Here is a 57,671-nt window from a genome sequence, read left to right as displayed (position 1 = left end):
GACCGTCCGCCAGGGCCGCCAGCTCCGCCACCGTCTCCGGCGCGTCCAGCAGCACCACGGAGTCCGGGAGGACCGACGCGGTGGCCGAGGAGGCCAGCACCGCCACCGGTCGCGCGTCCTGGAGCATGTAGGCGATCCGGTCCACCGGGTACGCCGGGTCGATCGGCATGTACGCGCCGCCGGCCTTGGCGACCGCGAGCAGCGCCACCATCAGCCCGGCCCCGCGCTCCAGGCACACGCCCACCACCGATTCGGCGCCCACGCCACGCGACCTCAGCAGCCGCGCCAGCCGGTTGGCCCGGGCGTCCAGCTCCGCGTACGAGAGCGACGCGTCGTCGGCCACCACGGCCGTCGCGTCCGGAGCCAGCGCCACCTGCGCCTCGAACAGCTGCGCCACGGAACCCTGCGCCACCTCGGCGGCGGTCGCGTTCCACTCGACGAGCATCCGCTCGCGCTCGGCCGGGTCCAGCACGTCCACCGCGCTCAGCCGCAGCTGCGGATCGGCGGTCACCACGTCCAGCACCTGTGCCAGCCGGGTCGCGAGGCGCCGCGCCGACTCCTCCTCCAGCAGGTCGGCCGCCGCGGTCACCGAGCCCATCACGCCCGCGGGCGCGCCGTGCTCGTCGAAGGTCTCGGTCACGATGACGTCGAGGTCGAACCTCGCCAGCGCCGCGCCCGTCGCGATCGGCCGCACCCGCAGGCCCGGCAGGTCCAGGCTCGCCTCTTCCGTGTTCTGCAGGGTGAGCATCACCTGGAAGAGGGCGTGGCGGGCCATGGAGCGGCTCGGTGCCAGCTCCTCCACGAGCCGCTCGAAGGGGACGTCCTGGTGCGTGAACGCCTCCAGGCTGCGCTCGCGGACCCGGCCCAGCACGGTGCGGAACGTCGGGTCCCCCGACAGATCGGTGCGCACCACGAGGGTGTTGAGGAAGAAGCCGACCAGGTCGTTCAGGGCCTCGTCGGTGCGGCCCGCGTTGGGCGAGCCGATCGGGATGTCCGTACCGGCGCCGAGCCGCGAGAACAGCACTGCCAGGGCGGCCTGCAGCACCATGAACACCGTGACGCCCTCGGCCTGCGCCAGCTCCACCAGCCGTGCGTGGACCTCGGCGCGGACCTCGACCGGGACCTGGTGGCCCTGGTGCGAGGGGACCGCGGGACGCGGGTGGTCGAAGGGCATCGTCAGCTCCTCCGGCACCCCCTCCAGCGCGTCCCGCCAGTAGTCGGCCTGGCGGGAGATCATGCTCTGCGGGTCCCGCTCGTCGCCCAGCAGGCCGCGCTGCCACAGCGCGTAGTCGGCGTACTGGACGGGCAGCGGTCCCCATTCCGGGGCCCGGCCCGCGCAGCGCGCCACATAGGCCTCGGAGATGTCGCGGGCCAGTACGCCCGTCGACCATCCGTCGCTGGCGATGTGGTGGATCGTCACCACCAGGACCTGCTCCTCGGGGCCGGTCCGCAGCAGGGCCGCCTTGACCGGCAGCTCCGACGCCAGGTCGAAGAGGTGTCCCACCGCCTCGGCGACGGTGGTCTCCAGGTCCCCGGCCGCCACGTCGGCCACGGACAGCCGCCAGGTCAGCTCGTCCACGGGAAGGACCTGCTGGTACGGCTCGTCGTCGAGGACCGGGAAGACCGTGCGCAGCACCTCGTGCCGGCCGATGACGTCCAGCAGCGCCGCGTTCAGCGCGTCCTCGTCCAGCCGGCCGTTCAGCCGGAGCGCGACCGGCACGTTGTAGGTCGCGCTCGGGCCCTCCAGCTGCCCGAGGAACCACAAGCGGCGCTGGCCGTACGACAGCGGCACCCGCTCGGGGCGCTCGCCGGCCGTCAGCGCGACGCGGGCCGTGTCGGCGCCGGTCAGACGGGCGGCCAGCGCGGCCACCGTGGGGGCGTCGAAGAGCGCCCGCAGCGGTACCTCGACGCCCAGGACCGTACGGATGCGGCTCATCAGCCGGGTGGCGAGCAGGGAGTGACCGCCGAGGGCGAAGAAGTCGTCGTCCACTCCGACCTTGTCCAGGCCCAGCACCTGTGCGAACACGCCGCACAGCAGCTCTTCCTGGAGCGTGGCGGGCCCGCGGCTCGTGCCGCTCGTGTACTCAGGCGCGGGCAGCGCCTTGCGGTCGAGCTTGCCGTTGACGGTCAGCGGCAGCGCGTCGAGCTCGATGACGGCCGAGGGCACCATGTACCCGGGCAGTCGTTCGCCGACGAACTCCCGGACGGCGGCGGGCAGTCCGGCCGCTCCTTCGCTGCCGACCACATAGGCGGCCAGCAGGGTGTCACCGTTCGGTTCCTGACGCACGATCACCACGGCCTGGTCGACCTGCGGGTGGGCGGCGACCGCGGCGCGGACCTCGCCCAGCTCGATCCGGAAGCCGCGGACCTTCACCTGGTCGTCGGCCCGGCCGAGGTACTGCAGGTTGCCGTCCGGGCTCCAGCGCACCAGGTCGCCGGAGCGGTACAGCCGCTCCCCCGGCGCGCCGAACGGGTCGGCGACGAAACGCTCCGCCGTCAGCCCCGGGCGCCCCAGGTATCCGCGGGCCAGGCCCGCGCCCGCCAGGTACAGCTCGCCGGGCGCGCCCACCGGGACGGGCGAGAGCGAGCGGTCCAGTACGTAGGCGCGGGCGTTGCCGATCGGCTTGCCGACCGGTACCTCCGTGACCCCGGGCCGGGCCGGCCACACCAGCGCGTCGACGGTGGTCTCGGTCGGGCCGTAGGTGTTGAACATCCGGCGCCCGGCGGCCCAGCGGTCGACCAGCTCCGGCGGGCACGCCTCGCCGCCCACCTCGATGACGACCTCCGCCGCGAGCGAGCCCTCGTCCAGGCCGGCCAGTACGGCGGGGGGCAGGGTCGCGTGCGTCACGCCCGACTCCGCGAAGAACCCGGCGAGTTCGGCGCCGACGCGACGGTCCGCGGGGACCACTGCCAGCGTCGCCCCGTTCGTGAGGGCCAGCGACCACTCCAGGCAGAAGTTGTCGAAGCTGACCGAGGCGAACTGCGCCACCCGGGAGCCGGGACCGGCTCCGAAGCGGGCCAGTGCCGCCACCGTGTTGGCGAACGCCCCGAGCGGAACGCCCACCCCCTTGGGCCGGCCCGTCGAACCCGAGGTGTAGATGACGTACGCCAGCTGCCCGGGCAGCGCCGCCGCCCGCTCGGCCGGGGCCACGCCCGCCGGTTCCCGGAGCACCTCCGGGGAGTCCACGAGCACCACCGGCGCCCCGGCCTCCGCCACGATCGCGGCCGTGCCGGCCGAGGCCAGCACCAGTGCGGGAGCGGCGTCCTGGATCATGAAGGTGATGCGTTCGGCGGGGTACTCCGGGTCCACCGGCAGGTAGGCGGCGCCCGCCTTCAGCACGGCCAGGACCGCCACGATCAGGTCCACGCCGCGTTCGAGGGCGAGCCCGACCACGGACTCCGGGCCGACGCCGTGCCCGGTCAGGAACCGCGCGAGGCGCTCCGAGCGCGCGTCCAGCTCCGCGTACGACACCTCGGCGCCGTCGGCCAGCACGGCCGCCGCGTCGGGGGTCCGCGCGACCCAGGCCTCGAAGAGTGCGGTCACCGGCACCGGGGGGACCTCGGCCGCGGTGTCGTTCCACTCGGCGAGGACCTGGCGCAGCTGCTCCTCGGCGAGCACCGGGAGCGAGCCGAGCTGCCGGTCCGCGCCACCCGCGAGCGACGTCTCCAGCGCGCCGACCAGGTGCTCGGTGACGGTGCGCAGCAGCACGCCGACCGCCGTCGGGTCGACCGGGGCCACCGCGTCGACCGCGAGGGCGAGCGATTCGCCGTCGTCGTCGACCGAGATGCTCAGCGGGTAGTTGGTGCGCTCCTGCGTGAACAGCTGCCGGATGCCGGAGAGGCCTTCGGACGGCGCCTCGGCGGGCTCGGCGGCCTTCGGGGCCGCGTTGTGGCGGTAGTTGAAGAGCGAGGTGAACAAGGGGGTGTCCCCGCCCACTCCGCTGACCTGCTGCGCCACGGCGAGCGAGGCGTGCTCGTGTTCCAGCAGTTCGGCCAGCTGTCCGCGCATCGCGGAGACGGCGGCCAGGGCGCCCTGTTCGCCCGTACGGACGCGCACCGGGAGGGTGTTGATGTAGGGGCCGAGGACGCGGCCCGCACCGGCGCCCGCGCTCATCCGGCCGAGCAGCACGGTGCCGAAGACGACGTCCTGGCGGTCCGAGACCGCCGCGAGCACCCGGGCCCAGGCCACGTGCATGACGGTGGCGGCGCTGGTGCCCGCCCTGCGGGCGACCTCGCGCAGCCGGTCGTTCAGTTCCGGTGCGATCTCCACCACGGCGGTCACCGAGTCGGCGCCGTCGCCCCGGACGTCGGCCATCCCGTAGGGGGCGGTCGGCTCGTCGACGTCCGCGAGCAGGTCGCGGAAGTACCGCTCGTGCTCCGCGCGGGCTTCGCCGCTGCGGGCCTGCGCGACGAAGCTCCGGAAGGGCAGCGGCTCGGGGAGCGCGCTCCCGTGCCCGGTCATGAAGGCCTGCACCTCGTCGAGGAGGGCTTCCAGCGCGGTGTGGTCCTGCACCATGTGGTGCAGGCGTACCAGGGCGAGCCGCCGGTCGGTCCCGGGGACCGCGGCGGTGTGCACCGTGATCATGGGTGCGCGGCCCAGGTCCATGTCGGCGCCCACGCGGGCCACCAGTTCGGCGACCCGGTCGTCGGTCCCGTCATCGGTCAGCCCGGCGAGGGTGACCTCGGTGACCGGCAGTTCGGCGCGGCGCCAGACGACCTGGACGGGCTCCCGCAGTCCTTCCCAGACGATCGAGGTGCGGTAGATGTCGTGCCGGTCGATCACCTGCTGGAGGGCCCGGGTGAAGGCGTCGAGCCGCTCCGGCGCGTCGAATTCGATGACCGTCGGCAGGACGTAGGCGTCCACACCGCCCTCGGCCAGCAGGTGGTGGAAGAGCAGGCCCTCCTGGAGGGGGGCGAGCGGGTAGATGTCGGCCACGTTCGCGGCGCCGCCGGGGACGGACGCGACGATACGGGCGACCTCCTCGGTGGTCAGGTCGACCAGCGGCAGGAGCTCCGGGGTGATCTCCACCGCGTCGGCGGGGATCAGGTTCGCCGGGACCTCCAGCTGCCGCGCCCCGGTGGACGCGGCCAGGCCGGCCGGGGTCGGGGAGTCGAAGAACGCCCGCACGGACACCGATACGCCCAGCTCGCGCAGGTACTCCACCAGACGCACGACGAGCAGCGAGTGTCCGCCGAGCCGGAAGAAGTCGTCGTCGACGCCAACGCCCTCCACGCCCAGGACCTCGGCGAAGGCCGCGCAGACGATCTCCTCGCGGGCGTTCGCCGGGCCGCGGCCGGACCCGGCCGTGAACTCGGGGGCGGGAAGGGCCTTGCGGTCGAGCTTGCCGTTCACGCTGAGCGGCAGCGCGTCCAGCACCACGACGGCGGCGGGAACCATGTACTCGGGCAGCCGCGCTGCGGCGAAGGACCGTACGGAGTCGGCCAGTTCGGCGGCGGCGCCGTCGGCCACGACGTAGGCCACGAGGCGGGCTTCGCCGAGGACGTCCTCACGGGCGACCACGGCGGCCTGGGCGACCTGCGGGTGCGCGGCGATGACCGCCTGCACCTCGCCGGGCTCGATGCGGAAACCGCGGATCTTCACCTGCTCGTCGGCGCGGCCCAGGTACTCCACCTGGCCGTCCGCCGTCCAGCGCGCGATGTCGCCGGTACGGTACATCCGCGCGCCCGGCTCGAAGGGGTTCGCGACGAACCGCTCCGCCGTGAGCCCGGGACGGGCGGCGTAGCCACGGGCCAGCTGCACGCCCGCGAGGTACAGCTCGCCACCGGCGCCGACCGGCACCGGGCGCAGGGCCGCGTCCAGCACGTACACCCGGGTGTTGGCGATCGGCGCACCGATCGGCACCGTTCCCGAGGTCTGCTCCGGGCGGCACTGCCACGCGGTGACGTCGACCGACGCCTCGGTCGGGCCGTACAGGTTGTGCAGCTCGACGCCCTCAAAGACCTCGAAGAAACGCTGCTGGGCGGTCAGCGGCAGCGCCTCGCCCGAGCAGAGCACCCGGCGCAGGCCCGTGGACCCGCCGGCGGTCGGCTCGGCGAGGAACGCCTCCAGCATCGACGGCACGAAGTGCGCGGTCGTCACCCGCTGTTCGGCGATGAGCGAGACCAGGTAGCCCGGATCGCGGTGTCCGTCCGGACGGGCGACCACCAGGGCGGCGCCCGACAGCAGCGGCCAGAAGAACTCCCACACCGACACGTCGAACCCGAACGGAGTCTTCTGCAACACCCGGTCGGCGGCGGTCAGTTCGTAGCGGGACTGCATCCAGGCCAGCCGGTTCACGATGCCCTCGTGCGGGACCACCACGCCCTTCGGGCGGCCCGTCGAACCGGAGGTGAAGATGACGTACGCGGCGCCCTCGGGCCGCACGGTGACCTCCGGCGCGCCCGGGTCCAGGTCCGCGAGCGCCGGGTCCTCCACGAGCACCCGTACCGCGTCCGCGGGCAGCGGTCCGGCGTCCAGGGCGGCCGTGGTCACGACCACCGACGCGCCCGCCGTGTCCAGCACGTACCCGACGCGGTCCGCCGGGTAGCCCGGGTCCACGGGAAGGTAGGCCGCGCCCGCCTTCACCACGGCCAGCAGTGCCACCACCAGCTCGACGCCGCGTTCCAGCCGGACACCGACCACGGAACCCGTGGTGACGCCCCGCGCGGCCAGCAGCCGGGCCAGGCGGTTCGCCCGGGCGTCCAGCTCGGCGTACGAGTGCTCCGCGCCCTCGAAGACCACCGCGGTCGCCTCGGGCGTCCGCTGCGCCTGCGCCGCGAACAGCGCGGGGAGCGTCGACGGCCCGACCTCGGCCGCCGTGTCGTTCCATTCCACCAGCAGCCGGTTCAGGTCCTCCGGAGCCAGTACGTCGACACTGGCCAGCGCCGTGTCCGGTCCGCCGTCGAGCGCCTGCCCGATCAGCGGCACCAGGGCCTCGACGGCGGTCCGCAGGAGCGTGCCCACGGCCACGGCGTCGATCGGTGCGACGGCGTCCACGGCCAGCGACATCGAGTCGCCGTTGTCGTCGACGGACACACCGAGCGGGTAGCTCGTGCGCTCCCGCGAGGACAGCACGCGGATGCCCTCGGGAGCGTCGCCGCCCTCCGGAGCGTCATCCCGGCCCGTGTTGTGGCGGTAGTTGAGCAGCGAGGTGAACACGGGAGAGTTGCCCGTCAGGCCACTGGCCTGCTGGGCCAGCGCCAGCGAGGCGTGCTCGTGCTCCAGCAGCCCGGCCAGCTGACCGCGCATCGCGGTCACGGCCTCCAGGGCCCCCAGCTCGCCGGTGCGCAGCCGCACGGGGAGCGTGTTCATGTAGAGACCGGCGACCCGGTCGGCGCCCGCACCGGCGTTCATCCGGCCGAAGAGCACCGTGCCGAACACCACGTCCGAGTGACCCGAGACGGCGGCCAGCACCCGCCCCCATGCCACGTGCAGCACCGTCGCCGCACTGGTACCGACCCGGCGCGCCACCCCCCGCAGCTGCTCGACGACCTCCGGCGAGAGCGGTACGACGGCACGCTCCACCGCGGCTCCGTCACCGCGGACGTCGACCAGCCCGAAGGGAGCGGTCGGCTCCGTGACATCGCCCAGCAGCTCGGCGAAGTACCGCTCGTGCTCGCCGCGTTCCATGCCGCCGCGCACCTGCGCGACGAAGTCGCGGAACGGCAGCGAGGGCTCCAGCTCGCCACCGCGCCCGGCGAGGAACATCTGCACCTCGTGCAGCAGCACCTCAAGGGCGGTGTGGTCCTGGACCAGGTGGTGCAGGCGCAGCAGGACCAGGTGCCGCCCGCCGTCCGGCAGGGCGGCGAAGTGCACGCTGATCAGCGGTGCGCGGCCCGGAGCCATCGACAGGCCCACGGCCTCGTGCAGTTCGGCCAGCGGATCCGCCGAGAGCGGGTCCAGGACCACCTCGGTCACCGGCAGTACGGCTTCGCGCCAGACCACCTGGACCGGCTCGCGCAGCCCCTCCCACACGAACGAGGTCCGCAGGATGTCGTGACGGTCCACCACGAGCTGGAACGCGCGGGCGAACTCCGCCACCCGCTCCGCCGAGTCCATCTCCAGGGCCACCGGCATCAGGTAGGCGTCCTCGCCGCCCTCCGCCATCAGGTGGTGGAAGAGCAGGCCCTCCTGGAGCGGGGCCAGCGGGTAGACGTCGGCGATGTTCGCCGCGCCGCCCTCGACGGTGGCGGCGATCCGCTCGATCTCCGCCGCGGTCAGGTCGACCAGCGGCAGCATCTCCGGCGTGATCGCGGTCGCACCGGCGGGAATCAGGTTCTCCGGCACCTCCACGGTGTCCACGCCCGCCGAGGCCGCCAGACCCACCGGGGTCGGGGTGTCGAACAGCGCGCGCACCGATACCGAGACGCCGTGCTTGCGCAGCACCTCGACCAGGTGCACCGCCAGCAGCGAGTGACCGCCGAGAGCGAAGAAGTCGTCCTCGACCCCGACCTCGGCCACGCCCAGGACCTCCGCGAAGGCCTGGCACAGCACCCGCTCGCGCTCGTTCGCGGGGGCACGGCCCGCTCCCGCACCGGCGGCGTACTCGGGGGCGGGGAGGGCCTTGCGGTCCAGCTTCCCGTTGCCGGTCAGCGGCAGCGCGTCCAGGACGACAACGGCCGACGGGACCATGTATTCCGGCAGGCGGCCCGTGACGAACGTACGGACCTCCGCGGGCAGCGCGTTCAGGTCGTCATCCGGGTCGTCCGCGACGACGTACGCCACCAGACGCACATCCCCGGGAACATCCTCACGAGCGACCACCGCGGCCTGAGCGACCTGCGGGTGCGCCGCGACAACGGCCTGCACCTCACCCGGCTCGATGCGGAACCCGCGGACCTTGACCTGCTCGTCCGCACGCCCCAGGAACTCCAACTGACCATCGGCACGCCAACGGGCCACGTCACCGGAGCGGTACATTCGCCCACCGGACGCGAACGGGTTCGCCGTGAACCGCTCGCCGGTCAGACCGGGACGGTTCACATAGCCACGGGCCAGCTGAGCACCGGCGATGTACAGCTCACCCGCGACACCCGGAGCCACCGGACGCAGGAACGCATCCAGGACATAGAGCTGCGTGTTCGCGATCGGACGGCCGATCGGGACCGCGTCACCGACCTCGTCACCGGCACGCACCTCGAACACCGCACAGCCCACGACCGTCTCGGTCGGACCGTACTCATTGACCACGACCGAACCGGGAGCCCGCTCCAGCCACGACTGCACCACCGAACCCGGCAGCGCCTCACCACCCACGACCCAGGTGCCCGCCGCACCCTTGACCTCACCATCCGTCAACATCTCGGACAGCAGCGGAAGGTGAGCCGGAACGGCCTTGGCGAGACCGAAACCGCCACCATCGCGCAGGAGTTGCGCCAGACCCTCGGCGCCGCCCTCGCGGCTCACCACCACCGGCGCACCGGAGATCAGGGGTACGACGACACTGGTCACCGTCAGGTCGAACGCCAGCGACGAGTGCAACGGAGCACCGCCCAGCGCCACTTCGTAAGAACCAGCCGCGAACTGGGCGTAGTTGGCGAGACCACCGTGCGGGACGGCGACACCCTTCGGGCGTCCCGTCGAACCCGACGTGTAGATCACGTACGCCAGACCCTCGGGACGGGTCACCACCTCCGGGGCGGTACCCGGCAGCATCGACAGCTGGACACCCATCAGCGTGGAGTCCACCGCGACCATCCGCGCACGGCCCGCCGGGAGATCACCCAGGATCTCCTCGTCGGTCAGCGTCAGCACCGCACCGCTGTCCGCCAGCATGAACGAGATCCGGTCCACCGGGTACTCGGGGTCGATCGGCAGGAAGCCCGCGCCCGCCTTCCAGGCGGCCAGGATCGCGGCCACCGCGTCCACACCACGCGGCAGGCAGATGCCCACCAGCGACTCGGCGCCCACACCCTGACCGACCAGGAACTGCGCCAGCCGGTTCGCCCGCTCGTCCAGCTCCGCGAACGACACCTCGACACGATCCGCGATGACCGCGACCGCATCCGGAGTCCGCGTCACCCGGGCCGCGAACAGCTCCGGCACGAGACCCGAACCGAAGTCGGCCCCCGTGTCGTTCCAGTCTGTCAGGACCCGACGGCGCTCGTCCGCGTCGAGGACGTCCACCGCGTCCAGGGTCACACCGGGGTTCGCGGCGACCTGCTCCAGCACGCGCACCAGGCGCTGCGCGATCCGCTCGACGCTCTCCGCGTCGAAGAGGTCGGCCGCGCCGAGGAGCGTTCCGGTGACACCCGCGGGTGCGCCGGAGGCGTCGAACGCCTCGCCCAGCAGCACGTCCAGGTCGAACCGCGCCGCGGCGGCGGCATCCGTGGTGCTCGCGGGTGCGCTCCCCGCGCCCAGGCCGGGCAGGTCCAGCACGGCCTGGGCGTTGTTCTGCATGGTGAACATCGTCTGGATCAGCGGGTGGCGCCCCATGACACGCGCGGGGGCCAGCTCCTCGACCAGCTTCTCGAACGGCACGTCCTGGTGCTCGAAGGCCGAGAGGGCCGTGTCGTGACCCTGGGCCAGCAGCTCCCGGAAGGTCGGGGTGCCCGACAGGTCGGTGCGCAGGACCAGGGAGTTGACGAAGAAGCCGACCAGGTCGTCCAGTGCCACGTCCGTACGGCCGGCGACGACGGTGCCGATCGGGATGTCGGTGCCGGCGCCGAGGCGGGACAGCAGGACCGCCAGCGCGGACTGGAGCACGACGAAGAGGCTCACGCCTTCCGCCCGGGCGAGTTCGACGAGCCTGGTGTGGACGTCGGCGGGGACGTCCAGCGCGGCGGCGAGGCTGCGGTGGGAGGGCACCGCCGGGCGCGGACGGTCGACGGGCAGCGCCAGTTCCTCCGGTGCGCCCGCCAAGGTCTCGCGCCAGAAGCCGAGTTGGCGGCTCATCACGCTGTCGGGGTCGTCCTCTTCGCCGAGCAGCTCGCGCTGCCACAGGGCGTAGTCCGCGTACTGGACGGGCAGCGGCTCCCAGTCCGGGGCGTGGCCCGCGCGGCGGGCGGCGTACGCGACGGAGACGTCACGGGCCAGCGGGCCCATGGACCAGCCGTCGCCCGCGATGTGGTGCACCACCACGGCCAGAACGTGTTCGCCCGGGGCGGTGGTGAAGAGCCAGGCCCGGATGGGCACTTCGGTGGCGAGGTCGAACAGGTGGTGCGCGGCCGCGGCGACGGCGTCGTCGAGGTCCTCGGGGGCCACCTGGGCCACCGACAGCTCCCACTCCAGGTCGTCCAGCTTGCGGATGCGCTGGTAGGGCTGGCCGTCCTTGGTCGGGAACACGGTGCGCAGGACCTCGTGCCGGCGCATCACGTCACGCAGTGCGGCGTTCAGCGCGGAGGAGTCCAGGTCGCCCGACAGGCGCCGCACGATCGGGATGTTGTAGGCAGGGCTGGGTCCGTCCAGCTGACCGATGAACCAGAGCCGACGCTGGGCAAAGGAAAGAGGGATCATCAGTACTCCTCGTTGGTACGCATCGGCCGCAGTGCGGGCCTGGCTGTCTTCTGTGTTCCGAGTTGCCGGGCCACTCCGGCCACGGTCGGCGTCTTGTAGAGGGCCCGCAGCGAGAAGTCGACTCGCAGGAGGGCCCTGATCTGGCTGATCAGCCGGGTGGCGAGCAGGGAGTGACCACCGAGCGCGAAGAAGTCGTCGTCCACGCCCACGCTGTCGAGCCCCAGTACCTCGGCGAACGCCTGGCACAGCAGCTCTTCCTGCCGGTTCGCCGGGGCCCGGCCCTCACCCGTGGTGTATTCGGGGGCGGGCAGTGCCTTCCGGTTCAGCTTTCCGTTGGCGGTGAGCGGCAGTGCCGGGAGCACCACGACCGCCGAGGGGACCATGTACGTGGGGAGCTGGTCCTGGACCGCCGCCCGGAGCGTCCCCGCGAAGCCCTCGGTGGTGTCGCCCGTCTCCGTGGCGGGGACCACGTAGGCCACGAGCCGCTGGTCGCCGGGCTTGTCCTCGCGGACGATCACGACGGCGCGCGCCACGGTGTCCTGTGCGGCGAGCACCGCTTCGATCTCGCCGGGTTCGATGCGGAAGCCGCGGACCTTGACCTGCTCGTCGGCGCGGCCGAGGCATTCCAGCCGCCCGTCCTTCGTCCACCGGGCGAGGTCACCCGTGCGGTACAGCCGTTCGCCCGTGCCGCCGTAGGGGGACGCGACGAACCGCTCCGCGGTCAGCGACGGCCGACCCGCGTATCCGCGGGCCAACTGCGCGCCCGACAGGTACAGTTCGCCCGCCACGCCGGCGGGAACCGGCCGCATCCATCCGTCGAGGACGTACGCGCCCACCTCGGCGAACGGCCGGCCGATCAGCACCGGGCCCTCGGTGACCTCGGCGGACGTCGCCCACACCGTGGCCTCGGTCGGCCCGTACAGGTTCACCGCGCCGACACCGAGGTCCGTGAACCGCTGCGCCAGCTCGGGCGGCAGCGCCTCACCGCCCACCAGTGCCCGCACCCCGGCCGGCCAGCCCGACTCGTCCAGCAGGGCCCGCCACAGCGACGGGACGCCCTGCACCACCGTCGCGCCCGAGGACACGACCAGCTCCGTCAGGGCGGCCGGGTCGCGCACCGCGTCGCGCGACGCGACGACCACCGAGGCACCGGACACCAGCGGCAGGAACAGCTCCAGCGCCGCGATGTCGAAGGACACCGTCGTCACCGCCACCAGCCGGTCACCGGGGACCAGCGGCACCCGCTCGCCGACACCGCCCAGGTGGGCGGTCAGCGCGGCGTGCGAGATGACGACGCCCTTGGGGCGGCCCGTCGAGCCGGAGGTGTAGATCAGGTACGCCGGGTGCTCGGGGAGCGTCGCCCGGCGGCCCGGCACGGACGGGATGTCCGTGTCCGGTCGCGCCAGTTCGGCGACGATCGCGGGGTCGTCGAGGGCGACGATCTCGACCCCGAGCCCCGCCAGCCAGCCCGTGGGGCCCTGGGCGGTCAGTACCAGTGCGACTCCGGCGTCGCCGATCATGTAGGCCACCCGGTCCGCCGGGTACTCCGGATCCATCGGCAGGTACGCGCCTCCGGCCTTCATCACGGCCAGCAGGGCGACGACCAGTTCGACGCCGCGGTCCAGGGCCACACCGACGACCGACTCGGGGCCGACGCCCCGGCGGTTCAGGTACCGGGCCAACCGCTCTGCGCGGGCGTCCAGTTCGGCGTAGGACACCTCGACGCCCGCGGAGACGACGGCCGTCGCGTCCGGGAAGCGCGCGACCTGCGCCGCGAACAGTTCCGGAACGGGGACCGTGGCGAGGGCGTCCCTGCCGGTGTCGTTCCACTCGTCGAGGATGCGGTGCAGGTCGTCCTCGCCGAGGACGCGCACCGCGGCCAGCGGCTGTTCGAGCCCCCCGTCGAGTTCCCGCTCCAGGGCGGTGACGAGGTTCGCCGTGGCGGTGCACAGCAGCCGTCCCACGGCGTCCGCGTCGATGGCTTCCACCGCGTCCAGGGTCAGCTCGATGGAGTCGCCGTTGTCGTCGACCGCCACCACGAGCGGGTAGTTGGTGCGCTCGCGGGCGTAGCGCAGGGCGAGGCCCTCGAATCCGCGGTTGCGGTCGGCGGCCGCCTGCTCTCCGGAACCGCCCGCGTTGTGGCGGTAGTTGAAGATGGCGGTGAACAGCGGGGTGTCTCCGACCAGTCCGCTGGCCCGCTGGGCCAGCGCCAGGGAGGCGTGTTCGTGTTCCAGCAGTTCCGCCAGCTGGCCGCGCATCGCGCCCACGGCCTCCAGCGCACCCAGCTCACCGGTGCGCACCCGTACCGGCAGGGTGTTGATGAACGGTCCGGGGACCCGGTCGGCTCCGGCGCCGGAGTTCATCCGGCCGAAGAGCACCGTTCCGAACACCACGTCGGTGCGGCCCGAGACGGCCGCCAGCGTCCGCGCCCAGGCGACGTGCAGCACGGTCGCGGCGCTCGTGCCCAGCCGCTGCGAGACCTCGCGCAGCCGGGTGTGCAGCTCCGCTTCGAGGGGGCGGCGCACCCAGAGGGTGTCCGCTCCGTCGCCGTGGACGTCGACCAGGCCGAACGGCGCGGTCGGCTCGTCGATGTCGCCGAGCAGTTCGGTGAAGTAGCGCTCGTGCTCCGCTTCCGCCACGCCGCCGCGGGCCTGTGCGACGAAGTTGCGCAGGGGCACCGGCTCCGGGAGCGAGCCGGCCTCACCCGTCATGAACGCCTGGACCTCGTGGTGCAGCACCTCCAGGGCGACGTGGTCCTGGACGGCGTGGTGCACCTTCAGCAGCATCAGCCAGTGGTCGCCGTCCGGTACCCGGGCGATGTGCGCCGTGAACAGCGGCGCCCGGCCCAGGTCCATCGACGAGCCGCCGAGCGCGAGCAGCTGCCCGACCGGGTCGGCGCCGTCCGCGTCCAGGGTCACTTCCTCGACGGAGAGCGGAGCCCGCCGCCAGACCACCTGGACCGGTGCGCGCAGCCCCTCCCACACCAGGGCGGTGCGGAAGATGTCGTGCCGGTCCAGCACCTGCTGGAGGGCGTGGACGAAGGTGTCCAGCAGATCCTTCGAGTCGAGTTCGAAGACCTCCTTGCTGACGTAGGCGTCCTCGCCGCCCTCCGCCATCATGTGGTGGAAGAGCAGGCCCTCCTGGAGGGGGGCCAGCGGGTAGATGTCGGCGATGTTCGCCGCGCCGCCGGGGACTCCGGCGACGACCGTGGCGATCTCCTGCTCCGACAGCGTGACCAGGGGCAGCATCCGCGGGGTGATCTCCGCCGCGTCGGCGGGGATCAGGTTCTCCGGGACCTCGACCTGCACCGCTCCGGTGGAGGCGGCGAGTCCGGCCGGGGTCGGCGTCTGGAACAGCGTCCGCACCGAGACCGACACACCGTTGTCGCGCAGCACCTCGACCAGGCGCACGACGAGCAGGGAGTGCCCGCCGAGCCGGAAGAAGTCGTCGTCGACACCCACCCGCTCCAGCTCCAGCACCTCGGCGAAGGCCGCGCAGACGGCCTCTTCCCGTGCGTTCGCCGGGGCGCGGCCACCGCCCGTCGCGTAGGCGGGAGCGGGGAGCGCCTTGCGGTCCAGCTTGCCGTTGACGGTCATCGGCAGCGCGTCCAGGACGACCACCGCGGAGGGGACCATGTAGGAGGGCAGCCGCTCGGCGGCCGACCGGGTGACCAGTTCGGGGAGTTCGCCCTGCGGGCCGTCGCCGACCACATAGGCGACCAGGCGCTTCTCGCCCGGGGTGTCCTCGCGCACGATCACCGCGGCCTGGGTGACCCGGGGATGGGCGGCCACCACGTTCTCGACTTCGCCGGGCTCGATCCGGAAACCGCGGATCTTGACCTGGTCGTCGGTGCGGCCCACGAACACGAGCTGCCCGTCCGCCGTCCAGCGCGCCCGGTCACCGGTGCGGTAGAGCCGTTCGCCCACCCCGTGGAAGGGGTTGGCGACGAAGCGCTCCGCGGTGAGGGCCGGGCGGCCGAGGTAGCCGCGGGCCAGGCCCGCGCCCGCGATGTACAGCTCGCCGGGTACGCCCTCGGGCACCGGTGCCAGGAACTCGTCCAGGACGAACACCCGGGTGTTCACCACCGGGGCGCCGATGGCCACCTCGGCGGCGGCTTCCGGGTCGACGGACCAGCAGGTGGCGTCGACCGTGGTCTCGGCGGGGCCGTAGGCGTTGAACATCCGGCGGCCGCGGGCCCAACGGGCCGCGGTCTCGGGCGGCAGCGCCTCGCCCGCCGTCACCAGGACGAGGTCCTTGGAGACGGTGGTCTCGTCCAGCGTCACCAGCACCGCGGGCGGCAGCGTCACATGGGTCACCGCCTGCTCGGCCAGGAGCCGCGCCAGGTCGTGGCCGACCCGTCGCTCCGGCGGGATGACCACGAGGGTCGCCCCGGTCAGCAGGGCCATGAACCATTCCCACGCGAAGGCGTCGAAGCCGATCGAGGCGAACTGGCCGACCCGGTGTCCGGGACCGACGCCCAGCAGCCGGGTGTGGCCCGCCGTCATGCTCGCCACGCCGGTGTGCGAGACGAGGACGCCCTTGGGCCGTCCCGTCGAACCCGAGGTGTAGATCACGTACGCGGGATGGGCGACCGACAGCCCGGTCAGGTCCGGTGCGCCGTCGTCCGTGTTCCGCAGGGCGGCCACGACCTCGGGGTCGTCGAGCAGCACCGCGCCGGGGAGCACGGCCGCGGTGGCGGCCGAGGCCAGCAGGACCACGGGCTTCGCGTCCTGCAGCATGTACGCGACGCGCTGCTCGGGGTATTCGGGGTCGACCGTCATGTAGGCGCCACCGGCCTTCAGCACGGCGAGCACCGCCACCATCAGGTCGACCCCGCGGTCCAGGCACACCGCGACCAGGGACTCCGGGCCCACGCCCCGCCCGGCCAGCAGCCGCGCCAGGCGGTTCGCCCGCGCGTCCAGCTCCGCGTACGAGACCTCCGTTCCGTCGGCGACCACGGCCACCGCTTCCGGGGCCCGGGCCACCTGCGCGGCGAACAGCTCGGTGGCCGTCGCCGGCGCGAGGTCGAGCGCCGTGTCGTTCCATTCCACGAGCATCCTGCGCGCGGCGGACTCGTCGAGGACGCCGACCGCGCTGAGGCGCTGCTCCGGCCCGCCGTCGAGCGCCGACTCCAGTGCGGTGACCAGGTTCTCGGCGACGGAGCGCATCAGCCGTCCGAAGGCCTCGCCGTCGATGACGGCGACCGCGTCGACGGCCAGGGCGATCGACTCGCCGTCGTCGTCGACGGACACCGCGAGGGGGTAGTTGGTGCGCTCGCGGGAGTGCACCGCCGTGAACCCTTCGAACCCGCGGTTGCGCTCGTCGTTCGCGTCCTGGTCGGAACCACCCGCGTTGTGGCGGTAGTTGAACAGGGCGGTGAACAGCGGAGTGTCTCCCGCCAGTCCGCTGGCCCGCTGGGCCTGGGCCAGGGAGGCGTGCTCGTGTTCGAGCAGTTCCGCCAGCTGGCCGCGCATCGCGCCCACGGCCTCCAGCGCGCCCAGCTCACCGGTGCGCACCCGCACCGGCAGCGTGTTGATGAACGGACCCGGCATGTTCGCCGAACCCGCGCCGGAGTTCATCCGGCCGAAGAGCACCGTGCCGAACACCACGTCGCTGCGGCCGGACACGGCCGCCAGCGTCCGCGCCCACGCCACGTGCAGCACCGTCGCGGCGCTCGTGCTCAGCCGGGCCGAGACCGCGCGCAGCCGCGTGTGCAGCTCCGGCGCGAAGGGCACGTGCACACGGGTGACGCCCGCGCCGTCGCCCAGGACGTCGACCAGGCCGAACGGCGCGGTGGACTCCTCGACGTCACCGAGCAGCTCGGCGAAGTACCGCTCGTGCTCGGAGCGCGCCACACCCCCGCGGGCCTGCGCCACGAAGGTGCGGAACGGCACCGGCTGCGGCAGCGAGCCGCCGCGCCCGGTCAGGAAGGCCTGGACCTCACCGAGGACCACTTCCATCGCCGTGTGGTCCTGGACGGCGTGGTGCACCTTCAGCAGCATCAGCCACCGGTCACCGCCCGGCAGCGCGGCGACGTGCAGGGTGAGCAGCGGGGCCCGGCCCAGGTCCATCGACATGCCACCGGCCGCGAGCAACTGCCCGACCGGGTCGGCGCCGTCCGCGTCCAGGGTCACTTCCTCGACGGAGAGCGGAGCCCGACGCCAGACGACCTGCACCGGTTCGCGGAGCCCTTCCCACACCAGGGAGGTGCGGAAGATGTCGTGCCGGTCCACCACCTGCTGGAGCGCCGCGGTGAACTCCTCCAGCAGTCCCTTCGAGTCGAGCTCGAAGACCACCGGGGTGACGTAGGCGTCCTCGCCGCCGTCCGCGAGGACGTGGTGGAAGACCAGGCCCTCCTGGAGGGGGGCGAGCGGGTAGATGTCGGCGACGTTCGCGGCGCCGCCGGGGACGGACGCGACGATACGGGCGACCTCGCCGGCGGTCAGGTCGACCAGCGGCAGCAGCTCCGGGGTGATCTCCACCGCGTCGGCGGGGATCAGGTTCGCCGGGACCTCCAGCGCCTGGCCCGCGCCCGTCGGCAGGGCGAGCCCGGCCGGGGTCGGGGTCTGGAACAGGGCCCGCACCGACACCGTGACGCCGTGGCCGCGCAGTACCTCGACCAGCCGGACGGCGAGCAGCGAGTGCCCGCCGAGCTGGAAGAAGTCGTCGTCGACACCGACGCCCTCCAGGCCCAGCACCTCGGCGAAGGCCGCGCAGACGATCTCCTCACGGGCGTTCGCCGGACCACGGCCGCCGCCGACCGCCGCGGCGGGAGCGGGCAGCGCCTCGCGGTTCAGCTTCCCGTTCACCGTCAGCGGCAGCTCGTCCAGCAGCACCACCGCGGAGGGGACCATGTAGGCGGGCAGCCGCTCGGCGGCCAGCCGGGTCAGCAGCTCGGGCAGTTCGCCCGGCCCGCCGTCGGCGACCACGTAGGCGACGAGCCGCCTGTCTCCGGGCGTGTCCTCGCGCACGATGACCGCGGCCTGGATGACCTGCGGATCCGAGGTCAGGACGTTCTCGATCTCGCCCGGTTCGATCCGGAAACCACGGATCTTGACCTGGTCGTCGGCCCGGCCCGCGAACACGAGCTGCCCGTCCGCGGTCCACCGCGCCCGGTCGCCGGTGCGGTACAGCCGCTCGCCCGCGCCGTGGAACGGGTTCGCGACGAAGCGCTCCGCCGTCAGGTCCGGACGGCCCAGGTACCCGCGGGCCAGGCCCGCGCCGGCGACGTACAGCTCACCGGCCACACCGACGGGTACGGGTGCCAGGAACTCGTCCAGCACGAACACCCGGGTGTTCACCACCGGCGATCCGATCGCCACCTCGGCCGCGGCCGGGTCACAGTGCCACAGCGTGGCGTCGACCGTGGTCTCGGCCGGTCCGAAGGAGTTGAACAGCCGGTGGTCACGCGCCCAGCGCGCCATCACCTCGCGCGGCAGTGCCTCGCCGCCCGTGACCAGGACGACGTCCTCGCCGATGGAGTTCTCGTCCAGGGTGCCCAGGACCGCCTGCGGCAGCGCCACGTGCGTCACGGCCCGTTCGGCCAGGAACCTCGGCAGCACCTCGCCGAGGCGCTGCTCCTGCGGGATCACCACGAGCGTCGCACCGGTCAGCAGCGCCATGCACCACTCCCAGGCGAAGGCGTCGAAGCCCACGGACCCGTACTGGCCCACCCGCGAACCGGGGCCCACGTCCAGGTACCGGCTCTGGCCCGCCACCAGGCTGGCCAGACCCGCGTGGGAGACCAGCACGCCCTTCGGGCGGCCCGTCGACCCCGAGGTGTAGATCACGTACGCGGCGTCCTGGGCCCGCACCACCACGTCCAGCGGACCGGCGTCGAAGTCCGCGAGCGGCAGGTCCTCCACCAGGGCCGCGCCCGGGACCAGTGCCCGCGTGGCGGCCGTGGCCAGTACGGCCACCGGCGACGCGTCCTCGAGCATGTACGCCACCCGCTGCGCCGGGTACTCCGGGTCGATGGTCATGTAGGCGCCACCGGCCTTCAGCACACCGAGCACCACGACCAGCAGGTCCACGCCGCGGTCCAGGCAGACGCCCACGACGGAGCCCGCCGTCACGCCCCGGCCGGCGAGGTACCGGGCCATGCGGTTCGACCGCGCGTCCAGCTCCGCGTACGAGACCTCCACGCCGTCGGCGACCACGGCCACCGCGTCGGGGGCCTGCGCCACCCGCGCCGCGAACAGCTCGGGCGCCGCGGCCGACCCGACCTCGGCCGCCGTGTCGTTCCACTCCACCAGCATCCGGTGCAGTTCCCCGGGGGCCATGACGTGGACGCTGCGCAGCGCCGCGTCCGGTGCGCCGTCCAGGGCCTGCTCGACCAGGGGAACCAGTCCGTCGACGGCCGCCCGCAGCAGCAGGCCGACGGCCCGCGCGTCGATGGGCGCGATGGCGTCCACGGCCAGCGACATCGAGTCGCCGTTGTCGTCCACGGACACACCGAGCGGATAGTTGGTGCGCTCGCGGGAGGACAGCATCCGCATGCCCTCGGGGCGCGCGTGGCCCTCCTTGTCCGTCTCCGCACCGGTGTTGTGGCGGTAGTTGATCAGGGAGGTGAAGACGGGGGTGTTGCCCGCCAGGCCACTGGCCTGCTGGGCCAGCGCCAGCGAAGCGTGCTCGTGCTCCAGCAGCCCGGCCAGCTGACCGCGCATCGCGGTCACGGCCTCCAGGGCCCCCAGCTCACCCGTACGCACGCGTACCGGGAGGGTGTTCAGGTACAGACCGGCGACCCGGTCGGCGCCCGCACCGGCGTTCATCCGGCCGAAGAGCACCGTGCCGAACACCACGTCCGAGTGACCCGAGACCGCGGCCAGCACCCGCGCCCACGCCACGTGCAGCACCGTCGCCGGACTCGTACCGACCCGGCGCGCCACGCTCCGCAGCCGCTCGACGGCCTCGGAGGCGAGCGGCACGACGGCCCGCTCGACCTCGGTGCCGTCACCGCGGACGTCGACCAGCCCGAAGGGAGCGGTCGGCTCCGTGACATCGCCCAGCAGCTCGGCGAAGTACCGCTCGTGCTCGCTGCGTTCGACCCCGCCGCGCACCTGGGCGACGAAGTCGCGGAACGGCAGCGGCGGCGGCAGTTCGTCGCCGCGGCCCGCCAGGAACACCTGCACCTCGTGCAGGAGCAGTTCGAGCGCGGTGTGGTCCTGCACCAGGTGGTGCAGGCGCAGCAGCACCAGCCACCGCCCGCCGTCCGGCAGAGCGGCCGCGTGCACGCTGATCAGCGGCGCCCGGCCCAGGTCCATCGACAGGCCCACGGCGGCCTGCAACGCGGCGGCCGGGTCCGTGGCCCCGGGGTCGAGGACCACCTCGGTCACCGGGAGTGCGGCTTCGCGCCAGACCACCTGGACCGGCTCGCGCAGGCCCTCCCACACGAACGAGGTCCGCAGGATGTCATGGCGGTCCACGACGAGCTGGAAGGCACGGGCGAACTCCGCGACCCGCTCCCTGGAGTCCATCTCCACGACCACGGGCATCAGGTAGGCGTCCTCGCCGCCCTCCGCCATCAGGTGGTGGAAGAGCAGGCCCTCCTGGAGCGGGGCCAGCGGGTAGACGTCGGCGATGTTCGCCGCGCCGCCGTCGATGGTGGCGGCGATCCGCTCGATCTCCGCCGCGGTCAGGTCGACCAGCGGCAGCATCTCCGGCGTGATCGCGGTCGCACCGGCGGGGATCAGGTTCTCCGGAACGACCACCTCCTCCGTGCCCACGGAGAGCGCGAGCCCTGCCGGGGTCGGGGCGTCGAACAGGGCGCGCACCGAGACCGAGACGCCCTGCTTGCGCAGCACCTCGACCAGGTGCACCGCCAGCAGCGAGTGACCGCCCAGGACGAAGAAGTCGTCGTCGACGCCCGCGCGCTCCAGCCCCAGCACCTCGGCGAACGCGGCGCAGAGGATCTCTTCGCGGGCGTTGGCCGGTGCCCGGCCGGTGCCCGCACCCGTCAGCTCGGGGGCGGGGAGGGCCTTGCGGTCCAGCTTTCCGTTCCCGGTCAGCGGCAGCGCGTCCAGGACGACCACCGCGGACGGGACCATGTACTCCGGCAGCCGGCCCGTGACGAACACACGGACCTCGGCGGGCAGCGCCGTCAGGTCGTCGTCCGGGTCGTCCGCGACGACGTACGCCACCAGACGCACATCCCCGGGAACATCCTCACGAGCGACCACCGCGGCCTGAGCGACCTGCGGGTGCGCCGCGACAACGGCCTGCACCTCGCCCGGCTCGATCCGGAACCCGCGGACCTTGACCTGCTCGTCCGCACGCCCCAGGAACTCCAGTTGGCCGTCCTCGCGCCAGCGGGCGACATCGCCCGACCGGTACATACGGGAACCCACGGAGAACGGGTTCGCCATGAACCGCTCCGCCGTCAGACCCGGACGGTTCACATACCCACGCGCCAGCTGAGCGCCCGCGATGTACAGCTCACCGGCGACACCCGGCGCCACCGGACGCAGGAACGCGTCCAGGACATACAGCTGCGTGTTCGCGATCGGACGGCCGATCGGGACCGCGTCACCGACCTCGTCACCGGCACGGACCTCGAACACCGCACAGCCGACGACCGTCTCGGTCGGACCGTACTCATTGACCACGACCGAACCGGGGGCCCGCTCCAGCCACGACTGCACCACCGAACCCGGCAGCGCCTCACCACCGACCACCCACGTGGCCGCAGCCCCCTTGACCTCACCATCCGTCAACATCTCGGACAGGAGCGGGAGGTGGGCCGGAACGGCCTTCGCCAGACCGAAACCGCCACCGTCACGCAGCAGCCGGGCCAGGCCCTCGGCACCGCCCTCACGGCTCACCACCACCGGCGCACCCGAGATCAGGGGTACGACGACACTGGTCACCGTCAGGTCGAACGCCAGCGAGGAATGCAGCGGCGCACCACCATCGACCGCGCCGTAGGAACCCGCCGCGAACTGCGCGTAGTTGGCGAGCCCACCGTGCGGGACGGCGACACCCTTCGGGCGTCCCGTCGAACCGGACGTGTAGATGACGTACGCCAGACCGTCCGCCGCCACCGACACCTCGGGCGCGGTGCCCGGCAGCATCGACAGCTGGATGCCCATGAGGGTGGAGTCCACGGCGACCATCCGGGCGCGGCCCGCCGGGAGATCGCCCAGGATCTCCTCGTCGGTCAGCGTCAGGACCGCACCGCTGTCCGCGAGCATGAACGAGATCCGCTCGACCGGGTAGTCGGGGTCGATCGGCAGGAAGCCCGCGCCCGCCTTCCAGGCGGCGAGGATCGCGGCCACCGCGTCCACACCCCGCGGCAGGCAGATGCCCACCACGGACTCGGCGCCGACACCCTGGCCGACCAGGAACTGCGCCAGCCGGTTCGCCCGCTCGTCCAGCTCGGCGAACGACACTTCCTCGTCGTCGACGACGACCGCGACCGCGTCCGGGGTCCGCGCGGCCCGGGCCGCGAACAGCTCCGGCACCAGACCCGAACCGAAGTCGGCGCCCGTGTCGTTCCAGTCGGTCAGGACCCGGCGGCGCTCGTCCGTGGACAGGACGTCCACGGCGCTCAGCGGCAGCCCCGGGTCGCCGCCCACCTGCTCCAGCACGCGCACCAGGCGTTCCACGATCCGCTCGACGCTCTCGGCGTCGAAGAGGTCCGCCGCGCCGATCACCGATCCGGAGACCCCCGCGGGAGCGCCCGAGGCGTCGAACACCTCGCCCAGCAGCACGTCCAGGTCGAACCGCGCCGCCGCGGTGGCGGCGGGACCCGTCGGCACACCGTTGGTGCCCCCGGCCGCGGCCGCGACCGCGCCCGGCAGGTCCAGCACGGCCCGCGCGTTGTTCTGCATGGTGAACATCGTCTGGATCAGCGGGTGGCGCCCCATGACACGCGCGGGGGCCAGCTCCTCGACCAGCTTCTCGAACGGCACGTCCTGGTGCTCGAAAGCCGACAGGTTCGTCTCGCGGACCCGCCCCAGCACATCACGGAACGTCGGGTCGCCCGACAGGTCCGCCCTGGTCACGAGGGCGTTGACGAAGAAGCCGACGAGGTCGTCGAGCGCCGCGTCCGTACGGCCCGCGTTCGCCACACCGATCGGGACGTCCGCGCCCGCGCCGAGGCGGGACAGCAGGACCACCAGCGCCGACTGCAGCACCATGGACATCGTGACGCCCTCGGCGCGCGCCACCCGCACCAGTTCCGCGTGCAGCGCCCCCGGCACCTGGACCGGTACCTCGTGGCCACGGTTGGAAGCCATCGCCGGGCGCACCCGGTCGACGGGCAGCGCCAGTTCCTCCGGCGCCCCGTCCAACTGGTCGCGCCAGTAACCGACCTGGCGGGCCATCACGCTCTCGGGGTCGGTGCCGTCGCCGAGCAGCTCGCGCTGCCACAGCGCGTAGTCCGCGTACTGGACGGGCAGCGGAGCCCATGCGGGGGCGCGGCCCGCAGTGCGCGCCGCGTACGCCACGGACAGGTCGCGCGCCAGCGGCGCCCAGGACCAGCCGTCGCCCGCGATGTGGTGCACCACGACGACCAGGACGTGCTCGTCCGGCCCGGCGGAGAAGAGCCGGGCCCGGATCGGGACCTCGGCGGCCAGGTCGAAGAGGTGGCGCGCGGCCGCGGCCACGGCGCCGTCCAGCTCCTCCGGGGTCACCTGGACCACGGACAGCTCGGCCTCCAGGTCCTCGACGGCGAGGATCCGCTGGTACGGTTCGCCGTCCCCGGCCGTCGCGAAGACCGTGCGCAGCAGCTCGTGGCGTGCCAGGACGTCACGGAAGGCCGCGTTCAGGGCCGGGTGGTCGACGGCGCCTTCCAGGCGCAGGGAGACCGGGATGTTGTAGGTGGGGCTGGGGCCTTCGAGCTGCCCGATGAACCACATGCGGCGCTGTGCGTACGACAGCGGGACCCGCTCGGGCCGGTCCCCGGCCGTGAGCGCCACGCGCGCCGTGCCCGCGTCGGTCAGCCGGGACGCGAGGCCTGCCACGGTGGGCGTCTCGAACAGTGCCCGCAGCGAGACCTCGACCCCGAGCACTGCCCGGATCCGGCTGACCAGCCGGGTGGCGAGCAGGGAGTGGCCGCCGAGGGCGAAGAAGTCCTCGTCCACGCCCACGCCGTCCATGCCGAGCACCTGGGCGAACACGCCGCACAGCAGCTCTTCTTGAGGCGTGCCGGGGCCCCTGCCCCCACCGGTCGCGTACTCCGGGGCGGGCAGTGCCTTGCGGTTGAGCTTTCCGTTGTCCGTCAGCGGCAGCGCGTCCATCACCACCACGGCGGAGGGGACCATGTACGGGGGCAGGATCGTCCCCGCGAGCGTCCGCAGCTCCGCGCCGTCCACCGTGGCGCCGTCGCGGCCGACCACGTAGGCCACCAGGCGGACATCGCCCGGAACGTCCTCGCGGGCGATCACGACGGCCTGCGCCACCGCGGCGTGCTCCGCCAGCGCGGCCTCGACCTCGCCGGGTTCGATGCGGAAGCCGCGGACCTTGACCTGCTCGTCGGCGCGGCCGAGGCATTCCAGCCGTCCGTCCGCGGTCCACCGCGCGAGGTCACCCGTGCGGTACATCCGTTCGCCGGTCCCGTAGGGGGAGGCCACGAACCGCTCCGCCGTCAGTCCCGCGCGCCCGGCGTATCCGCGGGCCAGCTGCGCGCCCGAGAGGTAGAGCTCGCCCGCCACACCGGCCGGGACCGGCCGCAGCCGTGCGTCGAGTACGTACGCGCCCACCTCGGCGAACGGCCGGCCGACCAGCACCGGGCCCTCGATGACCTCGCAGGACGTTGCCCACACCGTGGCCTCGGTCGGCCCGTACAGGTTCACGGCCGCGATGCCGAGACCGGTGAACCGCTGCGCCAGCTCGGGCGGCAGCGCCTCGCCGCCGACCAGTGCCCGCACGCCCACCGGCCAGTTGCGCTCTTCCAGCAGCGCCCGCCACAGCGACGGGACGCCCTGCACCACCGTCGCGCCCGAGGACACGACCAGCTCTGTCAGAGCGGCCGGGTCCTGGACGGCCGCACGGGGGGCCACGATCACCGAGGCACCCGACACCAGCGGCAGGAACAGTTCCAGCGCCGCGATGTCGAAGGACACCGTCGTCACCGCCACCAGCCGGTCAACGGCCGTCAGCGGCACCCGCTCGCCCACACCGCTCAGGTGCGCGGCCAGCGCGCCGTGCGAGATCACGACGCCCTTGGGGCGGCCCGTCGAACCCGAGGTGTAGATCAGGTAGGCGGCGTCCTGGGAGCGCACCTCCGCGTCCAGCGGCCCATCGTCGAGCCCCGCGATGGCGGGGTCTGCCGCCAGCACCGGTACGACGCCCGCGGGCAGCACCGGGGCGCACCCCGGCGAGGTGACCACGCACACCGGCGCGGCGTCCTCCAGTACGTACGCGAGCCGCTCCGCCGGGTATTCCGGGTCCAGCGGCAGGTACGCGCCGCCGGTCTTCGCCACGGCCAGGAGCGCCACGACCAGTTCGGCCCCGCGTTCCAGGCACACGCCCACCACGGAGCCCCGGCGCACGCCGGAGGCCGTCAGGTGGCGCGCCAGCCGGTTCGCCCGCGCGTCCAGCTCCGCGTACGACACCTCCACTCCGTCGGAGACGACCGCGGTCGCGTCCGGAGTCCGCGCCGCCTGCGCGGCGAACAGCTCCGGCAGGACCGCCGACGGCCCGGCCGGCGCCGCGCCGCCCCACTCCACGAGCAGCCGCTCGCGCTCGGCGGCGTCGAGGACCTCCACCGCGCCGACCGGCGCGGAGGGGTCGGTGACGAGCTGGTCCAGTACGCGCACCAGGCGCTCCACGAGCAGCCCGGCCGAGGCGGCTTCGAACAGGTCCGCGGACACGGTCAGCGAACCGTTCAGGCCTGCGGGCAGGCCCGCCGCGTCGAAGGTCTCCCAGCAGTCGACCTCGAGGTCGAACTTCGCGCCGTGGACGCTCGACGTGGCCACTTCCACGGTCAGACCCGGGAGTTCGAGGACGGCGGCCGCATTGTTCTGCAGGTTCAGCATGACCTGGAACAGCGGGTGGCGCGCCATGGAGCGGGTCGGCGCGAGGTCCTCGACCAGCTTCTCGAACGGCACGTCCTGGTGCTCGAAGGCGGACAGGGCGGTGTCCTGCCCCCGGGACAGCACGTCCCGGAAGCTGGGGTCGCCCGACAGGTCGTGCCGGATGGCCAGGCTGTTGACGAAGAACCCGACGAGGTCGTCCAGCGCCGAGTCGGCGCGCCCGGCCACGGCCGAGCCGATCGGGATGTCCATACCGGCCCCGAGCCGGGAGAGCAGTACCGCGAGGGCGCTGCGCAGCACCAGGAACGGGGTCAGACCCTCGTCCAGGGCGAGGCGGGCCAGCCGTGCGTGCAGCTCGGCGGGCACCTCCAGGGGCACCCGGTGGCCGCGGTGGGAACCGACCGCGGGGCGCGGACGGTCGAACGGCAGCGCCAGTTCCTCCGGGACGCCCGCCAGGGCGCCGCGCCAGAACCCGACCTGGCGCGCCATCCGGCTGTCCGGGTCGTCCTCGTCGCCGAGCAGCTCGCGCTGCCACAGGGCGTAGTCGGCGTACTGGACGGGCAGCGGCTCCCACTCGGGGGCCCGGCCCGCGGTGCGGGCCGTGTACGCCGTGGACAGGTCCCGGGCCAGCACCCGCATGGACCAGCCGTCACCCGCGATGTGGTGGGTGGTCAGCACGAGGGTGTGGGCCTCGGGGCCGGTCGAGTACAGCCAGGCCCGGATCGGGACCTCCTTCGACAGGTCGAAGGCGTACTGCGCCGCGGCGGTGACCGCGGCGTCCAGGCCGGCGGCGTCGATCTCGGCCGCGACCAGCTCCCACTCCAGCTCGTCGGACTTGACGATGCTCTGGTGGGGCTCGCCGTCGGCGACCGCGTAGACGGTGCGCAGCACCTCGTGGCGGCCGATCACGTCCCGGAGCGCGGAGTTCAGGGCCTCGCGGTCGGCCCGGCCCGTCAGGCGAAGCACGACCGGAAGGTTGTACCTGGCGTTCGGGCCGTCCAACTGCCCGATGAACCAGAGGCGGCGCTGGGCGAAGGACAGGGGAACCATCAGGACTCCTCGTGATTGCGCATCGGCCGAAGGGCCGGCCTGGTTGACTTCTCGGTTCCGGTCCGCCGGGCCAGCCCGGCGACGGTCCGGGCCTCGAACACGACCCGCAGCGGTATTTCGACGCCCAGGACTTCCCGCACGCGGGTCACCAGGCGGGTGGCGAGCAGCGAGTGCCCGCCCAGGGCGAAGAAGTCGTCGTCCATCCCGACCTTGTCGAGGCCGAGGACCTCGCGGAACAGGTCGCTGACGGCTTCCTCGCGGCTGTCGGCCGGTCCCCGGCCTTCGCCCGCCCGGTACTCCGGTGCCGGCAGGGCCGTGCGGTCGAGCTTCCCGTTCGCGGTCAGCGGCAGTGCGTCGAGCACCACCGTCGCGGCGGGGAGCAGGTACTCGGGCAGCCGGTCGGCCAGGAACCCCTGGATGAGGGCGGGCAGTTCGGCCGGTGTGCCGTGGTCGGTGACGACGTAGGCCACGAGGCGTACGTCGCCGGGGGTGTCCTGCCGTGCGATGACGGCGGCCTGCACGACCCGCGGATGGGCGGCCACCACGGTCTCGACCTCGCCGGGTTCCACCCGGAACCCGCGGATCTTCACCTGGTGGTCGGTCCGGCCCGCGAAGAGGAGCCGGCCGCGGGCGGTCCAGCTCGCCCGGTCGCCCGTCCGGTACATCCGGGCGCCCGGCTCGAACGGGCAGGCCACGAACCGCTGGGCGGTCAGGGCGGGCTGTCCGCCGTAGCCGCGGGCCAGGCCCGCGCCCGTGGTGTAGAGGTCGCCCTCCACCCCGACGGGGACCGGCCGCAGCTCGGCGTCCAGCACGTACACCCGGGTTTCGGCGACCGGTGTGCCGATCGGCACCGATCCGGCGTCCTCGCCCAGTTCGGCCGCGAGGACCTCGTGCACGGCCGTGAAGGTCGTGTTCTCGGTCGGCCCGTAGCCGTTGAACAGGCGCAGCGACGGCAGCGCGGCGAGCAGTCGGCGGCAGTGGGCCACCGACAGCGCGTCACCGCCCGCCAGCAGGCGCCGGACGCCGGCCAGCACGGACGCGTCCTGGTCCACCACCTCGTGGAACAGACCTGCCGTGAGCCAGAGCGTGTCCACGGCGTGCCGGCCCAGGAAGGTCCCGGCCTCGGCGACCGACAGCGCGCCGGGTGCGGCGACCGCGAGGGTCGCCCCGTTCAGCAGCGCACCCCAGATCTCGAAGGTGGCCGCGTCGAAGGAGGCGGAGGCCAGCTGGCCCACCACGTTCCCCGGTCCCAGGTCGAGGAACCCGTTCTCGCGCACCAGCCGGTCGACCGCCCGGTGCGGTACGACGGTGCCCTTGGGCAGGCCCGTCGAGCCGGAGGTGTAGATCACGTAGGCCGTGTTGTCGGGGCTCAGCGCAGCACGCGGCCCGGCGGCCTCGTCCGGCCGGTCCGGTTCGCGGTCGGCGTCCGCCGGTGCGATCCGGGGCAGGTCCCCGGCGTCGACGGCGGCGGCCCCGTCCGTCAGCAGCAGGGCCGCCGAGGAGTCCCGCAGCATGTGGGCGATGCGGTCCGCCGGGTAGGAGAGGTCCAGCGGCAGGTAGGCGCCGCCGGCCTTGACCACCGCCAGCAGCGAGACCACCAGCTCGACACCGCGCGGCAGGGCCACGGCCACCACCGACTCCGGTCCCACTCCGCGGCCGGTGAGCAGCCGCGCCAGCCGGTCGGCCCGCGCGTCCAGTTCGGCGTAGGTGAGGCTCGCGCCGTCCGCGACCACCGCCACGGCGTCCGGTGTCCGCGCCACCTGGGCGGCGAACAGTTCCGGTACGGTCGCCGCGGCGACGCTCCGGCCGGTGGCGTTCCACTCGTCGAGGATCCGGCTCCGCTCGTCCCCGCCCAGCACGTCCACCGCGCCCAGCGGGATGTCCGCGCCCGTGGCCAGTGCCGTTTCCAGCGCCGTCACGAGGTTCGCCGCCGCGTGCCGGACCAGCTCGCCCACCGCGACGCCGTCGGCCGGGACCACCGCGTCGATGGACAGGTCGATGTCCACGCCGTTGTCGTCGACCATCAGCGCCAGCGGGAAGTTGGTGCGTTCCCGGGCGAACACCAGGCGGGTGCCGAACAGTTCGCCGTCCCAGCGCTCGTCCAGGTTCTGTCCCGCGTTGCGGCGGTAGTTGAGGAACGTGGTGAACAGGGGGCTGCCGCCCGCCACCTTGCTGGCGCGCTGCGCGACCACCAGCGGGGCGTGTTCGTGCTCCAGCAGTTCCGCCAGCTGGCTCCGCATCGCGGAGACCGCCGCGATGACGCCCAGACCGTCGGGGCTCATCCGCACCGGCAGGGTGTTGATGAAGGGGCCGGGGATCCGGTCGGCGCCCTCACCGGCGTTCATCCGGCCGGACAGGACGGTGCCGAAGACGACGTCCTGGCCGTGGGAGACGGCCGAGAGGACCCGGGCCCACACCACGTGCAGGACCGTCGCCGGGCTGGTGCCCAGCCGGCGGGCGACCTCGCGCAGCCGTACGTCGACCTCCGGAGCGGAGGCGACCCGGCTGCGGACCAGGGCCGCGCCGTCGCCGCGCACGTCCACCAGGCCGAACGGGGCCGTCGGCTCCGTGATGTCGCCCAGCAGGGACTCGAAGTACCGCGCGTGCTCGGACTGCGGCACACCGCCGCGGGCCTGGGCGACGAAGTTGCGGTACGGCAGCGGCTCCGGCAGGTCCGCTTCCTTCCCGGTCACGAAGGCCTGGACCTCCGTCAGCAGGACGACCAGGGCCGTGTGGTCGCGCACCATGTGGTGGGCCCGGATCAGGGCCAGCCACTTGCCGCCGCTACCGGGCAGGGCCGCGGTGTGCAGGGTGATCAGCGGCGGGCTGGACAGGTCCATCGAGTGACCGCCCAGCTCGACCAGCTCGGCGATCGGGTCGGCGCCCGCCGGATCCAGCGTGACCTGCGTGACGGGCAGCTGCGCGGTGCGCAGCACGACCTGGACCGGCTCGCGCAGGCCCTGCCAGACGTAGGAGGTGCGGTAGATGTCGTGCCGGCTGACCACCTTGCCGACGGCGTCGGCGAAGGCGTCCAGCCGCTCGCGGGAGTCGAATTCGAGCACCGCGGGCATCACGTAGGCGTCCTCGCCGCCGTCCGCCAGCATGTGGTGGAAGAGCAGGCCCTCCTGCAGCGGCGCCAGCGGGTAGACGTCCGCGACGTTGGCCGCGCCGCCGGGGACGCTCGCGACCACCTTGGCGATCTCCTGCTCGGACAGGTCGACCATGGAGAGCATCTCCGGGGTGATCTCCGTCGCGCCCAGGGGGATCCGGTTGGCCGGGGCCTCGATCCGTACGGCGCCCACGGAGGCCGCCACACCGGCCGGGGTCGGGTTGTCGAACAGGGTCCGGACCGAGACGGAGACGCCCTGCACGCGCAGGATCTCCACGAGCTTCACCGCCACCAGGGAGTGGCCGCCCAGCTCGAAGAAGTCGTCCTCGACACCGACCCGTTCCAGGCCCAGGACCTCGGCGAAGGCCGCGCAGACGATCTCCTCGCGGGCGTCCGCGGGGCCGCGGCCACTGCCGGCCAGGCCCACGAAGTCCGGCGCCGGGAGCGCCTTGCGGTCCAGCTTGCCGTTGCCGGCCAGCGGCAGCGCCTCCAGCAGCACCACCGCGGACGGCACCAGGTGCTCCGGCAGCCGCTCCGCCGCGAACTGCCGCAGCTGCGCGGCGAATCCCTCGGCTTCGGCGCTCTGGCCGGGCACCACGTAGGCGACCAGCGAGGTGTCACCGAGGGTGTCCCGGCGCGCGACGACCGCGGCCTGTGCGACCTCGGGGTGGGCGGCGATCGCCGCCTGCACCTCGCCCGGCTCGATCCGGTAACCGCGGATCTTCACCTGCTCGTCCGCACGTCCCAGGAAGACCAGTCGGCCGTCCGGGGTCCAGCGCGCCAGGTCACCGGTGCGGTACATCCGTGTACCCGCCTCGAAGGGGTTGGCGACGAACCGCTCGGCGGTCTGTCCCGCCCGCCCCACGTAGCCGCGGGCCAGCTGCGCGCCGGCGACGTAGAGGCCGCCCGCGACGCCCACGGGCACCGGCTCCAACCGGTCGTCCAGCACGAAGAGCCGCGTGTTGCCGACGGGCCGTCCGATCGGGGCCACCCCGTCCGCCACCAGGTCGGCGGTGAGCCGGGTGGTGGCGACACCGATGGTGGTCTCGGTCGGGCCGTAGTGGTTGAAGACGGCGCAGTCGCCGGCCTCGGCGATCAGTTCGCTCACCCAGCCGGGGGCGGCGGCCTCACCGCCGAGTACGAGCGCCTTCGCCGGGAGGACGTCCGCCAGACCGGCCACGGCGCTGAGCGCCGCCAGGTGGGAGGGGACGACCTTGAGCTGGCCGATGGCGTGCTCGGCCAGGTAGCCGGAGACCGCGGCGGGGTCGGTCACCGCACCCTCCTCCAGGATGTGCAGTTCACCGCCCGTCACCAGGCTCGCGAGGAGCACGGTGTTGCCGAGGTCGGTGACCTGGGCCTGGAGCAGCGCGTACCGGCTGCCCGTCCCGGTGAACCCGATGCGCGGGGGCACGGTGGCGACGTAGTTGGTCAGCGCTCCGTGCGTGACCGCCACGCCCTTGGGCCGGCCGGTCGAACCGGAGGTGTAGATCACGTAGGCCAGGCTGCCCGGGTCGGTCTCCACCTCGGGGGCGGTGGACGGCGCGACCGCAAGCTGCATCGCCGTCAGCGTCCCGTCGAGGGCGACGGTCCGGATCCGGCCCGCGGGCAGGTCGTCCAGGATCTCCTCGGTGGTGAGCACCAGCGTCACGCTGCTGTCCTTGAGCATGAACGCGGCCCGGTCGGCGGGCTGTTCGGGGTCGAGCGGCAGGTAGCCGGCGCCCGCCTTCCAGACCGCCAGCATGCCGGTGATCATCTCGACGCCGCGGGGCAGCGCGAGGCCGACCACGGATTCGGCGCCGATGCCCTGGGTGACCAGGTGGTGCGCGAGCCGGTTGGCCCGGGCGTCCAGTTCGGCGAACGAGACGCGCTCGCCGTCGGCGACGATCGCCGTCGCATCGGGGGTACGGGCCACCTGTGCGCCGAAGAGGGCGGCGACCGTGTCGGCCGGAACCTCGGCCGCCGTGTCGTTCCACTCCGTCAGCAGACGGGTCCGCTCGTCGTCCTCCAGCACCCGGACCGCGCTCAGCAGCGCCTGCGGGCCGCCGTCCAGCGCCGTCTCCAGCGCCGTCACCAGGCTTTCGGCGGCGGTACGGACCAGCGCGCCCACCGCGGTGGAGTCGATCGGGGCCACCGCGTCCACGGCCACCTCGATGCCGTCGTCGTTGTCGTCGACGAGGATCACGAGCGGGTAGTTGGTGCGCTCCCGCGAGAGCAGCAGCCGGGTCCCCTCCATCACGGCGCCCGCCCGCTCCTCGGGGCTCTGCCCCTCGTTGCGGCGGTAGTTGAGGAAGGAGGTGAACAGCGGGCTGTCGCCGACGAGGCCACTGGCCCGCTGCGCCACCACCAGCGGAGCGTGCTCGTGTTCGAGCAGCTCGGCCAGCTGGTCGCGCATCGCGGCGACGGAGTCCAGGACTCCGTCCCGGCCGGCCAGGAACCGTACCGGAAGCGTGTTCATGAACGGTCCGGGCACCCGGTCGGCGCCGACACCGGCGTTCATCCGGCCGTACAGCACGGTGCCGAACACCACGTCGTCGCGACCGCTGACCACGCCGAGGACGCGCGCCCACGCCACGTGCAGCAGCGTGGCCGGGCTGGTCCCGATCCGGCGTGCGCCCTCCCGCAGGCGGACGCTCAACTCGCGGCCGAATTCGGTCACTTCGTGGACCGTGTCGGCTCCGTCACCGCGCACGTTCAGCAGTCCGTACGCCGCGGTCGGCTCCGTCACGTCGCCGAGCAGAGCGGTGAAGTACCGCTCGTGCTCCACGCGCGGGACACCCCCGCGCGCCTGGACGACGAAGTTGCGGAACGGCAGCGGGGCGGGCAGCTCCGCCGTGCGCCCGGTGACGATCGTCCGCACCTCGCTGAGCACGACCTCCAGCGCGGTGTGGTCGCGGACCGTGTGGTGCATCCGGGCGAGGGCCATCCAGCCGCCGTCCGGCAGCCGGGCGTAGTCCACCGCGATCAGCGGGGCCCGGCCGAGGTCCATGGTGGAGCCGACGATCGCCTGCAGATCGGCCACCGGGGTGGTGGTCGCCGGGTCGAGGGTGACCTCGTTCACCGGCAGGACGGCGCTGCGCCAGACCACCTGGACCGGCTCGCGCAGCCCCTCCCAGACGAACGAGGTCCGGAAGATGTCGTGCCGGTCCACCACCAGCTGGAGCGCCTCGGTGAAGGCGTCCAGGCGTGCCTTGGTGTCGAACTCCAGGGCAGCCCGCAGCACGTAGGCGTCCTCGCCGCCCTCGGCCAGGATGTGGTGGAAGAGCAGGCCCTCCTGGAGCGGGGCCAGCGGGTAGACGTCCGCGATGTTCGCGGCGCCGCCCTCGACCGTGGCGACGATCCGCGCCACCTCGTCGGTGTTCAGGTCGACCAGCGGGAGCATGTCCGGGGTGATCGCGGTCGCGTCGGCGGGAATCAGGTTCTCCGGGACGACGACCTGCGCCGCACCGGTGGAGCCCGCGAGGGCGGCCGGGGTCGGGGACCGGAAGAACTCCCGCACCGACGTCGACACGCCGCGCCCGCGCAGCACCTCCATCAGGCGCACGGCGAGCAGCGAGTGACCGCCGAGCCGGAAGAAGTCGTCGTCGACGCCCACGCTCTCCAGGCCCAGCACCTCGGCGAAGGCCGCGCAGACGATCTCCTCACGGGCGTTGGCCGGGCCGCGGCCGCCGCCGGTCACGAAGGCGGGGGCGGGCAGGGCCTTGCGGTCCAGCTTGCCGTTGACCGACAGCGGGAGCGCGTCCAGGACGACGACCGCCGTGGGAACCATGTACTCGGGCAGCCGGCCCGACACGAACTGCCGGACGTCGTCCGGCGCGACGGAGCCCTCGGCGGGGACGACGTAGGCGACCAGGCGCTTGTCACCCGGGACGTCCTCGCGGGCGACCACCGCGGCCTGCGCCACCCGCGGGTGCTCCGCGACGACCGCGTGGACCTCGCCCAGCTCGATGCGGAAACCGCGGATCTTCACCTGGTCGTCGATACGGCCGAGGTACTCGATCCGGCCGTCCGCGTTCCAGCGCGCCAGGTCACCGGTGCGGTAGAGCCGCTCACCCGTGCCGTACGGGGAGGCGACGAAGCGCTCGGCCGTCAGGCCGGGCCGGCCGGCGTAGCCACGGGCCAGCTGGACGCCCGCGAGGTAGAGCTCGCCACCGACACCCACCGGCACCGGCCGGAGCCGGTCGTCCAGGACGTACACCCGCGTGTTCGCGACCGGAGCACCGATCGGCACCACGGTGCCACCGATGCCCGGCTCGCACGCCCAGGCCGTGACGTCGACCGAGGCCTCCGTCGGCCCGTACAGGTTGTGCAGCCCGACACCACCGAGGACCTCGAAGAACCGGTCCCGCAGCGAGGACGACAGCGCCTCGCCTGAGCAGACGACGTACCGCAGGACCCCGGCGGCATCGGCCGTCGCCTCGTCCGCGAGGAACGCCTCCAGCATCGACGGCACGAAGTGCGCCACCGTCACCCACTGCTCGCGCACCAGGCCGGCCAGGTACTCCGGGTCCTTGTGGCCCTCGGGACGGGCCACCACCAGAGCAGCACCCACCGACAGCGGCCAGAAGAACTCCCACACCGACACGTCGAACCCGAACGGCGTCTTCTGCAGCACCCGGTCCGCGTCATCGATCCCGAACCGCTCCTGCATCCACGCCAGCCGGTTCACGATCCCCTCGTGCGAGACCACGACGCCCTTGGGGCGGCCCGTCGAACCCGACGTGAAGATCACGTACGCGGGCTGCGCACCCAGCACCTCCACACCCAGCGGCCCCTCGGGGAGACCCGCCAGTTCACCCGCCACGGCGGGCTCGTCGAGCAGGACCACAGCGGCACCGGCCGGCACCACACCCGCGACGGCGGAGGACGAGAGCACCACACCCGCGCCCGCGGTTTCCACCATGTACGCGACACGGTCCGCCGGAAGGCCCGGCTCCAGCGGCAGGTACGCGGCGCCCGCCTTCACCACCGCGAGCAGGGCGATCACCATCTCGACGCCACGCTCCAGCGCGACACCGACCACCGACTCGGCGCCCACACCACGCGACACCAGCAGCCGCGCCAGCTGGTTCGCCCGCGCGTCCAGCTCCGCGTACGAGACCTCCATGCCTTCGAAGACCACCGCGACCGCGTCCGGCGTCCGCGCCACCTGCGCCTCGAACAACCCGGGCAGCGAGGACCCTTCGGCCTCCACCGCCGTGTCGTTCCACTCCGCCAGCACCCGCCGGCGCTCGGCGCCGTCCAGCACCTCGACCGCGTCCAGCGCGATCTCGGGGCCGCCCGCCGCCGCTCGTTCCAGCGCGTCCAGCAGGTTCCTGGTCGCCGTGGTGAGCAGCGTGCCCACCTGTCGCGGGTTCGCCGGGGCGGCCGCGTCGACCGTCAGGCGCATCCCGTCCTCGTCGTCGTCGAGGTTCACCGCGATCGGGTAGTTGGTCAGCTCGCGGTAGAGCCGCAGTTCGACGCCGTCGAAGAGGGCTCCGCTCTTGCTGACGGAACGGTCGTTGTGCCGGTAGTTGAACATCGAGGCGAAGAGCGGGGTCTCGCCCTCCACACCACTGGCGTTCTGCGCGAGGGCCAGCGGCGCGTGCTCGTGCTCCATGAGCGCGGCCAGCTGGCCGCGCATGGCGGCCACCGCTTCCAGCACGCCCAGCTGCCCGGTCTTCACCCGCACCGGGAGCATGTTCATGAAGGGGCCGAGCACCCGGGCCTCGTCTGCGTCGGCGCCCATCCGGCCGAACAGCACGGTGCCGAACACCACGTCGTCCCGGCCGCTGACCGCGGCCAGCACCCGTGCCCACGCCACGTGCATGACCGTCGCGGGGCTGGCGCCCACCTTGCGCGCGATCCGGCGCAGTCGGCGCTCCAGGTCCGGGGCGATCCGTACCTCGGTCTCGGCGGTGTCCATTCCGGGCTCGCGCGTGTTCAGCAGCCCGAACGGCGCGGTCGGCTCGGTGACATCACCGAGGAGTCCGGCGAAGTACTGCTCGTGGGCGCCGTCGGCCAGTCCGGCCCGGGTCTGCACCACCGCGTCACGGAAGGGCAGCGGCTCGGGCAGTTCCGCGCCGCGCCCGCCCATGAAGGCACCGATCTCGGCGAGCAGCACCTCGACCGTCGTGTGGTCCTGCACCAGGTGGTGCAGTCGCAGCAGCACCAGGTGCCGGCCGTCCGCGACCGTGGCCACGTGCAGTCCGAGCAGCGGGGCCCGCCGTACGTCCATGGTCCGGCCCACGACCGCCGGCAGCTCGGCCACCGGGTCCGCCGCATCCGGGTCGAGGGTCACCTTGGTCACCGGCAGCTCCGCGTGGCGCCAGACGACCTGGAGGGGCTGGGACAGCCCTTCCCAGACGATCGCCGTACGGAAGATGTCGTGCCGGTCCAGCACCTGCTGGAGGGCTCCCGCGAAGGAGTCCACCCGCTCGGCGGAGTCGAACTCCAGGACGGCGGAGGCGACGTAGGTGTCCTCTTCGCCCTCGGCCAGCAGGTGGTGGAAGAGCAGGCCCTCCTGCAGCGGGGCCAGCGGGTAGACGTCCGCGATGTTGGCCGCGCCGCCCTCGACGGTGGCGGCCACCCGGGCCACCTCGTCGGCCGTCAGGTCCACCAGCGGAAGCATCTCCGGGGTGATCTCCACCGCGTCCGCGGGGATCAGGTTGGCCGGTACGTCGATACCGGCCGCGCCCACGGAGGCGGCGAGCCCGGCCGGGGTGGGCGACTCGAAGAAGGCGCGCACCGACACCGAGACGCCGAGCTTGCGGATCGCCCCCACGAGGCGGATCGCCATCAGGGACTGGCCGCCGAGCTGGAAGAAGTTGTCGTCGACCCCGACCCGCTCCAGGCCCAGGACGTCGGCGAACGCCGCGCAGAGGATCTCCTCACGCGCGTTCGACGGTCCCCGGCCGCTGCCGGCACGGGTGGCGAAGTCAGGGGCGGGCAGCGCCTTGCGGTCCAGCTTGCCGCTCATGGCGAGCGGCAGCGCGTCCAGCACCACGATGGCGGAGGGGACCATGTGCTCGGGCAGCTGCTCCGCCGCGAAGGCGAGGACCTGCTCCGTCGGATCCTCGACGTGGTCGTCGGTCACCACGTAGGCGACCAGCTGGACGTCACCGGGGGTGTCCTCCCGGGCGATCACCGCGGCCTGCGCCACCAGCGGGTGCGCGGCGATCACGGCCTGGACCTCGCCGGGCTCGATGCGGTATCCGCGGACCTTGACCTGCTCGTCCCCGCGGCCCAGGTACTCCAGCTCGCCGTCCGCGCGTCGCCGTGCGACGTCGCCGGTGCGGTACATCCGCGCACCGGGCTCGAAGGGGTTGGCCACGAACCGCTCGGCGGTCAGAGCCGCGCGCTTCACATAGCCGCGGGCCAGCTGCACGCCCGCGATGTACAGTTCGCCGGCGACGCCGGGTGCCACGGGGCGCAGGTGGGCGTCCAGGACGTACAGCCGCATGTTGGCGATCGGGCGGCCGATCGGCACCGGCTCGCCGACCACCTGTCCGGCCCGGATCTCGAAGACGCAGCAGCCGACGACCGCTTCGGTGGGGCCGTACTCGTTCACCACGACGGAGTCGGGCGAGCGCTCCAGCCACGACTGCACCACGGAGCCCGGCAGCGCTTCGCCGCCGACCACCCAGGTGGACGTGGCGGTCTTGATCTGACTGTCCGTCAGCATCTCGGACAGCAGGGGCAGGTGGGCGGGGACGACCTTCGCCAGACCGAAGCCGTGGTCGCCGCGGATCAGTTCCGCCAGGCCCTCCGCGCTGCCTTCGCGGCTCACCACCACCGGCGCGCCGGAGATGAGCGGGACGACAACGCTGGTCACGGTCAGGTCGAACGCGAGGGAGGAGTGCAGCGGTGCGCCGCCGGCGCCGTAGGCGTCCACGGCCCACTGGGCGTAGTTGGCGAGGCCGCCGTGCGTGACCGCGACGCCCTTGGGGAGGCCGGTCGAACCCGAGGTGTAGATGACGTAGGCGAGCCCGTCCGCGGCGACCGGCGCCGTGTGCCCGGTCCCGGTCTCCGCCGTCACCTCATCCGAGGTCAACGCGTCGGCCAGGGTGACGACATGGGCCTGTCCGGCGAGCTCTGCGGTCAGTGCGGCGTCGTCGGTGAGCGTCACGACGGCGCCGCTGTCCGCCAGCAGGTAGGCGATGCGGTCCACAGGGTGGTCCGGGTCGATCGGCAGGTATCCGGCCCCCGCCTTCCACGCCGCGAGGACCGCGACGACCGCGTCAGCGCTCCGCGGCAGGCAGACGCCCACCACGGACTCGACGGTGACGCCCTGGCCCACCAGGTAGCGCGCGAGCCCGTTCGCCCGCTCGTCGAGTTCGGCGTACGACACCTCGGCGCCGTCGGCGATCACCGCGACCGCGTCCGGGGTACGGGCGACCTGCGCCGCGAACAGTTCCGGCACGGAGGGGCCCGCGAACTCCTTCGCGGTGTCGTTCCACTCGACCAGGACCTCGTGCCGCTCGTCCGCGTCCAGCAGGCCGGAGCGGCCGACCGGTTCGGCGGGATCGACCGAGACGAGCCAGTGCGCGAGGGCCAGGAAGCGTCGGCAGACCTCGTCGCCCGGCGACAGGTCGGGGGCGTCGGGGTTGACGTCCACGGCGATCTTCAGGCCGGAGCGGTCGTACACGTCGATGCGCGTGCTGTCGACGGGGCCGCTGGAGAGGTTGTGCGCGGTGACGGTGCAGTCGCCGAAGGGGAGGGCGTAGATGTCGAAGGACATCACGTTGATGAACAGGTCCCAGAGACCGCCCTCGCCGAGCATCGCGTCGCTCAGCATGTGCTCGTAGCGGTACCGCTGGTGGCGCAGGCCCTTCATCACGGCACGCGTGGTCTGCCGCACGAGGTCGGCGACCGAGGTGTCCGGGGCGATCGTCACCCGGATCGGAAGGACGTTGTTGGTCATGAACGGAATGGCGAGGTCGCGCGTTCCGGCGCGGCCGCTGACCGGGACGCCGACGACCACGTCCTGCTGTCCGGTGAGGTGGTGCTGGTAGAGGGCGGCGGCGCTGATCATCAGGCCGGCGAAGTTCGTCCCCAGTCCGCGGGCGGCCGTCTTCAGGTCCGTGGCCACGGCGTCGTCGACGCTCTCCACGAACCGGACGGGTGCGCGCTGGGCGCGCACCCCGAAGTTGCTGCCGAGGCCCTCGGCCTCGGGGAGGCCCGCGAGGACGCCGCGCCAGTACTCCCGGTCGGCCGCGTGGGCTTCGGAGGTCCGGTACTCGCGTTCCGCGTCCATCAGGATCGTGCTGGAGGGCAGGGCGCCCTCCTCCACGGAGCCGCCGCTGAGCAGGGTGTTGTACACCTGCGACAGCCGGCCGACCACCAGGCCCGCGCTACGGCCGTCCAGGATCACGTGGTAGGCCCGCTGGTACCAGAAGGTGAGCCGGGGGCCGGCCGTGTAGATCTTGATGGTGTAGAGGGAGCGGTCGGCCGCTCCCCGCTCGTTACGGAGGTCTTCCCACATCAGGCTCTCGGCCGCCGCCTGCGGGTCGGCCTCCGCACTGATGTCGATGACCTCGACGGGGTAGTCCTCCACGTCGTGGAAGTACTGCCTCGGCTGCCCGTCGACTTCACGGATCCGCAGCCGGGCGGCGTCCGCCTCTTCCATCAGCCGCTGCGAGGCCTTCACCAGGAGGCCCAGATCCACGTCTCCGTCAAGCGCCAGGTACTCGGCACCGTTGAAGCACGGGTTCTCGGGCGCCAACTGATGGCTGTACCAGATCGCGAGCTGGCCCGCCATCATTTCCCGGAGCCCACCTTCAGACATAGCCATTCCCGCGCACTCCATTCGGATCGACACATCGGCTGGAACAACACGGGCCGTCACCTTCGGACATGCCTCTTGAATGCCCAGCTCCCCTTGCACACCGCTGCAAATTTGCTCTGCGGACTTCATTGGCCCGCGCAGGGCGCAGGCGAATTCACAGACATTGAGCAGGGTGCCGGTCGGGCTGGAATCGCGGCAATAACCACCGCTGTGACCTGCGCTTATGGCGTCGTACGCGCTGCTTGGGAACGCGCTGTCCACTGCTCAATACGTGATCACTATGGCTCAGGGCCGCGGCCCCGATCAATGCGGGGCGGCGGCCCGGAGGACCGGCTCCGTACCTGCTCAACCGGGGTCTTCGCGAGGTGTTCAAGTGCGCGGAAGCGGCGGTTGAACACCTGGGGGTCACCGTGCGCGTCCGTGCGCATCCGTGCGCGTCGGTCCGCCCGGCGGAGGTCCGCACGCCGGCGCCTTTCCCGGTCCCGGACCGTCGGCGACATTCCGCCGATCCACCGGCCGCGTGCATGATATTTCCGGCCTTGAATTCCAACGAACCTGTGAGGCATTCGCATGCAGAACGAGTCGGCCGATCCGGCGCCGCAGATCAATCTGGTGGATCCCGGGCTCTACGCGCACGGCGATCCGTTCGTGCAGTGGCGCTGGCTCCGCGCCAATGATCCGGTGTATTGGCATCCGCCGACGGAGCTTCCCGGATTCTGGGCCCTGACCCGGTACGAGGACATCCGCACCGCCTACCGCGACGCGGAGACCTTCAGTTCCGCGCGGGGCATCCTGCTCCGGCCGGCCGAGCACGGCGCGGACCCCGGTGGCGGCCGCACCCTCGCCCTGACCGACGCGCCGCGCCATCGGCAGCTGCGCGGGCTGGTGGACGAGTGGTTCTCCGTGCGCTCGATCCGCGCGCTGGAACACGAGATGTCCGACATCACCAAGAACATCGTGGACAAGGCGCTCGCACAGGGCAGTTGCGACTTCGTGTCCGACGTCGCGGCCCGGGTCCCGCTGTATGTGATCTGCAAGATGATGGGCGTGCCGGAGTCCGACTGGGAGTACCTCTACGACCTGACCAGCCAGGCCTTCGCGGCCGGCGACCCCCTCGAACGCCGGTTCGCCCACCTGAACATCCTCGGCTACTTCGAGGAACTCCAGGCGGAGAAGGCGGCGCGGCCGGGGGACGACCTGGTCAGCGTGCTGGCGACGGGTTCCGTCGACGGCGAGCGTCTCAGCCCCGACGACGTGATCCTCAACTGCGACAACCTGCTCGTCGGCGGCACCGAGAACACCCGGATCGCCGCCGCCGGCGGAATGCTCGCGTTCCTCGAACACCCGGATCAGTGGCAGCAGTTGGCGGACGATCCGGCCCTGCTGCCGTCGGCGGTGGAGGAGGTCATGCGCTGGACGTCCACCGCCACGCACATCCTGCGGACCGCCACCCGGAGGACCGAGATCCACGGCAAGACGATCGAGGCCGGTGACCCGGTCGTCTTCTGGCTGCCGTCCGCCAACCGCGACGAGACGGTCTTCGATTCCCCGGACACCTTCACCATCGCCCGCAAGCCCAACCGGCACCTGGCCCTGGGCTTCGGCGAGCACTTCTGCCTCGGCAGCATGCTGGCGAGGGTCGAACTGCGCCTGCTCTACGGCGAGTTGCTCGACCGGAAGGTGCGGGTGGAGGCGGACGGCGCGGCCACGCTGCTGGACTCGATCGTCGTCAACGGCCCGGAGAAGCTCCCCGTCAAGCTGACACTTTCCTGACCGGCAGTGCAAAAAAACGGGTCCGGCCCCGCCGCATCAGCGGCGGGGCCGGACCCGTTGTCCTCACCGGTCACCGCATCAGCGGGCGGCGAGCAGCGGGGTCAGCGCCTCGGCGATCGGGCCGATGGCGGGGTGGTCCCAGAGCAGGGTGGGCTCGACCTCGATGCCGTAGCGGTCCTCGATGTCGGCGCACAGGCTCAGCACGTACACCGAGTCGAGGCCGTACTCGGACAGCGGCAGGTTCACGTCGATGTCCTCGGCGGGAAGCCGGACGTAGGTGGCCACGCATTCGCGCAGCCAGGTGCGGACCTCTGCGGCATCGGCCGTGGCCGGGGGAGCGGTGGTGTCGGACATGGCAAACCTCCGTGGATGCGGGTTCTGGGGTGGTCGGGGCGGTCGGGCGGTCGGGCTCAGGCGCCCGTGGAGCGGCGGGCGTGGTCGAAGGTGAGACCGGCGTCGTGACGCCGGAGCAGTTCCGCGTAGAGGACCTCGCTCAGCGGCTGCGGGAGCGGGTCGTGGTGGCGTCCGGTGTGGACGCCCAGGCGGTGCAGGGCCGCGAGCACCCACGCGGGCTCGGCGCCCGGTCCCTGCCCGCCGTCCGGCCGTTCCCACCACAGGCCCAGGCAGGCCGCGGCGGCGAGCACCCCGGCCCAGCGGGTCGTCAGGTCGAAGGCGTGGGGCGGTGCGGCGGGGCCCAGCTGGTCGGGGGTCAGGCGGGCCGCCTCGGCGGACAGTGCCCGTACCTCGGCGGCGTACTCGGACGCCCGCGCGGCGATCGCACCGTCCTCCCCGGTACGCCGTTCCGCGCCCTGGAGCAGCGTGCGGGAGAGCGGGTCGCGCCCGCCCCCGGTGACCTTGAGGGCGCCGAAGTCCAGCTGCGGCAACTGCTCCCCGGGCCGGAACGTCGTGGCCGGGAGCGCCGGCCCGTCGTCCGCGCTCCAGGTCCGGCGCGCGGTCAGGGGCAGCTGCGGCAGCAGTGCGGCCTGGCACGAGACCCGGGAGGCGTGCCCGAACGCCGAGGGCAGGACGTCGCGTTGCAGCTTCTGGAAGAGCGGCTGCTCCCCGGAGCGCAGGTAGAACTGCGAGCCGAGCAGTTCGGAGAGCCTGCTGACCGCGCCCATCAGCAGCGCCGGGACGAGGAGTTTGACCGCCGAGGCGTAGACGGTGCTCTGCGCGGGAGCGGTGTGGGCCGCGCGGGCGGCCACGGTGACGAACGCGTCCGCCAGCAGCAGGTCGGCGAAGGCCTCGGCGAGCACCGTCCGGGACAGTGACAGGTCGGCGGCGGTGCCGCCGTACAGGTTGCGGCCGAGGGCCCCGCGCAGGGCGGTGCGCAGCGCGGTGTCGAGCAGGCCCAGGGTCATGCCGGGCAGCGCGATCCGCGTCAGCTGGAAGGAGCGCTGGGCCGTCTCCAGGCCGTGCCCGGGAGTTCCGACGACAGCGTCCGCCGGGACGGGGCAGTCGGTGAACTCGATGCCGCCGAGCGGTACGCCGCGCATGCCGACGGTGGCGAAGCGGGGCAGCCGGGTGAGGGCGGCCGGTGCCAGCCGCGCCGTTTCCAGCAGGAGCTGGGAGTGGCTGCGGCTGCCGGGGCCCTCGTCGGTGCGGGCGAAGAGCACCATGGCTCCGGCCCGGCCGAGGTTGGCGACCACTTCCTTGCGGCCGTTGACGAGCAGCTGCCCGTCGGGGCCGGGCAGGGCGGTCAGTTCGGCCCGTGCGAAGTCGTTGCCGTGGGCCAGCTCGTGGTAGCCGCAGGCCACCCGTCCGCCGGAGAGCAGGTGCCCGGCGAGCCAGGTCTGCTGCCGCGTGCTGCCCGAGGTCCAGACGTTGACGGCGGCCATGAAGGATCCGGTGCCGTAGCCGAGGCCCAGGGCGGGATCGCGCCGGTAGACGGCGCGCATCACCCCGATGAGGTCCTCGGGGCCGGTGAACCGGCCGCCCAGGGCCTCGGGGACGAAGTGTGCGTTCAGCCCGAACCCGTCGAGCAGCTCTTCACCGGCCGACAGCATGGCGCCTTCGGCGTCGGCCGCCAGCACCGCGTCGCGGCCGACCGGGTTTCCGGGGGCGCCCGCGTCGCCGAAGAGCGCCTCCAGCCGGTCGACCGGGTCCGGGGATGCCGCGGGGGACGTGGTCCCTGCGGGGTCGACGAGAGTCATCGGACCGGTTCCTCCACGGAGTGCGCGACTGTCGGGACGAGGGGCTCGTAGGCGTCGGACGGCGGCCGGTGGCCGGGTACCAGCAGTTCCAGGCACCGTTCCAGGGCGGCGGTCAGCACCACGGCGCGGTCCGTCCCGCCGGGTGCGGCGAGCAGGTGCAGGACGGCGGCGCCGGCGAAGCACGCCTCGAACCGCCGGGCCACCGCGAAGGCGGCGGCGGGCGCGTTCTTGCCGGTCGGCGGCAGCTCCGCCATGGCCTCGGCGACCGCTGCCGTCTGCTCGCGGAGCAGACCGGCCAGCTCCGCCGCGCGCGGCGGTACGCTGCCCGCGGCCGCCAGGTCGGCGATCCGCGCGGCGGCGTCCGGTACGGCCTGGACGATGCTGCAGCCGGTGCGGCTCACCAGGCGCAAGGCCGTGGGGTCCAGCTCGGGCAGCGGTGCCCCGCCGGTGACCGCGGCGAGCCCGGGCCCGTCGTAGGACCCCTTGCGGATCAGCCGGGCCAAGAGCGGGAACTGGGAGATGAGCAGCGAGCGGTTGACCGCCGTGCTGCCGTCGAAGACGGCCACGATCCGGTGGTCGCGCTCCAGCTTCTGGAACATGCCGTCGGCATGATGTTCCGTCAGGAAGCCGCGTGCGCCCAGGAGTTCTGCGAGATCGTCGATGACCTGCTGGACGATCCACGGCACGCCGGCCTTGACGGTCGCCGAGACGGTGCTCATCTCGCCGGGGAGTCCGTGCGCGCTGCGGCCGCCGAGCAGGGCCGCGGCGTCGGCCAGGGCCAGCGACGCGGCGGCCCGGCCCAGGACGCGCCGGGCCAGCGGCAGCAGGGCCAGCCGGGTGCCGTACAGCTCGCGCTGGGCGGCGAACTCGCCGACCAGCCGCAGCGCGTGCTCACCGGCGCCCAGGGAGAGCGCCGCGCACAGGGTGCGGGTCAGCTGGAGCGAGCGCAGGACGATCCCCAGCCCGTCGCCGACCTCTCCGATGAGGGCGTCGGCCCCGACCGGTGCGCCGGACAGGCGCAGTCCGCTGATGTCGGCGCCGCGGATCCCGTGCGTCGGCTCCTTGGCCAGCGGCTCCCACGCCCCCTGCGGGAGGGTGGACTTGTCGACCAGGAACAGACTGAATCCGCGGGGACCGCCCGCCGGATCGGTGCGCGCCAGGACACAGATGAGCCTGCCCCGGGTGGCGTTGTTGATCGGCCACTTCTCCCCGGTGATCCGCCACCCTCCGTCCGGCTCCGGGGTGGCGGTCATGGTTCCGGCCAGCAGGTCGCTGCCCACGCCCCGCTCGGTCAGGCCCCACGAGACGACCGCGTGCTCGTCGGTCACCAGCCGGGCCAGGGCCCGCTGCTGCTCCTCGGTCCCGGCCACCCAGGTGGACACGGAGCCGAGGAAGGTCTTGCCGTGCGCCACGGCGACCGTGACATCGCGCCGGGCCACCTCGCGCAACGCGTTCAGCAGCTCGGGCAGGCCGCCCGGTACCCCGCCGAGGCGTTCGGGTACGTAGGCACGCGGCAGGCCGGAGGCGTCCAGCAGCGCGCATTCCTCGTCGGGGAACGCCTCGGCGGCGTCCAGGGCGGCGCTGCGGGGCGCGCCGAAGGCGTCACCCGCGGCGGCCGCGCTCTCCATCATCTCGGCCAGTGCCGCGGGGAGCCCGGACGGCCACTGGGCTGCGTCGGCGCTCACCCGGCGGCTCCGGCCATCGCCGCCTGGACGCCGGGCGCCATCTCCTCGTACAGCGGGGCGAGGGCGCCCGCGAGGAACAGGCCGCGCATCTCGGCGCGCTGCACCTTGCCGCTGGTGGTCTTGCGGACCGTGCCGGGACGCATCAGCACGATGCCCGCGGTGTGCACGCCGAACTCGCGGTGCACGGTGGCGCGCATGCCGATGGCCAGCTCGCGCAGCTCTTCCTGGCTGAAGCGGCCGCGCACCTCGTGCACGACCACCACCTCCTCCTGCGGGGCGGGGACCGTGAACGCCGTACCGGCGAGGGTCGCCAACGGGGCGTGCGAGAGCCGCAGTTCGTGTTCGAGGTCGTGCGGGTAGAGGTTGCGGCCGTTCACGATGAGCAGGTCCTTGGTGCGGCCGGTGACGTAGATCTCGCCGTCGAGCAGCACCCCGAGGTCACCGGTGCGCATGTAGGGCCCGTCGCCGTCGGCGGTGTGGGCGCGGAAGATCTGCTCGGTCACATCGGGCCGGTTCCAGTAACCGGCCGCGACGCTCGGCCCGCGCAGCCAGATCTCGCCGGTCGTGCCGTCCTCAAGCACCTTGCGGGTCCCCGCTTCGACGATGCGCACGTCGAGGTCGGGTACGTCGCCGCAGCCGACGAGTTCGCGTACGAGGCCGCCCGGCTCGGGGTCCTGGACGATGTGCCGCTCCAGCGCCTGCGGGTCGACGGCGCGGATCCGCGGCGGCCGGGTCGAGCGGCCGGAGATGAACACCGTCGCCTCGGCCATTCCGTAGCAGGGGGCGAGCTGCTCGGCCCGGAAACCGGCCGGGCCGAAGCGCTCCGCGAACTCCCGCAGGGTGCTGGCCTGGATCGGCTCGGAGCCGTTGGCGGCGAACTGCCAGCGCGACAGGTCCAGTGCGGCGATCTGCGCGTCGGTGACCCGGCGCAGGCACAGCTCGTAGGCGAAGTTGGGCGCGGCGGAGAAGCCGATGTCGTACCGGTCGATCAGCGCGAGCCAGTGGTGCGGGCGCTTGAGGAACGCCATCGGCGACATCAGCGCGACGCTGCTGCCCAGGAAGAGGCCCGGCAGCAGCTGCCCCATCAGGCCCATGTCGTGGTAGAGCGGGATCCAGCCGCCGAAGTTGGTGTCCTCGGTGAAGCCGAGGGAACGGCTCAGACTGTCCGCGTTGTGCAGCAGGTTGGCGTGCGTGACCATGACGCCCTTGGGGTCACCGGTCGAGCCGGAGGTGTACTGCAGGAGCACCACGTCCTGGGCGGTGGCGCCGGGGTCGTGCCAGCGCGACGCGTCACCGAAGCCGGGGGCGTCGCTCGCGGCGACCGGCAGTTCGAGGCCGGTGTCGGCTATCCACTGCTGCGCCTCGGGCAGCTGGCCCATGTCGGTGAGCGCCACGCTGACGCCGGCGTCACGGGCGATCATCGTCACGCGGCGCTGCTGGTACTGGAACTGGCCCGGCATCGGCGACGGCACCGCGATGACACCGGCGTAGAGGCAGGCGAGGAACGCGGTGACGAAGGGCAGACCGGCCGGGTGCAGCAGCAGCACCCGGTCTCCGGGTGCGCAGCGCTCCTGCAGCCAGGAGGCGACGCGACGCGCCTCCGCGTCGAGTTCGGCGTAGTTCAGGCTGCGCGAGCCGTCGGCCGCGTCGAAGTCGTGGACGAAGGTGACGGCGGTCCGCTCTGCCCGGTCGACGGCGTGCCGGCGCAGCAGATGGAGCACGCTGGGTTCAAGGGTCATGCTCACAGGGTTCTCCTCTCCGCGCGGACGGACGAGCGCGGCCTGAATGGGGTGGTCTCGAATTCTGGTGAATGCCCGGCCGATCGCCCGGGAACATTACCGGCGGAACTAGGGGTGGAAGGGCTCGGCCATCGCGACGGCAATCTTGCGCGGACCGGTGAAGGGTTCCCGTCCGTGCGAGGTCAGCATGTTGTCGATGACGAGGACATCGTGTTCCCGGTAGTCGAAACGCACGGTGGCCGCTCGATAGCAGTCGCGCACGTGCTCGATGACGTCGTCGGAAATGGCACCGCCGTCACCGAAATACGTGTTCGTCGGGAGTTCCGACTCGTCGAACATTTCGAGAAGGCCTTCCCGGATCTCCGCGTCCAGCGTGGTGAGGTGGAAGAACGCGGCGTGATTGAACCACACCTCGTCACCCGTGACGGGGTGGTGGTGGACCGCCTTCCTGACCGCCGTCGTCCGCAGGGCGTCGTTCGGCAGCCATTCCGCTTGGATGTCGTTCTCGGCGCAGTAGGCCTCCACGGCCGCGCGGTCATCGGTGTTGAAGACGTGCTGCCAGGTGAGCCCGATGCCGGGACGGAAGTTGCGCACCACGCGCCAGCCGCGCCGGGTGAACTCCTCGCGCACGGTGCCGTCGAGCCTGGCCAGTACCTCGCGGGTGCTGGCCAGGGACGTCGCCCCGAGCGTCAGCGGCGGCTGAGCGCAGTAGAAGTACAGCGCCATGGGCCAAGCCTGCTGGTAGGAGTTCTCGTTGTGCAGGAAGATCTCTTCGTTCGGGGGGTAGTCCGTGGACGTGTACACCTGCCCCTGGATCGCGCTGCGCGGCGAGGAGCGCTCGGTGTAGGTGAGCGGGTCTCCCGACAGCTCGCGGACGACGGAGTCGAAGGCGCTCACGTCGGGGACGGAGAACCCGCGCAGGAGCAGCGCCCCGTGTTCGAGCAGGGAGGCGCGCAGGCTCTCGCGCCGGTCCTTCACCCGCTCGACGAGGCTCTCACCTCCCTCCGCCTCGATCACGAGCGGAAATTCTGTGCTGTGGCTCATGCGTTGGGTGTTCCCTTCCGAAGCGATACGCGAGCCGCGTGAATTCCTCGTCGCTCGGGAGCAATTCATTGTCTGTCGCGGCGTGATCGAGCAGCCCAGGGCTCGGCCCCTGCGGAGTGTGCCGCAACAGGCGGACGGACCGCCACCCCCATTGACCCGGTCAACCGCTCGACCCGATCAACTGCGGCACCCGCGCCGGTTGAACGCGCGGGAAGAACACGCGGGAAGGACCGTTCGGGAAGAACGCACGGGAAGAACACAAGTGATGACGGCGGAACTTGACCCCGGTGTCCGGCCATTGTGCGATCGGCCGCCGATACGTAGCATGCGATCTTCATCGCGTATTCTGCCGGAATGGGGATCTGTCATGCAGGGAGCCCGATCACTGGGGCATGTGGAAGTCGTTTCTTCATTCCCTGAAGAGCCCATCGCTCGCGCCGCGGTTCTCACCACCACACCGCTGATTATCCGCGGCACCGGGGCGCTCGACACGATGCGGAAATGGACTCCCGAATACGTCTCCGAACGCCTGGGCGACCGTGAGGTACCGGTCGCCATCGCGGACGCGGACGGCTCGTTCAGGTACAACACCGCGGCGCGCGAGGGCCTGCGCTACGAGCCGATGCGCGGCTCGCGGCTCGCAGCCGAGTTCCGGGACACGGCGAGCGGCCGCCGGCTCAGCATGCAGCAGATGTCGATCCCGAACGCGCTGGTCGAACTGCGTGACGACCTGAGCATTCCCCCCTACATCCCGGGCGACGTCATCACCGACATCAATCTGTGGATGGCATCGGAGTCGTCGAACACCCCGCTGCACTACGACAACATGAACAATCTGTTCGCGCAGCTCGACGGGCGCAAGAGGTTCCTCCTCTTCAACCCGTCCCAGAGCGACCTGCTCTACCCGGGGCCGCTCGACATCCGCACCCGGCACCTGAGCGGTGTCGACGTGGCGGACCCCGACCTGGAGAAGTTCCCCGAGTTCGCGCGGGCGGAGTACTGGGAGGCCCTCGTCCTGCCCGGTGACCTGCTCTTCATCCCGGCCTTCTGGTGGCACCAGGTCTCCGCGCCGGACATCTCGGTGTCGGTCAACTACTGGTGGCGCGCGGACGTACGGGACTGCGCCTGCCCCTCGTACTTCCGGCAGCTGTACCTGGACCTCGTCATGGCGGACGTCCGCGGCCTGTTCGTGACCCACGACCTCCGCGCCCTGGGCAACGGCTCCGCCGCCGTGCTCGCCCTCGCGGAGCAGGCGATCGGGCACGGCGAACCCGGGGTCGCGGCGCGGCTCTGCGGCGGAGCGATCGTGGCCGCCGCGAAGGACGCCTGTGCCGAGCAGGGCATCGCACCCGACGGGGGCATCGACGACGCGTTCGCGGAACTGGAGAAGCTCTCCGTGTGGTCCGCGGAGGATGCCGACCTGGCGCGCCACGGCATGGCCGTCGCCACGGCCGCGCACCCGGGCGGGAGCGTCCCCGCCCCGGACGTCCTGCGGATCATCGAGCGGCTCCGCGTGTCCACCTTGACGTGGGAGTATCCCGCGCGGGCCGGCGGCGGCCGACCGTGATCAGGCGGGCCAGGTGGAGCTGGTTCCGGGTCATGAAGCTGGTGCTGTGGTTGGTGATGTCCCTCTCGGGCCCGCCGGAGCCGGGAGTGTCCGCTGGCAGGCGCGCGTGATCACCGACGTGTTCCCCGCAGGGGTCGCCGCGGTCGAGGTGTTCGGCGCGCCCCTTCCCACCCCGTCCCTCTTCGCACAGGAAGCGCGGCTGGTGGAAGGGGCCGTGGAACGCCGCCGCAGCGATTTCGCCACCGTCAGGGCGTGCGCCCGACAGGCCATGGGCCGGCTCGGCTTCCCCCCGGCGCCGATCCTGCGCGGGCCGCGCGGGGAGCCGTTGTGGCCTCCCGGCCTCGTCGGCAGCATGACGCACTGCGACGGCTACCGGGCGGCCGTGGTGGCCCGCAGCGGGGACATGACCTCGCTCGGAGTCGACGCCGAGGTCAACGAACCGCTTCCCCGGGAGGGCATGCTGGCGATCGTCACCACGGCGGAGGAACGCGCCTGGCTGGCCCCGCTGATCGAGCGACGCCCCGACGTCGCCTGGGACCGGCTGGTGTTCAGCGCGAAGGAGAGCGTCTACAAGGCGTGGTACCCGCTCACCGGGCTCTGGCTCGACTTCCAGGAGGCGGTCATCACGGTGGACCCGGACGCCTGCACCTTCACGGCGCGCCTGCTCGTCCCCGGCCCCGTGGTCGGTGACGTCCGCCTCACCCACTTCACCGGCCGCTGGACGGTACAGCGCGGCTTCCTGGTAACGGCGATCGCCCTCGCCGCCCCCTCCAGAGAACCCACGAGGCACCCCCCGTCCTTGACCACGGTCAGCTGAACCCCCTTCGGAGGAATCATGTGATCACACCCACCACAGCGGTCAGAGGCTGCCGCCGCCCATCAGCTGCCCGATGGCGGCGAGCTTCGGTCGAAGTCCGTCCGCGGCCGGCAGCGCGTCCACGGAGGCGGCCGCCGCGTCGCGTCCCAAGTGGTGGGTGATCGAACCGACACTGAAAGCGAGGTCGTCCCTGCCCGCGGCCGGGAAGCAGGCGGAGAAGCTGGGGTACGCCGCTCCGTTCCCCACGGTGCGCCCGGCCGCCACGGCGTGATCGAGCAGCGCGAGAGCGACCTGCCGCCGCTCCGATCCCCGCTTCTGCAACGCGACGTCCAGGTCGGCCCGGGTCCATTTGCGCCCCGCCTGGCCGGCCCTCGACTGCGTCTTGTTCGCCGTGGCCACCTCGCCGTGGACCCGTGGGACCAGCACCCGCCGGTCACCGCTGCCCCGGTACTGGGTCCGCGCTGCGCTTCTCGCGGTCATCGCCGGTCGCGTTTGCCTGCGGCCCTACGGCTCCGGTCAGGGCGACCGCGACCGCCCCGGCGGCGCACGACGACGCCATCCGATCCACGGACACACACCACCCTCCTTCTCTCCTTGGAACGAAGAAGCGGCGGTGCGGACGGAACGCACGTGATCCACGCTATCGGGTGGCGCGCAGACGCGCACCAGGGATCACTCCGGGTGCGCGGGCGACAGCCACCCGGTAGCGTCGAGAAGGTGTGTTCCGCCCAGACCGCTGCGCCATCGGCCCGGCAGGGCCGCCGCCGATGCCGGCAGAGGAACGAGATCCCATGCCACAGCACAGCATCCACGCGGTGACCGCCTCGGCCGCCGCGGCCGCTCTGGTCTGCCTGGCAGCAGTCGGCACCACACCCAGCAGCGCAGCGCCGGCACCGGCCCGGTCCACCGGGCGGCCCAGCCCGGCAGCGCCCCGGTTCGTGCCGGGCGCCTGTCCGAAGACGCCCGAGCCCGTCGAAGCGCTGAGTGACGCCAAGTGCGGCTTCCTGGAGGTCCCCGAGAACCGCTCCCACCCCGACAGCCGCACCATCAAGCTGGCCGTGGCGAGGATCCCGGCCGCCTCGGACAAACCCGCCGCGGAACCCGTGGTGTTCATGGCGGGCGGCCCCGGCGCCGACACCTTCGACGACATCCCGTTCCTGATCGACTCCGGCCTGAACAAGGACCGCGAGCTGATCGTCATGGCCCAGCGCGGCAACCTCCACGACCAGCCGAACCTCGCCTGCCCGGAGGTCGACCGGTTCAACGAGAAGGCCGTGGGCCTGGGTTACGACGCACCGCAGGCGCAGCAGATCATGCTGAAGGCGGTCACGGACTGCCGGGCCCGCCTCGTGGCCGACGGAGTCGACCTGAGCGCCTACAACAGCACCGAGAACGCCGCCGACTTCGCCGACTTGCGCAAGGCGCTGGACATCCCCCAGTGGAACGTCTATGGGTACTCCTACGGCAGCAACCTGGCCCTGACCTACCTGCGCCTGCACCCGGAGGGAATCCGCTCGTTCGCGATCGACTCGGTCGCACCTCCCCAGGACCTGACCCTGCCGTGGGGATGGGCCGGCGCCGCCGAGGGAATCCACAACATCTTCGAGGCGTGCGCGGCGCAGCCCGCCTGCAAGGACCGCTACCCGGACCTTCCCCGACTGCTGACGGAGCAGGTCCGCAAGCTGGAGGCGCACCCCCTGACGCTGAACGTCATGCCGCCGGACGGTGGGAAGCCGGTCAAGACCGTCCTCGACGGGGGCGCCCTGCTGAACCTGATCGTCGCCTTCACTCCCCGGCCCAAGGACATGCCCGCAGCCCTCGATGAACTGAGCAAGGGGAACCCGAAGCGCTTCGCGCAGGCCCGCGCGGCCGGGTCGGTCCAGAAGGTCGGCGAGTTCGCCCACGGCCTGACGAACTCGATCGCGTGCGGCGAATGGGCGCCGGGCCACTCGGAATCCGACGTGCTGAAGGCGGGGCGGAAGGCCTTCCCGGGGTGGCCGGACACGGTCCTGGCCCAGGCTCCGCAGCTGCCCTTCCAGTACCCGATGTGCGGGATCTGGAACGTTCCGGACCACGCGGCCGTCCAGCGGGTGCCCACGGTCAGCTCCGTGCCGGCGCTCGTCGTCTCCGGCACCTTCGACGTGAAGACCGGGGCGAGCTTGGCCAGGGGCGTGACCCGCAACCTGTCCCGCTCGACCGCCATACAGGTCCCCGGAATCGGCCACTGGGTGGTAGCGCAGTCGCCGTGCGCGCAAAGCGTGCTGGCCTCCTTCTTCGCCAACCCGACCGCGCCCGACACGCGTTGCGTGGACGATCTCCAGCCCCAGCCGTTCACGATCATCCCGAAGTGACCGGGAGGACAGATGACTCTCCACCAAGCGCCCCGTCGGCGGCGGCGTGCCGCACGACGGCTCCTGGCCACCTCGGCCGGCATGGCGACCGGCCTCCTCGTCACCGGACTGCTCACCGCTCCCGCCCGAGCGCAGTCCGGTACGGACGCGAGCCCCGGAGCGCCGATCGGCACGGTCGCCCGGACGGTGGGCGACGCCACCTTCACACCGGGCACCTGCCCGAGGACGGCTGATCCCATCGCGGAGCTGAACGGGGCCCGCTGCGGCACGCTCGCCGTGCCCGAGAACCGCGCCAAGACGAGCAGTAGAACGATCGAACTCGGTGTCGCGATCGTGCCCGCCGTGGCCGCCACACCGAAACCCGACCCCATCGTGTGGCTCGCGGGCGGACCCGGAGACGACGCCGTGGGCGAGGCGAAGATGGCGATCGACGGCGGCCTGAACCACGACCGCGACGTGATCTTCATGTCCCAGCGCGGTACGTACTCGGCCGACCCCGCGCTCCTGTGCCCCAACATCGACGAGTTCAACGGACGGGTGGTCGGCCTCGTCTACGACGCCCCGTCCACCGAACGCCTCCACGTCGACGCCACGAAGGCCTGCCGGGACAAGCTGGCGGGCCTCGGGGCCGACCTCGGCGCCTACAACGACACCCAGAGCGCCGCCGACTACGCCGACCTGCGCACCGCACTCGGCATCAAGCAGTGGAACCTGTACGGCATCTCCTACGGCACCCACCTGGCTCTGGTTTCCATGCGCCTGCACCCCGAGGGCCTGCGCTCGGTGGGCATCGACGGCATCCTGCCGCCGTCCAAGTCCGGCTCGGCCGACACGTGGAGCAGCTTCCGGCAGGGCGTCGACGGCCTGTTCAAAGCCTGCGCGGACCAGCCGGCCTGCAACGAGCGCTACCCGAACCTGCGCGCCACCTTCGAGAGACTCGTCCGCGACCTCGAAGCCAAGCCGGTCACCACCACCGTAACGGTCCCCGGCGGCGACAAGCCGGTGAAGGTCGTGATCGACGGCGGGACCCTGGTGAACTGGCTGACCTCCGCCACCCACACCGCCGAGGCCGTACCCCTCTCCCTCGACGAACTGGCGCACGGCAAGCCGCAACGCATCGCCCGGCAGTGGGCGGGCTGGAGGACCAACCCCAAGGGCATCGGCGTGGTCTCGCACGGACTCTCGTACGGCGTCTTCTGCAGCGAGTGGACACCGTACGAAAGCAAGGACGCTGCGCTCCAGGGCGTACAGAAGGAGTTCCCGTCCTTCCCGCGCTCGGTGCAGGCCCAGGCCCCGCTGCTCACCTTCCTCCACCCCGACTGCGACGCCTGGAGCGTCCCCCCGGCCGAGCGCTCGATCCGGTCCGTCACGACCAGCGACATCCCCACCCTCGCCCTGTCGGGTGCGTTCGACGCCCAGACCGGAGCGGACAACGGGCCGTACGTGGCCCGCACGCTGAGCAAGGCCACGGTCGTCACGATCCCCTACGAGCCGCACGTGGTCTTCGCCACGTCGAAGTGCGCCCAGGAGATCGCCGTGTCGTTCTTCGAGACCCCGGACGCGCCCAGGACCCAGTGCCTGAAGACCCTTGAGGCACCCGTGTTCGAGACCGCGCCCTGAATCCGCTCGTGCCCCGTCGGAGTCACCATGGCCCCAACCTGGGAACCACGTCGCACACGCCGCTCCGGGGCCGCGCTGCTACCGGTCCTGCTTCCCCTCGCGATCCTGATCGTGGTGGCGGTGGCCGTGGGCTCGTGGCTGCAGTTCACCGAGCGGCAGACGCTCGACACGGTCCACACGGTCGGATCCCAAGCCGCCGACCGGGTGGACGTGGAGGCCACGGTCCAAAACGTCGACGCCAAGACCAGAGAGCTGGTGCTACGGGTCCGGGTCACCCCGCGCGGGACCCTCGGCGAGGAGGACGGGACCTCCCCGGTGGCCGATCTCAGCCTCCAGACCTCAGCGCAGACCCTCGGCGACCTGGAGTTCAAGGCGCATGAGCGGCTCCCGATCAGGGACGTACAGGTCGCGATCACGGACGGATCGATCAGCGACTACCCGTTCGACACCTACAGGACCGACATCGAGTTCTCGGCACGGCTGGACGGCAAGCAGGTGCCGGTGCGGATGCTGTTCTCCAACAACGACACCCTCTTCTCGACCTCCGCGACACCCACCCCGTCCGAGCCGGAGGCCGCAGGCGCGGGGCTGGGACTGGAGCTGGCCCGATCAGGCAGCCTGCTGGTCTTCGCGATCTTCATGATGCTCGTGATGTGGGCGCTGGCGGCATCCGTGCTCATCGGGGCCTGGTATCTGATCACCCGCCGCGAGGGACTCGTCTGGGCCGCCCTCGCCTGGATGGCCGCCACCCTGTTCGCCCTCTCGGCGTTCCGCAACAACGCCCCCGGCACACCCCCGATCGGCTGCGTGCTGGACTGGTTCGCCTTCCTGTGGGCCGAGACCCTCATCGCCCTCTGCCTGATCGCCGTGGTCGTCACCGGCGTCCGCACCGCCCTCCAACACGACGACACCCATCTCACCTGAGGGTTGGGGTGCCCACCCCTTTCGCGGGGAGTTCCGACCCGCGCGCCAGACGTAGGCGTCGGCCTTGTTCCGAGGGCACCCGCTACGGCGCGGTGAAACAGCCCCGCTCCGCCGCTCCCGCCAGGCCCCCGGGGTGCACGAGCGGGTCATCCCTGAGGCACAGACGTCCGAAGACCTGCACGCCCACCTCAGCGTCGACGCGCTGCGCAGCCACTGGCATGCCCTGTTCCTGCCCGGCCCGGCGAGGGCTGCCGGGGAGAGCCGCTTCCCCGAGCTCGCCGACACCTCGGCGGCGGCCGCGTAGTGGAGGATCTGCACCACCGGCTGATCCGTATCGGCCTGGACGCGCTCGCCGAGGACTTCGGCTACCGGCTGGCTGGCGGATACGCCGTCCAGGCCCATCGACTCGTCAGTCGGGTCAGCGACGACGTCGACCTGTTCACCCCGATCGGGCGGGCCGAGGGCGAACTGCCGCAGGCGATCGCCCGCCTCGTCGAGGCATACCGGGCGGCCGGGTACGTGGTCCAGGTCACCCAGCAGGCGCAGGTGTACGCCCGTCTGCACGTCGCCGACCCCGCCTCCGGTGCCCAGTCCAAGGTCGAACTGGTTGGCGACCTTCTGCACCATCCGCCCGTCGAGTCGGACCTCGGCCCGGTCCTCCACCTCGACGAGTACGTGTCGGCCCTCCCCGGCCGGGCGCACGGCCCAGCCGGGGAGACGACTCTTTGCGCTGACGTCACATCAGCCAACACTGACACCCCATCAAGTGCACATCATGCACACTGGTAAACCTGCAGGTCAGGCACCCTTCACGACCGGCTCCAGGATCGCCACGCACTCCACGTGGTGGGTCATCGGGATGAGGTACTGGTCAGATATCGAACGGCGTACGTCATGTGCTGAACGTTGCCCACCCATAGCCAGGTGCCGAAATTGCCCGTTCCACCACGGCCCAGGGCTTGCGCGCAGTCGCTCAGCCAGCCTTCGCCGCTGCTGAATGCCGGCCCACGGAAACCCGGATGTGCGAGGAACTCGCGGGCTGTCGCACGATTGTGCGCGGTCTTGCCATCGCCCGTAGCCAGCATCCTTCCCAGTACGAAGGCTCCGTCGAGTGTGTACCGCAGAAAGCCCCAGGAGGGGCCCCCACCGCCGGAACCCGGCGGACGGCTGATGGCAGTAGGCGACTGCACCCCGTAGTCGCCGTAGGTGAGCAGTCCGCGGTAAGCACGGCCACTATCGCCTATCTCGTGCCACACCTGCCGGTCCGCACGAGGGAATTCACGCAGCCCCTGATCCAGCATGTCGGTGGTGACCTCGGGGAAGCCGCCGTTGAGGACAGCGACGGTCCGCCAGGGCGCCAGCGGGACGAGAGCATCCAGGGCTCGCAGCGCCTCCTTGCCCGCGTCGGGCCTGCCCTCCTTGACGGCACCCAAGTCAAGGAGGAGGTCCACCCGGACCAAGGGGTCGGCCCGTTCAAGCAGATGGCGCACATCATCGACGGTACGTCCGTCCCACTCCCCCGGAACGCACACTCGTATACCCAGCCCGTCGCCGGCCCTCCGGGCAGCCTCCATTGCCACGGCCTGCAACGCCTCGGGCCTGCCCGGCCCGGTTACAGGGCGCAGCAACCCGAAGGCGCTGGCTTC

18 protein-coding genes (2 of these 18 running past the window's edge) are annotated in these 57,671 nt (G+C 72.4%); 8 read left to right on the top strand and 10 right to left on the bottom strand.

All coding sequences use genetic code 11. The features are described from left to right. The 3 genes in view from OHS33_RS27910 to OHS33_RS27900 are tightly spaced (each overlapping or abutting the next) and all read right to left on the bottom strand, a layout consistent with a single transcriptional unit that may run on beyond the window. A protein-coding gene (locus OHS33_RS27910) for an amino acid adenylation domain-containing protein (protein ID WP_330333159.1) crosses the window boundary here: on the bottom strand, window positions 1–11,455 show its 5' portion. It extends 4,556 nt beyond the left edge of the window; only the first 11,455 of its 16,011 coding nucleotides appear in the window; its start codon is at window positions 11,453–11,455; its stop codon lies off the left edge, out of view. Then, window positions 11,455–27,480, bottom strand: coding sequence for an amino acid adenylation domain-containing protein (locus OHS33_RS27905; protein WP_330333158.1), 16,026 nt, complete (start codon window positions 27,478–27,480; stop codon window positions 11,455–11,457). The genes OHS33_RS27910 and OHS33_RS27905 overlap by 1 nt, the downstream gene beginning before the upstream one ends. Then, window positions 27,480–40,358, bottom strand: coding sequence for an amino acid adenylation domain-containing protein (locus tag OHS33_RS27900; RefSeq protein WP_330333157.1), 12,879 nt, complete (start codon window positions 40,356–40,358; stop codon window positions 27,480–27,482). The genes OHS33_RS27905 and OHS33_RS27900 overlap by 1 nt, the downstream gene beginning before the upstream one ends. A 564-nt stretch (window positions 40,359–40,922) precedes the next feature. Between OHS33_RS27900 and OHS33_RS27895 the strand changes: the two genes are divergently transcribed. Next, on the top strand, window positions 40,923–42,125 hold the full coding sequence (locus tag OHS33_RS27895) for a cytochrome P450 (RefSeq protein WP_330333156.1): 1,203 nt from the start codon (window positions 40,923–40,925) through the stop codon (window positions 42,123–42,125). Window positions 42,126–42,203: 78 nt separating this feature from the next. Here the strand turns inward: OHS33_RS27895 and OHS33_RS27890 are convergent, their stop codons facing one another. From OHS33_RS27890 to OHS33_RS27870, 5 genes are all read right to left on the bottom strand, one after another. Continuing rightward, on the bottom strand, window positions 42,204–42,479 hold the full coding sequence (locus tag OHS33_RS27890; RefSeq protein ID WP_330333155.1) for an acyl carrier protein: 276 nt from the start codon (window positions 42,477–42,479) through the stop codon (window positions 42,204–42,206). Between the two features lie 56 nt (window positions 42,480–42,535). Beyond that, window positions 42,536–44,278: an acyl-CoA dehydrogenase gene (locus tag OHS33_RS27885; RefSeq protein ID WP_330333154.1), complete on the bottom strand. Its 1,743-nt coding sequence runs from the start codon at window positions 44,276–44,278 to the stop codon at window positions 42,536–42,538. Next, window positions 44,275–45,963, bottom strand: a complete 1,689-nt coding sequence (locus OHS33_RS27880; RefSeq protein WP_330333153.1) for an acyl-CoA dehydrogenase family protein — start codon at window positions 45,961–45,963, stop codon at window positions 44,275–44,277. The genes OHS33_RS27885 and OHS33_RS27880 overlap by 4 nt, the downstream gene beginning before the upstream one ends. Continuing rightward, window positions 45,960–47,702: a fatty acyl-AMP ligase gene (locus OHS33_RS27875; RefSeq protein WP_330333152.1), complete on the bottom strand. Its 1,743-nt coding sequence runs from the start codon at window positions 47,700–47,702 to the stop codon at window positions 45,960–45,962. The genes OHS33_RS27880 and OHS33_RS27875 overlap by 4 nt, the downstream gene beginning before the upstream one ends. Window positions 47,703–47,810: 108 nt before the next feature. After that, on the bottom strand, window positions 47,811–48,746 hold the full coding sequence (locus OHS33_RS27870; protein ID WP_330333151.1) for a TauD/TfdA family dioxygenase: 936 nt from the start codon (window positions 48,744–48,746) through the stop codon (window positions 47,811–47,813). On the opposite strand from OHS33_RS27870, the gene OHS33_RS27865 reads away from it, so the two are divergent. Then, entirely contained in the window at window positions 48,745–50,313 is a 1,569-nt protein-coding gene (locus OHS33_RS27865) for a cupin-like domain-containing protein (protein ID WP_330333150.1), read from the top strand. The two genes, OHS33_RS27870 and OHS33_RS27865, sit on opposite strands and share 2 nt — an antisense overlap. A gap of 106 nt (window positions 50,314–50,419) precedes the next feature. Continuing rightward, the gene (locus tag OHS33_RS27860; protein WP_330333149.1) at window positions 50,420–51,130 is read left to right on the top strand and encodes a 4'-phosphopantetheinyl transferase family protein; all 711 of its coding nucleotides are present in this window, start codon (window positions 50,420–50,422) and stop codon (window positions 51,128–51,130) included. Between the two features lie 42 nt (window positions 51,131–51,172). On the opposite strand, the gene OHS33_RS27855 is transcribed toward OHS33_RS27860, so the two are convergent. Continuing rightward, window positions 51,173–51,610 carry a hypothetical protein gene (locus tag OHS33_RS27855; RefSeq protein ID WP_330333148.1) on the bottom strand — a complete coding sequence of 146 codons (438 nt, stop codon included), beginning with the start codon at window positions 51,608–51,610 and terminating at the stop codon, window positions 51,173–51,175. 311 nt (window positions 51,611–51,921) lie between these two features. Between OHS33_RS27855 and OHS33_RS27850 the strand changes: the two genes are divergently transcribed. The 5 genes from OHS33_RS27850 (at window position 51,922) to OHS33_RS27830 (ending at window position 56,814) form a co-directional block, all read left to right on the top strand. Next, a complete protein-coding gene (locus tag OHS33_RS27850) occupies window positions 51,922–53,481 on the top strand; it encodes an alpha/beta fold hydrolase (protein WP_330333147.1) in 1,560 nt (519 codons plus the stop codon). 12 nt (window positions 53,482–53,493) lie between these two features. Further along, complete coding sequence (locus OHS33_RS27845; RefSeq protein WP_330333146.1) at window positions 53,494–55,101, top strand: alpha/beta hydrolase; 1,608 nt, start codon at window positions 53,494–53,496, stop codon at window positions 55,099–55,101. A gap of 27 nt (window positions 55,102–55,128) precedes the next feature. Continuing rightward, a complete protein-coding gene (locus OHS33_RS27840; protein WP_330333145.1) occupies window positions 55,129–56,025 on the top strand; it encodes a DUF4436 family protein in 897 nt (298 codons plus the stop codon). Window positions 56,026–56,158: 133 nt separating this feature from the next. Next, window positions 56,159–56,329 (top strand): hypothetical protein, encoded by a 171-nt coding sequence (locus OHS33_RS27835; RefSeq protein WP_330333144.1) that lies wholly within the window; start codon window positions 56,159–56,161, stop codon window positions 56,327–56,329. Further along, the gene (locus OHS33_RS27830; RefSeq protein ID WP_330333143.1) at window positions 56,329–56,814 is read left to right on the top strand and encodes a nucleotidyl transferase AbiEii/AbiGii toxin family protein; all 486 of its coding nucleotides are present in this window, start codon (window positions 56,329–56,331) and stop codon (window positions 56,812–56,814) included. Before OHS33_RS27835 ends, OHS33_RS27830 begins: the two co-directional genes overlap by 1 nt. A 62-nt stretch (window positions 56,815–56,876) precedes the next feature. Here the strand turns inward: OHS33_RS27830 and OHS33_RS27825 are convergent, their stop codons facing one another. Continuing rightward, window positions 56,877–57,671 carry the 3' portion of a beta family protein gene (locus OHS33_RS27825; RefSeq protein ID WP_330333142.1) on the bottom strand. Its footprint extends 264 nt past the window's final position, so 795 of the gene's 1,059 nt are visible here — the last part of the coding sequence; its start codon lies beyond the right edge, outside the window; the stop codon is at window positions 56,877–56,879.

The sequence above is a fragment of the Streptomyces sp. NBC_00536 genome, from assembly GCF_036346295.1.
GTDB lineage: Bacteria > Actinomycetota > Actinomycetes > Streptomycetales > Streptomycetaceae > Streptomyces.
This window is presented reverse-complemented; position numbering and strand designations above follow the sequence as displayed.

Coding starts and splice junctions, on each gene's coding strand:
- OHS33_RS27845 (WP_330333146.1), top strand. CDS start 53,494: ATGACTCTCCACCAAGCGCCCCGTCGGCGGCGGCGTGCCGCACGACGG.
- OHS33_RS27855 (WP_330333148.1), bottom strand. CDS start 51,610: ATGACCGCGAGAAGCGCAGCGCGGACCCAGTACCGGGGCAGCGGTGAC.
- OHS33_RS27900 (WP_330333157.1), bottom strand. CDS start 40,358: ATGGCTATGTCTGAAGGTGGGCTCCGGGAAATGATGGCGGGCCAGCTC.
- OHS33_RS27885 (WP_330333154.1), bottom strand. CDS start 44,278: ATGACTCTCGTCGACCCCGCAGGGACCACGTCCCCCGCGGCATCCCCG.
- OHS33_RS27870 (WP_330333151.1), bottom strand. CDS start 48,746: ATGAGCCACAGCACAGAATTTCCGCTCGTGATCGAGGCGGAGGGAGGT.
- OHS33_RS27850 (WP_330333147.1), top strand. CDS start 51,922: ATGCCACAGCACAGCATCCACGCGGTGACCGCCTCGGCCGCCGCGGCC.
- OHS33_RS27875 (WP_330333152.1), bottom strand. CDS start 47,702: ATGACCCTTGAACCCAGCGTGCTCCATCTGCTGCGCCGGCACGCCGTC.
- OHS33_RS27895 (WP_330333156.1), top strand. CDS start 40,923: ATGCAGAACGAGTCGGCCGATCCGGCGCCGCAGATCAATCTGGTGGAT.
- OHS33_RS27890 (WP_330333155.1), bottom strand. CDS start 42,479: ATGTCCGACACCACCGCTCCCCCGGCCACGGCCGATGCCGCAGAGGTC.
- OHS33_RS27840 (WP_330333145.1), top strand. CDS start 55,129: ATGGCCCCAACCTGGGAACCACGTCGCACACGCCGCTCCGGGGCCGCG.
- OHS33_RS27905 (WP_330333158.1), bottom strand. CDS start 27,480: ATGGTTCCCCTGTCCTTCGCCCAGCGCCGCCTCTGGTTCATCGGGCAG.
- OHS33_RS27865 (WP_330333150.1), top strand. CDS start 48,745: ATGCGTTGGGTGTTCCCTTCCGAAGCGATACGCGAGCCGCGTGAATTC.